Origin of the sequence: Phaeobacter sp. QD34_24 (assembly GCF_028890115.1) — a bacterium.
Taxonomy (GTDB): domain Bacteria; phylum Pseudomonadota; class Alphaproteobacteria; order Rhodobacterales; family Rhodobacteraceae; genus Phycobacter.
Genome location: NZ_JARCJD010000022.1, coordinates 1 through 57671, shown reverse-complemented (window position 1 = coordinate 57671; position 57671 = coordinate 1). Strand labels below are relative to the sequence as shown.

At 62.7% G+C, this 57671-nt stretch carries 51 protein-coding genes (1 of these 51 running past the window's edge); 26 read left to right on the top strand and 25 right to left on the bottom strand.

All coding sequences use genetic code 11. The annotated features are described in order from the left end of the window. A protein-coding gene (locus tag PXK07_RS16035; protein WP_274849378.1) for a hypothetical protein crosses the window boundary here: on the bottom strand, positions 1-135 show its beginning. Its footprint begins 240 nt before the window's first position; the window shows 135 of its 375 coding nt (coding positions 1-135); it begins with the start codon at positions 133-135; the stop codon falls past the left edge of the window. Positions 136-436: 301 nt separating this feature from the next. Beyond that, positions 437-1612 (bottom strand): acetyl-CoA C-acyltransferase family protein, encoded by a 1176-nt coding sequence (locus tag PXK07_RS16030; protein WP_274849377.1) that lies wholly within the window; start codon positions 1610-1612, stop codon positions 437-439. Positions 1613-1721: 109 nt separating this feature from the next. On the opposite strand from PXK07_RS16030, the gene PXK07_RS16025 reads away from it, so the two are divergent. From PXK07_RS16025 to tdh, 4 genes are all read left to right on the top strand, one after another. Further along, positions 1722-2288, top strand: a complete 567-nt coding sequence (locus PXK07_RS16025; RefSeq protein ID WP_274849376.1) for a helix-turn-helix domain-containing protein — start codon at positions 1722-1724, stop codon at positions 2286-2288. 171 nt (positions 2289-2459) lie between these two features. Next, positions 2460-3647 carry a glycine C-acetyltransferase gene (locus tag PXK07_RS16020; RefSeq protein WP_274849375.1) on the top strand — a complete coding sequence of 396 codons (1188 nt, stop codon included), beginning with the start codon at positions 2460-2462 and terminating at the stop codon, positions 3645-3647. Then, a complete protein-coding gene (locus PXK07_RS16015; protein WP_274849374.1) occupies positions 3644-4603 on the top strand; it encodes a PLP-dependent cysteine synthase family protein in 960 nt (319 codons plus the stop codon). Before PXK07_RS16020 ends, PXK07_RS16015 begins: the two co-directional genes overlap by 4 nt. Before the next feature lie 26 nt (positions 4604-4629). Further along, positions 4630-5679 (top strand): L-threonine 3-dehydrogenase, encoded by a 1050-nt coding sequence (gene tdh, locus PXK07_RS16010; RefSeq protein WP_274849381.1) that lies wholly within the window; start codon positions 4630-4632, stop codon positions 5677-5679. 244 nt (positions 5680-5923) lie between these two features. On the opposite strand, the gene PXK07_RS16005 is transcribed toward tdh, so the two are convergent. Beyond that, positions 5924-6655, bottom strand: coding sequence for a metallophosphoesterase family protein (locus PXK07_RS16005; protein WP_274849373.1), 732 nt, complete (start codon positions 6653-6655; stop codon positions 5924-5926). A 277-nt stretch (positions 6656-6932) separates the two neighbouring features. Between PXK07_RS16005 and PXK07_RS16000 the strand changes: the two genes are divergently transcribed. Further along, the gene (locus PXK07_RS16000; RefSeq protein ID WP_342455883.1) at positions 6933-7229 is read left to right on the top strand and encodes a hypothetical protein; all 297 of its coding nucleotides are present in this window, start codon (positions 6933-6935) and stop codon (positions 7227-7229) included. A gap of 71 nt (positions 7230-7300) precedes the next feature. Here the strand turns inward: PXK07_RS16000 and serA are convergent, their stop codons facing one another. Then, a complete protein-coding gene (gene serA, locus PXK07_RS15995) occupies positions 7301-8899 on the bottom strand; it encodes a phosphoglycerate dehydrogenase (RefSeq protein ID WP_274849371.1) in 1599 nt (532 codons plus the stop codon). A 142-nt stretch (positions 8900-9041) separates the two neighbouring features. Continuing rightward, positions 9042-10187: a phosphoserine transaminase gene (locus PXK07_RS15990; protein ID WP_274849370.1), complete on the bottom strand. Its 1146-nt coding sequence runs from the start codon at positions 10185-10187 to the stop codon at positions 9042-9044. 249 nt (positions 10188-10436) lie between these two features. Between PXK07_RS15990 and PXK07_RS15985 the strand changes: the two genes are divergently transcribed. The 3 genes from PXK07_RS15985 (at position 10437) to PXK07_RS15975 (ending at position 13252) form a co-directional block, all read left to right on the top strand. Further along, positions 10437-11477 (top strand): AI-2E family transporter, encoded by a 1041-nt coding sequence (locus PXK07_RS15985; protein ID WP_274849369.1) that lies wholly within the window; start codon positions 10437-10439, stop codon positions 11475-11477. A 117-nt stretch (positions 11478-11594) separates the two neighbouring features. Then, the gene (gene serB, locus PXK07_RS15980) at positions 11595-12470 is read left to right on the top strand and encodes a phosphoserine phosphatase SerB (RefSeq protein ID WP_274849368.1); all 876 of its coding nucleotides are present in this window, start codon (positions 11595-11597) and stop codon (positions 12468-12470) included. A gap of 59 nt (positions 12471-12529) precedes the next feature. After that, positions 12530-13252, top strand: coding sequence for a TSUP family transporter (locus PXK07_RS15975; protein ID WP_274849380.1), 723 nt, complete (start codon positions 12530-12532; stop codon positions 13250-13252). Positions 13253-13448: 196 nt separating this feature from the next. Here the strand turns inward: PXK07_RS15975 and PXK07_RS15970 are convergent, their stop codons facing one another. Continuing rightward, the gene (locus PXK07_RS15970) at positions 13449-14447 is read right to left on the bottom strand and encodes an asparaginase (protein ID WP_274849367.1); all 999 of its coding nucleotides are present in this window, start codon (positions 14445-14447) and stop codon (positions 13449-13451) included. Between the two features lie 183 nt (positions 14448-14630). On the opposite strand from PXK07_RS15970, the gene PXK07_RS15965 reads away from it, so the two are divergent. The 3 genes from PXK07_RS15965 (at position 14631) to PXK07_RS15955 (ending at position 16895) form a co-directional block, all read left to right on the top strand. Further along, positions 14631-15167, top strand: a complete 537-nt coding sequence (locus PXK07_RS15965; RefSeq protein ID WP_274849366.1) for an invasion associated locus B family protein — start codon at positions 14631-14633, stop codon at positions 15165-15167. Between the two features lie 172 nt (positions 15168-15339). Then, positions 15340-16524, top strand: coding sequence for a 23S rRNA (adenine(2503)-C(2))-methyltransferase RlmN (rlmN, locus tag PXK07_RS15960; RefSeq protein WP_274849365.1), 1185 nt, complete (start codon positions 15340-15342; stop codon positions 16522-16524). A 152-nt stretch (positions 16525-16676) separates the two neighbouring features. Then, complete coding sequence (locus PXK07_RS15955) at positions 16677-16895, top strand: hypothetical protein (protein WP_274849364.1); 219 nt, start codon at positions 16677-16679, stop codon at positions 16893-16895. On the opposite strand, the gene PXK07_RS15950 is transcribed toward PXK07_RS15955, so the two are convergent. The 3 genes from PXK07_RS15950 to PXK07_RS15940 form a co-directional block, all read right to left on the bottom strand. Next, complete coding sequence (locus PXK07_RS15950) at positions 16892-17740, bottom strand: LOG family protein (protein WP_274849363.1); 849 nt, start codon at positions 17738-17740, stop codon at positions 16892-16894. The genes PXK07_RS15955 and PXK07_RS15950 overlap by 4 nt on opposite strands. 114 nt (positions 17741-17854) lie before the next feature. Next, positions 17855-18808 carry a calcium-binding protein gene (locus PXK07_RS15945; protein ID WP_274849362.1) on the bottom strand — a complete coding sequence of 318 codons (954 nt, stop codon included), beginning with the start codon at positions 18806-18808 and terminating at the stop codon, positions 17855-17857. 248 nt (positions 18809-19056) lie between these two features. After that, the gene (locus PXK07_RS15940; protein ID WP_274849361.1) at positions 19057-20079 is read right to left on the bottom strand and encodes a calcium-binding protein; all 1023 of its coding nucleotides are present in this window, start codon (positions 20077-20079) and stop codon (positions 19057-19059) included. Positions 20080-20299: 220 nt separating this feature from the next. Between PXK07_RS15940 and PXK07_RS15935 the strand changes: the two genes are divergently transcribed. From PXK07_RS15935 to dapD, 3 genes are all read left to right on the top strand, one after another. Further along, a complete protein-coding gene (locus tag PXK07_RS15935; RefSeq protein WP_274849360.1) occupies positions 20300-21229 on the top strand; it encodes a threonine/serine dehydratase in 930 nt (309 codons plus the stop codon). 38 nt (positions 21230-21267) lie between these two features. Then, positions 21268-21867, top strand: coding sequence for a GntR family transcriptional regulator (locus PXK07_RS15930; protein ID WP_274849359.1), 600 nt, complete (start codon positions 21268-21270; stop codon positions 21865-21867). A 108-nt stretch (positions 21868-21975) separates the two neighbouring features. Beyond that, the gene (dapD, locus tag PXK07_RS15925) at positions 21976-22803 is read left to right on the top strand and encodes a 2,3,4,5-tetrahydropyridine-2,6-dicarboxylate N-succinyltransferase (RefSeq protein ID WP_274849357.1); all 828 of its coding nucleotides are present in this window, start codon (positions 21976-21978) and stop codon (positions 22801-22803) included. Between the two features lie 55 nt (positions 22804-22858). On the opposite strand, the gene hutU is transcribed toward dapD, so the two are convergent. The 4 genes from hutU to hutI are packed head-to-tail and all read right to left on the bottom strand — an operon-like array spanning position 22859 to position 28036. Continuing rightward, positions 22859-24526: a urocanate hydratase gene (hutU, locus tag PXK07_RS15920; protein ID WP_274849356.1), complete on the bottom strand. Its 1668-nt coding sequence runs from the start codon at positions 24524-24526 to the stop codon at positions 22859-22861. Next, a complete protein-coding gene (gene hutG / locus PXK07_RS15915; RefSeq protein WP_274849355.1) occupies positions 24523-25305 on the bottom strand; it encodes an N-formylglutamate deformylase in 783 nt (260 codons plus the stop codon). Before hutG ends, hutU begins: the two co-directional genes overlap by 4 nt. Further along, the gene (gene hutH / locus PXK07_RS15910) at positions 25302-26825 is read right to left on the bottom strand and encodes a histidine ammonia-lyase (RefSeq protein WP_274849353.1); all 1524 of its coding nucleotides are present in this window, start codon (positions 26823-26825) and stop codon (positions 25302-25304) included. Before hutH ends, hutG begins: the two co-directional genes overlap by 4 nt. After that, positions 26813-28036, bottom strand: coding sequence for an imidazolonepropionase (gene hutI, locus PXK07_RS15905; RefSeq protein WP_274849352.1), 1224 nt, complete (start codon positions 28034-28036; stop codon positions 26813-26815). The genes hutH and hutI overlap by 13 nt, the downstream gene beginning before the upstream one ends. A gap of 75 nt (positions 28037-28111) precedes the next feature. On the opposite strand from hutI, the gene PXK07_RS15900 reads away from it, so the two are divergent. After that, positions 28112-29479: a formimidoylglutamate deiminase gene (locus tag PXK07_RS15900; RefSeq protein ID WP_274849351.1), complete on the top strand. Its 1368-nt coding sequence runs from the start codon at positions 28112-28114 to the stop codon at positions 29477-29479. Between the two features lie 77 nt (positions 29480-29556). After that, positions 29557-30258 (top strand): GntR family transcriptional regulator, encoded by a 702-nt coding sequence (locus PXK07_RS15895; protein ID WP_274849349.1) that lies wholly within the window; start codon positions 29557-29559, stop codon positions 30256-30258. Here the strand turns inward: PXK07_RS15895 and PXK07_RS15890 are convergent. Beyond that, on the bottom strand, positions 30255-31826 hold the full coding sequence (locus tag PXK07_RS15890) for a choice-of-anchor L domain-containing protein (RefSeq protein WP_274849348.1): 1572 nt from the start codon (positions 31824-31826) through the stop codon (positions 30255-30257). The two genes, PXK07_RS15895 and PXK07_RS15890, sit on opposite strands and share 4 nt — an antisense overlap. A gap of 164 nt (positions 31827-31990) precedes the next feature. On the opposite strand from PXK07_RS15890, the gene PXK07_RS15885 reads away from it, so the two are divergent. Next, on the top strand, positions 31991-32338 hold the full coding sequence (locus tag PXK07_RS15885; protein ID WP_274849346.1) for a hypothetical protein: 348 nt from the start codon (positions 31991-31993) through the stop codon (positions 32336-32338). Between the two features lie 45 nt (positions 32339-32383). Here PXK07_RS15885 and PXK07_RS15880 read toward each other — a convergent pair whose 3' ends face one another. Beyond that, positions 32384-33439: a transporter substrate-binding domain-containing protein gene (locus PXK07_RS15880; RefSeq protein ID WP_446728389.1), complete on the bottom strand. Its 1056-nt coding sequence runs from the start codon at positions 33437-33439 to the stop codon at positions 32384-32386. Between the two features lie 122 nt (positions 33440-33561). Continuing rightward, entirely contained in the window at positions 33562-35133 is a 1572-nt protein-coding gene (locus PXK07_RS15875) for a Hint domain-containing protein (RefSeq protein WP_274849345.1), read from the bottom strand. A gap of 333 nt (positions 35134-35466) precedes the next feature. Between PXK07_RS15875 and dapE the strand changes: the two genes are divergently transcribed. From dapE to PXK07_RS15855, 4 genes are all read left to right on the top strand, one after another. Continuing rightward, positions 35467-36612 carry a succinyl-diaminopimelate desuccinylase gene (gene dapE, locus PXK07_RS15870; protein WP_274849344.1) on the top strand — a complete coding sequence of 382 codons (1146 nt, stop codon included), beginning with the start codon at positions 35467-35469 and terminating at the stop codon, positions 36610-36612. Positions 36613-36660: 48 nt separating this feature from the next. Beyond that, positions 36661-37248: a TIGR04282 family arsenosugar biosynthesis glycosyltransferase gene (locus tag PXK07_RS15865; protein WP_274849343.1), complete on the top strand. Its 588-nt coding sequence runs from the start codon at positions 36661-36663 to the stop codon at positions 37246-37248. A gap of 51 nt (positions 37249-37299) precedes the next feature. Then, a complete protein-coding gene (rnr, locus tag PXK07_RS15860; protein ID WP_274849342.1) occupies positions 37300-39582 on the top strand; it encodes a ribonuclease R in 2283 nt (760 codons plus the stop codon). 133 nt (positions 39583-39715) lie between these two features. Continuing rightward, positions 39716-41050: a lytic murein transglycosylase gene (locus tag PXK07_RS15855; protein ID WP_274849341.1), complete on the top strand. Its 1335-nt coding sequence runs from the start codon at positions 39716-39718 to the stop codon at positions 41048-41050. A gap of 74 nt (positions 41051-41124) precedes the next feature. Here the strand turns inward: PXK07_RS15855 and PXK07_RS15850 are convergent, their stop codons facing one another. From PXK07_RS15850 to PXK07_RS15825, 6 genes are all read right to left on the bottom strand, one after another. Then, positions 41125-42300, bottom strand: coding sequence for an ABC transporter permease (locus PXK07_RS15850; RefSeq protein ID WP_274849340.1), 1176 nt, complete (start codon positions 42298-42300; stop codon positions 41125-41127). A gap of 5 nt (positions 42301-42305) precedes the next feature. Continuing rightward, the gene (locus tag PXK07_RS15845; RefSeq protein WP_274849339.1) at positions 42306-43577 is read right to left on the bottom strand and encodes an ABC transporter permease; all 1272 of its coding nucleotides are present in this window, start codon (positions 43575-43577) and stop codon (positions 42306-42308) included. Positions 43578-43708: 131 nt separating this feature from the next. After that, positions 43709-44809: an extracellular solute-binding protein gene (locus PXK07_RS15840; RefSeq protein WP_274849338.1), complete on the bottom strand. Its 1101-nt coding sequence runs from the start codon at positions 44807-44809 to the stop codon at positions 43709-43711. Between the two features lie 83 nt (positions 44810-44892). After that, complete coding sequence (locus tag PXK07_RS15835) at positions 44893-45993, bottom strand: ABC transporter ATP-binding protein (RefSeq protein WP_274849337.1); 1101 nt, start codon at positions 45991-45993, stop codon at positions 44893-44895. A gap of 338 nt (positions 45994-46331) precedes the next feature. Then, entirely contained in the window at positions 46332-47726 is a 1395-nt protein-coding gene (locus tag PXK07_RS15830; protein ID WP_274849336.1) for an aspartate aminotransferase family protein, read from the bottom strand. Positions 47727-47791: 65 nt separating this feature from the next. Further along, the gene (locus tag PXK07_RS15825) at positions 47792-48460 is read right to left on the bottom strand and encodes a GntR family transcriptional regulator (protein WP_274849334.1); all 669 of its coding nucleotides are present in this window, start codon (positions 48458-48460) and stop codon (positions 47792-47794) included. 159 nt (positions 48461-48619) lie between these two features. Between PXK07_RS15825 and PXK07_RS15820 the strand changes: the two genes are divergently transcribed. The 5 genes from PXK07_RS15820 (at position 48620) to PXK07_RS15800 (ending at position 53955) form a co-directional block, all read left to right on the top strand. Then, positions 48620-49705, top strand: a complete 1086-nt coding sequence (locus tag PXK07_RS15820; protein WP_274849333.1) for a polyamine ABC transporter substrate-binding protein — start codon at positions 48620-48622, stop codon at positions 49703-49705. A gap of 110 nt (positions 49706-49815) precedes the next feature. Next, positions 49816-50943 carry an ABC transporter ATP-binding protein gene (locus tag PXK07_RS15815; RefSeq protein WP_274849332.1) on the top strand — a complete coding sequence of 376 codons (1128 nt, stop codon included), beginning with the start codon at positions 49816-49818 and terminating at the stop codon, positions 50941-50943. Then, positions 50943-51824: an ABC transporter permease subunit gene (locus tag PXK07_RS15810; RefSeq protein WP_274849331.1), complete on the top strand. Its 882-nt coding sequence runs from the start codon at positions 50943-50945 to the stop codon at positions 51822-51824. Before PXK07_RS15815 ends, PXK07_RS15810 begins: the two co-directional genes overlap by 1 nt. Next, positions 51821-52636 (top strand): ABC transporter permease, encoded by an 816-nt coding sequence (locus tag PXK07_RS15805; protein ID WP_274849329.1) that lies wholly within the window; start codon positions 51821-51823, stop codon positions 52634-52636. Before PXK07_RS15810 ends, PXK07_RS15805 begins: the two co-directional genes overlap by 4 nt. Further along, positions 52636-53955 (top strand): NAD(P)/FAD-dependent oxidoreductase, encoded by a 1320-nt coding sequence (locus PXK07_RS15800; RefSeq protein WP_274849328.1) that lies wholly within the window; start codon positions 52636-52638, stop codon positions 53953-53955. Before PXK07_RS15805 ends, PXK07_RS15800 begins: the two co-directional genes overlap by 1 nt. Here PXK07_RS15800 and PXK07_RS15795 read toward each other — a convergent pair. The 3 genes from PXK07_RS15795 to PXK07_RS15785 are packed head-to-tail and all read right to left on the bottom strand — an operon-like array spanning position 53928 to position 57359. Further along, complete coding sequence (locus PXK07_RS15795) at positions 53928-54815, bottom strand: aminoglycoside phosphotransferase family protein (RefSeq protein ID WP_274849327.1); 888 nt, start codon at positions 54813-54815, stop codon at positions 53928-53930. The two genes, PXK07_RS15800 and PXK07_RS15795, sit on opposite strands and share 28 nt — an antisense overlap. A gap of 60 nt (positions 54816-54875) precedes the next feature. After that, entirely contained in the window at positions 54876-55559 is a 684-nt protein-coding gene (locus PXK07_RS15790; RefSeq protein WP_274849325.1) for a flagellar hook capping FlgD N-terminal domain-containing protein, read from the bottom strand. 3 nt (positions 55560-55562) lie between these two features. Beyond that, the gene (locus tag PXK07_RS15785) at positions 55563-57359 is read right to left on the bottom strand and encodes a flagellar hook-length control protein FliK (RefSeq protein WP_274849324.1); all 1797 of its coding nucleotides are present in this window, start codon (positions 57357-57359) and stop codon (positions 55563-55565) included. Positions 57360-57671 lie beyond the last annotated feature (312 nt).

The following is a 57671-nucleotide window of genomic DNA, read 5'->3' as shown; positions in this document are numbered from 1 at the left end:
GTCATCATCTAAATCTTGGCATATTAGCCTCTCCAGACAAAGACGCAGATTAACACTTTTGGGAGCGCGCAATTGCTTCAAAATGTTGCCGTCGCTTGCGTACCGGATGATCAGATACTCGGTCTGCTTGGCCATTGTTCCCTCTTCAACCTTAGAACCACCGATATTTCCATGCGAGTATAGCTGACATCCACACCGAGCGCATAATTGATCAATCACGGGCTCGAACCGGACCAACACGATTTGCAGATACTCCCTTGAAACAACAAACCAGCTCTCCCGCGCGGATTTGCCCTCCTTTCGGAGGTCTGCATCCCCTTGGGCCCGGCTCGACGCCTTTGGCGTCGAGCCGGGCCCAAGGGCGCAAGGCGTGCGGCGGCGCAGCCGCCGGATCCCGAGCGCGCGCGGGAGTGCCACGCGCGCTGTCTGTGATGGATCAGAGGCGTTCGATCGCCATGGCAATGCCCTGACCGCCGCCGATGCACATGGTGATGAGGCCCAGCTTGCCGCCGGTGCGCTCCAACTCGTACAGAGTCTTGATGGTGATGATGGCGCCGGTTGCGCCCACCGGGTGTCCCAGCGCGATGGCGCCGCCGTTCGGGTTCACTTTCGCGGGGTCCAGACCCAGCTCCTTGTTCACCGCCAACGCTTGGGCGGCAAAAGCCTCGTTCGATTCGATCACGTCGAAATCGCTGGCCTTGAGGCCGGTCTTCTTCAAGAGGTTCTGCACCGCGGGAACCGGGCCGATGCCCATCACCTCGGGCCGCACACCGGCGTGGGCATAGCCCACCACACGTGCCTTGGGCTTCAGACCCGCCTTTTCAGCCGCCTCGGCCCGTGCCAGAACAATCGCCGCCGCGCCATCGTTGATGCCCGAGGCGTTGCCCGCGGTCACGCGACCATCCTTCTGGAACACCGGACGCAGCCCCGCCAGCGCATCCAGCGAGGTCGCCTTGGGGTGTTCATCCACCTCGAATGGCACCATGTCACGCTTGACCTTCACCTCGACCGGTACGATCTGGCTGGCGAAGTACCCGGCCTCGATCGCCGCCGCCGCGCGGGTCTGGCTGGCGAGCGAGAATTCATCCATCTGCTCACGGGTGATGTCGTGTTCGTCCGCGACGTTTTCAGCCGTCACGCCCATGTGGCCGGTGCCAAAGGGGCAGTTCAGCGCGCCCAGCATCATGTCGAGCGATTTCACATCGCCCATCTTCGCGCCCCAGCGCTGCTGCTGCATGATGAAGGGGCTGCGCGACATGTTCTCGGCGCCGCCGGTCAGCGCGAAATCCGCATCGCCTAGCATCAGCGACTGGATGCCCGAGACGATCGCCTGCGCGCCCGAGCCACAAAGCCGGTTCACGTTCATCGCCGGGGTGCCATTGGGCACACCCGCCTGCATCGCCGCCACGCGGGACAGGTACATATCGCGCGGTTCGGTGTTGATCACATGGCCAAAGACCACATGGCCAATCTGTTCCGGCGCCACGCCAGAACGCTCCATCGCCGCTTTGGACGCTGCGGTCGCCAGATCGATGGGCGCGGTATTGGCCAGCGCGCCGCCGAAGGTGCCGATGGCGGTGCGGGCACCATCCAGGATCACGATATCTGTCATTTTCTCTCTCCTCACGAGTCAGTTGCGCGCATTATGCAGATGCAGCATCCGCTGTCTTGCCAAACGTGCCGTCATTGACATTTTTCTACATCGGGCGCAGGCTTCCGTTATGTCGGACAAAACAGACGATATCCTGACACTGCTGCCCGCGCGCCTGAAAGAGGCCCGCCGCGCCAAGGGTCTTAGCCTGGAAGCGGTGGCGCATCTGTCGGGGGTTTCTCGCTCCATGGTGAGCCAGATCGAACGCGGCGAGAGCAGCCCCACCATTGCCACCCTGTGGAACCTCACCCGTGCGCTGCAGGTGGATTTTGCGGGCTTGCTGGATTCCGGTGACAAGGCGGATCGGATCGAGGTCTTGCGCGCAGGCGATGTGCCCACCATCGACAACATGGGTCAGGGCTGCCGGATCCGCATCCTCTCCCCGCCCGAGGATGCTGGCGGGCACGAGGTCTACGACATCGCATTCGACGCAGGCGGTACCCTGGACAGCCAGCCTCATGGGCGCGGCACGGCAGAGCATCTGACAGTGCTGGAGGGCGATATCAGCGTCACATCCGGCGGCGCCCATATGCGCCTGCACGGCGGGGACACAGCCCGCTACGCCGCCGACATTCCCCATAAGATCACCGCAGAAGGTGGCGCGGCCCGGGTGTTTTTGATCGTCAAGAACGGTTGATTTCTAACCCGCGGGCTAAATCTGCATGACCTGTCGCGCATATGGCAGGCACGCGGTTTCCCCAACCTTCTAATCCGGTTTTACGGATATTTTTCCGCAATGATGAATTCCCCTATTTCGGAAACACCTCCGTTATGATAGATTTCATCTGATCGCAGAAGGAATCCCACCATGGCATCTGCCTTTTTGACCGATATTTCCAACACCCTGGACAGCATCAAGGCCGATGGTCTGTACAAGAAAGAGCGAATGATCACCTCCCCGCAGGGGGGAGAGATCACGGTGGGCGGTCATGAGGTGATCAACCTTTGTGCCAACAACTACCTTGGCCTGGCGGATCATCCCGATCTGATCGCCGCGGCGCAGGGCGTGATGGAGGGCAAGGGGTTCGGCATGGCCTCGGTCCGGTTCATCTGCGGCACCCAGGACATCCATCGCGAACTGGAGCAGAAGCTGGCCAAGTTCCTGGACAAGGATGACGCCATCCTCTTTGCCGCCTGTTTCGATGCAAACGGCGGGCTGTTCGAACCGCTGTTGGGGCCAGAGGATGCGATCATTTCCGACAGCCTCAACCATGCCTCGATCATCGACGGGGTGCGCCTTTGCAAGGCGAAACGCTATCGATACCTCAACAGCGACATGGACGATCTGGAGGCCTGGCTGAAACAGGCCCGCGAGGACGGTGCGCGCCATATCATGATCGCCACAGATGGCGTCTTCTCGATGGATGGCTACCTGGCCAAGCTGCCCGAGATCCGTGCGCTGGCGGACAAATACGATGCCGTGGTCATGGTGGACGATTGCCACGCCACGGGCTTCATGGGGCCAAATGGCGCGGGCACGCCGGATCATTTCGGCGTCGATGTGGACATCCTGACGGGAACATTGGGCAAAGCACTTGGGGGGGCCATCGGCGGTTACATCGCCGGGCCGCAGCCAGTGATCGACCTCCTGCGGCAGCGGGCGCGGCCCTATCTGTTCTCCAATTCGCTGCCGCCCTCCATCGTTGCCGCCGGGATCGAGGCGCTGCGCCTTGTGGAAGAGGGCGCAGAACTGCGCGCGCGCCTGTTCGAGAACACAAGATTCTGGCGCGCAGGGCTGGAAAGCCTCGGCTTTGATCTGTTGCCGGGCGAGCATCCCATCGTGCCAATCATGCTGGGCGAGGCACAGTTGGCTCAGGATATGGCGGCGCAGCTCTTTGACGAAGGGGTCTATGTCTCGGGCTTCTTCTTCCCCGTCGTACCGCGTGGACAGGCGCGCATCCGCACCCAGATGAACGCGGCCCTGACGCGGGACGAGCTGGAACGTGCCCTCACCGCCTTTGGCAAGGTGGGCAAATCGCTGGGGGTGATCCAATGAGCCACCCTCTTCCCTCGGTCATCGATGCCATCGGTAACACGCCGCTGGTTGAACTGTCGCGCCTGACGGCGGATCTAGGCCTTGAAGGGCGCATCCTCGCCAAGCTGGACTACCTGATGCCCGGCTTCTCAAAGAAGGACCGCGCAGCCCGCGCCATCATCGAGGCCGCGCGGGCCGATGGCTCCCTTTCTGAGGGGCAAACCGTGGTCGAGCTGACCTCGGGCAACATGGGCACCGGGCTTGCCATCGTCTGCGGGGTGCTGGGCCATCCCTTCGTGGCAGTGATGAGCGCGGGCAATTCCGTGGAACGCGCCCGGATGATGCGCGCCCTCGGCGCCGAGGTGGTGATCGTGCCGCAGGCGGCAGGCAGCCGTGCGGGCGAGGTTTCGGGCGCCGATCTGGCATTGGTGGAGGAAGCAGCCCAGCGCCTGACCAAGGACCGGGAGGCCTTTCGCGCCGATCAATTCGCCCACCCGGGCAACCCGGCCGCCCATGCCAGCGGCACCGCGCCCGAGATCTGGCAACAATCCGGCGGCACCGTCACCGCCTTTTGCGATTTTGCGGGATCGGGCGGCACCCTGGGCGGCGCGGCGCGGTTCTTCGCTGGACAAGGCGTGCGTTCTTATGCGGTGGAGCCGACAGGCGCAGAAGCCCTGGCCGGATGCGCAGTGACCCGCCCCGAACACCCGATCCAGGGTGGCGGCTATGTGATGGCGGATCTGGCGCATCTGAAAGACATCCCGCTAGCCGGGTATCTTTCCGTTTCAGGAGAAGAGGCCGAGACCCATGCCCGCTTGCTGGCCCGGCGCGAAGGCATCTTTGGCGGCTATTCCTCGGGCGCCAACCTTGCTGCCGCGATCCAGCTGCTGCGAGGCCCGGAAAAGGGCGGCACCGTGGCCATCGTGATCTGCGACAGCGGCCTCAAATATCTTTCCACCCCGCTATGGGAGGGCTGATGATGAGCCACACAGGTGCAAACACGATGATCGCCCTGGAGAAATCCAGGCCCGAAGAAGGCCTGTGGATGGTGCAGGCGCCGGTGCCGGAGATCGGCCCCGATGATGTGCTGATCAAGGTCAACATGACCGGGATCTGCGGCACCGACCTGCACATCTGGAACTGGGACGGCTGGGCGCAGCGCACGGTGCCGGTGCCCCTGATCACGGGCCACGAATTCGCAGGCGAGATTGTAGAGCTGGGCCGGAACGTGACGGATCTGACGATCGGCCAGCGCTGCTCAGGCGAGGGTCACCTGATCGGCCACCATTCGCGCCAATGGCGGGCCGGAAAATTCCACCTGGACCCCGAAACCCGCGGTATCGGTGTCAACGAACAGGGGGCCTTTGCCCAGTACCTGCGCCTGCCCGCCTTCAACGTGGTGCCCCTGCCCGACGACATCCCGGATGAGATCGGCGCGATCCTCGACCCCCTGGGCAATGCAGTGCACACGGCGCTCAGCTTTGATCTGGTCGGAGAGGACGTGCTGATCACCGGCGCGGGCCCCATCGGCATCATGGCCGCGGCCGTGGCACGGCACGTGGGCGCGCGCCATGTGGCGATCACCGACGTGAACCCGGACCGGCTGGCGCTGGCAGAGCAGGTCGCAGATGTGCGCCCCGTGAATGTGGCCAAGGAAGACCTGCAAGACGTGATCGCGGAGCTGGGCATGCGCCAGGGGTTCGACGTCGGGCTGGAAATGTCCGGCAATCAGGCCGCGCTGGATCAGATGGTGGAGGCCCTGGTGATGGGCGGCAAGATCGCGCTTCTGGGCATCCCGCCCGGCAAGTCCCCGGTCGATTGGAGCCGCATCGTCTTCAAGGCGATCACTCTGAAAGGGGTCTACGGGCGTGAGATTTTTGAAACCTGGTACAAGATGATCGCCATGCTTCAGAACGGTCTGGATGTCCAAAAAATCATCACGCACCGATTCGGAATAAAAAGTTTCAAAATGGGATTTGAAGCAATGAAATCAGGGCATTGCGGCAAGGTCATCCTGGATTGGAACGTGCCGGATCCCAGTCAGTCTTCATGAGCCGAAAACACCATAAAACATTGGCATTCAAGGGAATTCAGAAGCGCACCAAGGGGCGCATGAGGTGCTATCAGGTGGAGGATTTGAGTGTGGCTGGCACCGAAACACATCATCCCAGAACCGAGAAGAAAAACAGAATAACGCTGGCAAAATGGTCACCAGCCACATTCACAATCTAGCATGCTTCCCTTAATGATGCGAAAAGAAAGTGGCCTGTTGTGCGCAAAATGAACATCTAATTAGGTTAGCTCGGACCTAGCCTTTTGCGCCCCTCATCGCTCAGCACCCAGCAGTCCTTGCCCTCAAAGACGGCTGCCGTCAGGGGGTGGCCAAAGCCCGCGCCGCTGTCAAGATTGACGCGATTGCCGCGATGTTCGGCTTGTGGGACATGGGTGTGACCATGCACCACCAGCCAGGGATGGCGACGGCGATCGTTCAGAAACTCTTGGCGGATCCAGATCTTGTCATCCTCGCTCTGCTCGGCCAGCGGCAGCCCAGGTCGAATGCCTGCGTGAACGAACAATAGCCCGTCCGCCTCGTGATGGCTGGGCAGGCCCTGCAGAAAGTCGCGGTGGTTTTCGGGCACAGCACCGCGCGCCTCGGCATGCACTTCGTGGATGCGCGCGCCCTCCGGCACCTCCACGCCATAAGAGGCCAGCGTCTCCACCCCGCCGATCTTGTCGTGCAGCCAGTGATAGCCGACCAGCAGCCGGGCATCGTTGCGCGGGTACTCCTCCACGAACATCGAGAACATGCGGTCATGGTTGCCCATCAGGCAGGTCCAGTTCCTGCCCGCCGCCTGGCCCTCGATCAAGAGATCCAGGACACCCCGGCAATCGGGGCCACGATCCACGTAGTCCCCCAGGAACACCACCTGCGCGTCAGGGCCGCCATCCGCCACGATCCGCTCCAGCGCCTGTTCCAGCATCTCGCGCTGTCCGTGGATGTCTCCAATGGCGTAGATCGGCGCGGTCATGAGGTATCTCCTTGGTTGCAATGCAGAATAGATGACCCATGCCCGCCCGCATCACAAGGGGCCCAGGCGCTCGGAAAAACTGGATTACAGCCGAAAATCCGGCCACACTGCTTCGAACTGTCGCACTCAAGACCGGTATTCCAGCGGCACGGAAACGATGTGACAGCCAAGGATAACGAGTTCAACAGGGGGGAACTGACCAATGAAGGGACTATCATCGGCTTTCTTTTTGATCGCAGTCATTTCGGCACTTGGCGGCATGGCATGGGGGATTCACATGGCCGCGTCCGGCGATCACGGCCTGTCCCCAGCGCATGGGCATCTCAATCTCATCGGCTGGGTCAGCTTTGCGATCTTCGGCTTTTTCTACCACCTGGTGCCGGAGGCAGCCGAGGGTGTACTGCCAAAACTGCATTTCGGATTGTCCGTTGCCGGTCTAGGCGTGATCGTTCCGGGCATCGCAATGGCAATCTCGGGCCAGAATGACGTTCTGGCCAAGCTCGGCTCGGTCCTGACCCTGGCGGGCATGGTGGTGTTCCTGATCGTGGTGCTGCGCGCCCGGACGCGCGGCTGATATCCAGCCTGAACGGAAAAAGCCGCCCCTTTGCAAGGGCGGCTTCCTAAGTCTTGGCTTGATCGCGCAGATCAGTTCACGTCGAACTCAAGCGGCTTGATCTGGTTGAAGAGACCGGTTTCCGCCAGCTTGGCGCGGGCCTCGGCGGGGACCAGACCGTCGACGTACAGCAGCGCGATCGCTTCACCGCCGGCCACGGCGCGGCCCAGGGTAAAGTTCGCGATGTTGACGCCATGATCGCCCATGGTCTTACCCAGGGTGCCGATGATGCCCGGCACGTCGTTGTTGGTGGTGTAGAGCATGTGCTCACCCACTTCGGCGTCGATGTTGATGCCCTTGATCTGGATGAAACGCGGCTTGCCGTCCGAGAACACGGTACCCGCGATGGAGCGTTCGCGCGTCGGGGTCGCGACGGTCACCTTCACGTAGCCTTCAAAGGCACCGGACTGTTCCTGGTTGGTGGTCGATACCTTGATGCCGCGCTCCTTGGCGATCATCGGGGCCGAGACCATGTTCACATCCGGGTTGATCGACTTCATGATCCCGGCGATCAGCGAGCAGTTCAGCGCCTCCAGATTCATCTCGGCCGCGCAGCCATCATAGAGGATGTTGATCGCCTTGATCGGCTCATCATCGGTCATCTGGCCAATGAAGGCACCCAGATGCTCGGACAGTTTGATCCACGGGCCCATGACCTTGGCTTCTTCTGCAGTCACCGACGGCATGTTCAGCGCGTTCTCGACCGCGCCGGTCAGCAGGTAGTTCGCCATCTGCTCGGCCACCTGCAGGGCGACGTTTTCCTGCGCCTCGGTGGTGGCGGCGCCCAGGTGCGGGGTGCAGACCACGTTGGGCAGGTTGAACAGCACGTTCTCCTTCGCAGGCTCTTCCGAGAAGACGTCGAAGGCCGCACCGGCGACATGGCCGGATTTCAGCGCCTCTGCCAGCGCCTCTTCATCGACCAGGCCGCCGCGGGCACAGTTGATGATGCGCACGCCTTTCTTGGTCTTGGCGAGGTTTTCTGCCGACAGGATGTTCTTGGTCTGGTCGGTCAACGGCACGTGCAGGGTAATGAAGTCGGCGCGGGCGAGCAGCTCGTCCAGCTCGACCTTCTCGACACCCATCTTGTCGGCCTTCTCCTGGCCGAGGAAGGGGTCATAGGCGACGACCTTCATCTTCAGGCCACGGGCACGGTCGCAGACGATGCCGCCGATGTTGCCGGCACCGATCACGCCCAGGGTCTTGCCGGTGAGCTCGACGCCCATGAACTTGGACTTTTCCCACTTGCCCGCGTGGGTGGAGGCCGATGCCTCGGGGATCTGACGCGCCACGGCGAACATCATCGCGATGGCGTGTTCAGCGGTGGTGATCATGTTGCCGAAGGGCGTGTTCATCACGATCACGCCTTTTTTCGACGCGGCTTCCTTGTCGACATTGTCGGTGCCGATGCCGGCGCGACCAATCACCTTCAGGTTGGTGGCGTTCTCGAGGATCTTCTCGGTGACCTTGGTGGCCGAGCGGATGGCAAGACCGTCGTAGTTGCCAATCACCTCGGCCAGCTTGTCCTTGTCCTTGCCAAGGTCGGGCTGGAAGTCGACCTCGATGCCGCGATCGCGGAAGATCTGAACGGCGGCTTCGGAGAGTTTGTCGGAAATGAGTACTTTGGGGGCCATGTCTGGTGGTCCTTTGTGCGGGGGCCTTTGGAAAGGCCGTCAATTTTGAACGAGGGAAGCGTCCGACCCTGGTGGGTGCAAAGCGCCCTCCTGGGGGAGGGTCGGGCGCTGCCCGGCGGTGCCGCCGGGCGAAGTCACTTGATCAGCCTTGCGCGGCGATCTCGGCCTCAAAGGCCCAGGCAAGCCAGGGCAGCATCGCCTCGACGTCGGAGGTCTCGACCGTGCCACCACACCAGATCCGCAGACCGGCAGGCGCGTCGCGATAGGCGCCGATGTCCAGCGCGATGTTTTCCGCTTCCAGACGCTTGGCCACGGCCTTGGCAAAGGCAGCGCCGTCCTTGATGCGGTCATCGGTGAACTTCAGGCAGACCGAGGTGTTAGACCGCGTCGCTGCATCCACAGCCAGGTTGGCAATCCAGTCGTTGGCTTCGCAGAAGTCGAACACCGCCTGCGCATTGGCATTGGCGCGGGCCTGCAGGCCTTCGAGACCGCCAACCGAGCGCGCCCAGTCCAGCGCAAACAGGTAGTCCTCGACCGCCAGCATGGAGGGCGTGTTGATGGTCGCACCGGAGAAGATCCCGTCGATCAGCTTGCCGCCCTTGGTCAGGCGGAAGATCTTGGGCAGCGGCCACGCGGGCGTGTAGCTTTCCAGGCGCTCAACTGCACGCGGAGACAGGATCAGCATGCCGTGGGCCGCTTCACCGCCCAGCACCTTCTGCCAGGAGAAGGTGGTCACATCCAGCTTGTCCCAGGGCAGGTCCTGCGCAAAGGCCGCCGAGGTGGCGTCGCAGAGCGTCAGGCCTTCGCGGTCCGCCGGGATCCAGTCGCCATTGGGGACGCGCACGCCCGAGGTGGTGCCGTTCCAGGTGAAGACCACGTCATTGGCAAAATCGACCGAGGCCAAATCGACGATCTCGCCATATTCTGCGGTCTTGGAAACGGCATCCAGTTTCAGCTGTTTCACAACATCGGTGACCCAGCCGGAGCCGAAGCTTTCCCAGGCCAGCATTTCAACGCCGCGGGCGCCCAAAAGGCTCCACATGGCCATTTCAATGGCACCGGTGTCCGAGGCGGGCACGATGCCGATCTTGTAGTCGGCGGGGATCCCCAGAACTTCGCGGGTGCCTTCGATGGCCGCCTTCAGCTTGTCCTTGCCGACAGCGGCACGGTGCGAGCGGCCCAGAGGCGCATCTGCGAGTTTGGTCAGATCGAATGTGGGGGGTTTGGCACAGGGGCCAGAGGAAAAACGCGGATTGGCCGGCCGCGTAGCCGGTTGCTGGTTAGCCATTTATGCTATCCTTCCAGATAAATGCCCCTCGTTGGGGAGGGGTGTCCCACGGACGGCATTACGCTGCGCCGCCGCATCGCGCAATACGGAAAACGACAGATTGCGGCGATCTGGCGCGTAATTGCGACCCCGCTTGGCGCCTTTCGGAAACTTGGGAGACCATTTCTGGATCAATCCTGCTGTTTCGTTGCAGCATCGGGGGCAATGCTGTTGTCTGGTTTCGGATGTGAATCGAATCGGACCTCAGACATGAGCAGACTGGCCCTGGTCACCTATTCCCTTGCCCTGTTGCTGATGGTGGGCTGGCTGCTGACCGCCGGGCAGGCCATCCTGCTGCCGATCCTGATCGCCATCATCGCGGTCTACATCCTGACCACCGCCGCCGAAGTTCTGTCCGGTGTGCCGATCATCGGCCACCTGCCCCGCACAGCACGGCGGCTGCTGGTGCTCTTGGCGATCCTGGCCGCCTTCATGGTGCTGGCCTCCTTTATCACCGCAAGTGCCACGGCGATTTCTGCAGCCCTGCCAACCTATGCCGCCAATCTGGACAAGCTGCAGCACGAATTGCTGACCTATCTGGGTGTCGACGAGGTGCCGAGCTGGGCCAATCTGGGCGAAAGCCTGCTGGACCTCATTGACGCCACCACTCTGATGCCTGCCATGCTCGCCACCATCAGCAACGGCGGCACCCTGATTGTGGGTGCGGCGCTTTATGCTGTCTTCATCCTCACGGAACTGGATCGGCTGCCGGAGAAGACCCTGATGGCCATGCGCGACCCCGAAGACGCCGCGCACACGCTGGAGCTGGCGCGCAAGATCAACGACAAGATCGGCGGCTATCTTGCCGCCAAGACGCTGGTCAATGTCATCCTTGGCCTCATCTCCTATGCGATCCTGCTTGCGCTGGGGATTGCCCATCCGGCCTTCTGGGCGATCCTGATCGGGCTTTTGAATTACATCCCCTATATCGGCTCGATCATCGCCGTGTTTTTCCCGGTGACGATCAGCCTGATCCAGTTCGGCTCCTTCGGCCATGCGGCGCTGGCGCTGGTGGCGCTGATGACCCCGCAGATGATCATCGGCTACTACATGGAGCCGAAATACCTCGGCCAGTCGGTGAACCTCAGCCCCTTCTCGGTGCTGCTGGCGCTGGCGCTCTGGACCGAGCTTTGGGGAATGACCGGCGCCATCCTGGCGGTGCCGCTGACCGCCATGGTGATGATCATCCTGGCAGAGATCCCGACCACGCGCTGGATCGCGGTGATGATGTCCGAAAACGGCAGGATCTGACCAGAGCGGCGACCACGGGCAGCAATCAAGCGCCTTTCGCCGCAGGGACTGGTCCCCATGGCCGGGCATCGCTATGAGAGGCCCAAGACCTGCCTTCTCCCACCTTGGAGCCTGCCCATGTATACCGTCACCCTGCTTTGCAACCCTGCGACCCCCTGCCTTGAGCCGACGCTGGTCGACTCCCTGCGCAATGCCTGGGGTGGCACCGAGGCACAGTGGCTGGCCCCTGACGTTGCCGCCGAATTTGCCCTGGACACCCTGCCCGACAACCAGTGGGAGGTCTGGGAGGATCTTCAACAGATGAAGGTCGACCTGGTGATCCAAGCTACGCAAGGCCGCCGCAAGAAGATGCTGCTGGCGGATATGGATTCCACCATGATCCAGCAGGAATGCATTGATGAACTGGCCGAGGTCGCAGGTGTTGGCGAACGCGTGAAGGACATCACCGCCCGCGCCATGAACGGCGAGTTGGACTTCGAAGGCGCCCTGACCGAGCGCGTCGCTCTGTTGAAGGGCCTGCCCGAGGGCATGATCACAGAGGTGCTGAACACCCGTATTTCCCTGATGCCGGGCGGCAAGCAGCTGCTGGCAACGATGAAGGCCAATGGCGCCTATGCTGCGCTGGTCTCGGGCGGTTTTACAGCCTTCACCGCCAAGGTCGCCGCCGAGCTGGGCTTTGACGAGAACCGCGCCAACACGCTGCTGGTGGCGGACGGCACGCTGACCGGTGATGTGGCGCGTCCGATCCTGGGCCGCGAAGCCAAGGTCAATGCGTTGGAGGAAATCACCGCGCGGCTGGGAATTTCCGAGGCCGAGGTCATTGCCGTCGGCGATGGCGCCAACGATCTGGGCATGCTCACACGGGCAGGCGCAGGGGTTGCGCTGCATGCCAAACCCTCGGTCGCGGCAGAGTGCGACATCCGTATCAACCACGGCGATCTGACCGCGCTTCTGTTCGTTCAGGGCTACGGCCAGGACGACTTCAAAGGCTGATCAAAGTGCCGGAATTCCTGCTTGGGGTGGAGGTCACCCCGGACATCCTGCTGCTGCTAATGGCGGCGGGCTTTGTCGCCGGCTTCATCGATGCGATTGCAGGCGGCGGTGGCTTGATCACCGTGCCAGTGCTGCTGATCGCCGGGGCCAACCCGGTGACCGCGCTTGCAACCAACAAGATCCAAGGGTTGTTCGGCGCCGCCACGGCGGCCCTGTCCTATGCCCGTGGGGGCCATGTGGATCTGCGCAGCCAGTGGGGCTCGGCCCTGATCGCCTTTGCCGCCTCGATCCTGGGGGCGCTGCTGGTCTCGGTGCTACCGGTGGAATGGATCCGGGTGATCCTGCCCGTTCTGCTGATCGGGATTGCCATCTTCTTTGCAACCAAGAAGGGGCTCGGCGATCTGGACCGCGCCCGCCGCCTGTCGCCTGCGCTGTTTGCAGGCACCATGGTGCCGCTCTGCGCCGCCTATGACGGGCTATTGGGACCAGGGGCGGGGAGTTTTTACATGCTGGCCTTCGTATCGCTGGCCGGATACGGGATCCTGAAAGCGACCGCCCATACGAAGCTGTTGAACCTGGCATCAAACGCGGGCGCCCTGGCGGCCTTTGCCTTTGTCGCCACACCCTGGTGGATCACGGGGCTTGCAATGGGCGTTGCCCAGATCGCGGGGGCCAGGCTGGGCGCCCTCATGGCCCTGAAGGTCGGCGCGCGGCTGATCAAGCCGCTTCTTGTTCTGACCTCCGTGGCGCTGGCCGCGAAACTGATCCTCGACATGCTATAGGCCCAGACCTTTCGATCCAGACGGGCGTACTCCCGCGCCTGCAGGTGCGTCGGCCCGGGGGCCGTCACCCCTTGGCAGCCTTGGGCCCAGCGCCGCGCAGCGCGCGGCGCCACGCCCAACGGGAGGGGGTCTTTTTCAAAAGACCGCCGACGGGCGGGAGCGCCCGACCTCAAACCCTGTTCTCACACCCTGTCGCTCAGAAGATCAACTCGGAGGCCGGACGGATCGCGCCGCAGTCAACATTGCGCCGATTGAGCAGCGGTGCGTTCATGTATTTGCGGGTCTCGGGGTGATCGGCCTCCAGCACGCCCAGCCCGACCAGAATAGTCGCAATCGCGCATTCACTGGCCCGGGTTGCCCCATCGACGATCTTCAGCGCCACGCCCAGCTGCTGTTCCGGCAGGATCGCCACGAACACGGCTTCGGCGCCCGTCTTGATCGCCACGCGCCCGCCCATGGCGCGCATCAGGTTGGTGCAGGCGCGTGTTTCACCGGCGACCAGCTCTGGGTGCTTGGCCATGGCCGCGACCAGCTGCGCCGCGCCGTCCGACGCCCGGTCCGAACGCGTATGCGCCGATGCAAACCAGCCCATCGCCCGCGCCAGCCCGTGCACCGAGGTCGCAAAATTCGGCGCCGAGCAGCCGTCGACCCCATAGGTGGGGCTGTCCATCCCCGTCACCTCTTCAAAGGCCGCAAGACAGGCCTGCTGCACCGGGTGGTCGATCTCGACATATTCAGGTCCTGCCCCCAGATGCTGGCTAAGCGTCAGGAACCCCGCATGTTTGCCCGAGCAGTTGTTGTGCACCTGACAGGGGGACTGATCCGTCTTGATCAATTCGTTGCGCGCCGGGATGTCGGCGGGCTCCTGCGGGCCACAGCGGAAATCGCCGTCCGCAAGACCCAACTGCCCCAGCCAGGCGTTGACCCGATCTGTATGGATATGCGCGCCATTGTGGGAGGCACAGGCCAGCGCTAGCTGCTGCGAGCTCAGCCCGTATTTGGCCGCAGCGCCGGATGTCATCAGCGGCAGCGCCTGGATCATCTTGGCAGAGCTGCGCGGGTAGATCACCGCATCCGGATCGCCCCAGCTGCGCACAATCTGACCCTTTGCGTCGCAGACCACGCCATGCCCCAGATGCAAGCTTTCCAGCAAAGATCCGCGCCACACTTCAGCCATGGGAACCGGTTTCGTCATGATATCAGCCTCGTTTCTTGGCGAAATCCTGCCAAAACGCACTTTCGCTCGTGGTGATTGTTACGTTACTGTGCTTCTGTATGGCAAGCGAGGCAATGCGGGCAAAGACGGCGGTTCAACGCTGCCAAACCCCCAAAGCTGCCACTTGAAATTGAGGTTATGACAGTCTTGGAGTCGGGACAAATGGCATCGAAACTCGTCCGCTTGGCTGCGGGCCTGTGTATGGCGGCAATGGCCAGCACCAGCGCGCAGGCACAGCAAGCAACAACAGACAACCGGGTTGGCGCCAATGTGGATTGGAGCGTCTTTCAGGCCGACAACCCCAAGGAATGCTGGGGCGTGTCCGCGCCCAAGGAAACCGTGAATACCCGTGACGGCCGTGTCGTGGCCGTGCGCCGCAGCGACATCCAGCTTTTCGTGCTGTTCCGCCCCGATGACAGCGACAAGGGGCAGGTCAGCTTTACCGGCGGCTATCCGTTTGCGCCGGGATCGACCGTGAACATGGTCATTGGCGACGCCGAATTCGAACTTTTCACCGAGGGCGAATGGGCCTGGCCCGCCACTCCTGCGGATGACGCCAAGATCATCACCGCGATGAAACGCGGCGCAGATGCGGTTCTGACCGCCCGTTCGGCCCGCGGCACCCAGACCAAGGACAGTTTCTCGCTGCTGGGCTTCACCGCCGCCTTCGAGGACGCAGAGAAACGCTGCGCCCAGTAACGTGCAAAGCTGCCAACGTCGTGCAGATCGCCCCGGCTCCATCTGGTGTCGGGGTTTTTGATGCGCGACCCGGACTGACCGCTTCAGATCTGAGCGGGCAGGAAATCTTTTGATCTTCGGGCAAACTCCTATATAGAGCCGCATCCTGCCCCTAAACCGTGAGTCGCCCGCCATGACCGCCAATGCGCCGATCACCCAAGACGTCCTGACCCTGCCCCGCAAACTGCCCGAGGGCGGCAAGATCAATCTTGTGGGTCTCACCCGCGACCAGATGCGCGCGGTGCTGATCGAACATGGCACACCGGAAAAGCAGGCCAAGATGCGGGTCGGTCAGATCTGGCAGTGGATCTACCAATGGGGCAAGCGCGACTTTGACGAGATGACCAACCTCGCCAAGGCCTATCGCGCGCAACTGGCCGAGCATTTCGAGATCGCCATCCCCGAGGTGGTCAGCAAGCAGGTCTCCTCGGATGGCACCCGCAAGTACCTGGTGCGCATCGCGGGCGGGCATGAGGTCGAGGTGGTCTATATCCCCGAAGAGGGGCGCGGCACGCTCTGTATCTCCAGCCAGGTGGGCTGCACGCTGACCTGCTCCTTCTGCCACACCGGCACCCAGAAGCTGGTCCGCAACCTGACCGCCGCCGAAATCGTCGGCCAGGTGATGATGGCACGCGACGATCTGGAGGAATGGCCGGTCCCGGGGGAGCCGAAAGACGAAACCCGCCTTCTGTCCAATATCGTGCTGATGGGCATGGGCGAGCCGCTGTATAATTTCGACAACGTGCGCGATGCGATGAAGATCGCCATGGACCCCGAGGGGATTTCCCTGTCGCGCCGCCGGATCACCCTGTCCACGTCGGGCGTGGTGCCGGAAATCGCCCGCACCGCCGAGGAAATCGGCTGCCTGCTGGCGGTCTCCTTCCACGCCACCACCGACGAGGTGCGCAACAAACTGGTGCCGATCAACAAGCGCTGGAACATCGAGGCGCTGCTCAATGCGCTGCGCGACTATCCGCGCCTGACCAACTCCGAACGCATCACCTTTGAATACGTGATGCTGAAGGACGTGAATGACAGCGACGAAGACGCGCATCGTCTGGTCGAGTTGATCAAGGGCATCCCGGCCAAGGTGAACCTGATCCCCTTCAACGAATGGCCCGGCGCGCCCTACAAACGCTCGTCCAACAACCGCATTCACGCCTTTGCCAATATCATCTACCAGGCGGGCTATGCGTCACCGATCCGCACCCCGCGCGGCGAGGATATCCTGGCGGCCTGTGGTCAGCTGAAATCCGCCACCGAACGCGCCCGCAAGAGCCGCAAGCAGATCGAGGCCGAAACCGGGCTGTCGTCCTGAGGGTTTTGTTCGGCTCGGGTCTTCGGCTCGGGCCGAATTCCGACACAATCCAGCCTTGCCGCCCCATTCTTTCCCTTGTTCCGGTGCAATTTCGCCATTTGCCCGGAACAGTTTCTATTCCGAGAACAATCGGATTTTAGAAGGGAATCGATATGCAACAGGACATCGACCACGCCGCCAACCACAACGAGATCGAACCGGGCGTTCTGACCCTGATCCGCGACGAGCGTGAAAAGGCGCTGAGCGCCCGCGAATGGCAATTCCGCCTGCGTGGCTATGGCTACGCCATCAAGACGGTCGAGGGCGAACAGGTGCTGACCCGTCTGCCCAAGAATGTGCCCGTGGGCGTTCTGCCGCCTGAGTTTTTTTAAATATCCCGGTCCGGTAGGGTCTCGCGGGCGGGGGCTGGCTCCCAGTTTTCGATGATCTCCACCGCCTCCTGCGCGGTCTCCACGAAACGGAACAGGTCGAGATCCTGATCGGAGATGGTCCCGGCATCGGCCAGGGCCTCCCAGTTGATGATCTTTTCCCAGAAGGCGCGACCGAACAGGATGAAGGGCACCCGCTCCATCCGACCCGTCTGGATCAGGGTGAGGCTTTCGAACAGCTCATCCAATGTGCCAAACCCACCGGGGAAGACGGTGATCGCGCGCGCGCGCATCAGGAAATGCATCTTGCGCACCGCGAAATAGTGGAAGTTGAAGCTGAGATCGGGGGTCACATAGCTGTTGGGCGCCTGCTCATGCGGCAGCACGATGCCCAGACCGATGGAATGCCCACCCGCGTCAACGGCGCCCAGGTTGCCCGCCTCCATCACGCCGGGACCGCCGCCGGTGACGACGACATTGTGTTGGCAGGACGACTCCAGCGATTTCTGCGTCATCAGCCGGGCAAATTCCCGCGCCTCGTCATAGAAATGCGACAGATCCGCCAGGGTCTGGGTCCGCGCCTGATGCTTGTTCTCGGGGCTGGGAATACGGGCACCGCCGAACATGACGATGGTGCTTTCGATCCCCTTTTCATCTAGCAACAGCTGCGGTTTCAGCAGTTCCAGCTGCAACCGCACCGGGCGCAGCTCGTCACGCAGCATGAACTCGTTGTCGGCAAAGGCCAGCTTGTAGGACGGCGACCGCGTCTGCGGCGTCTGCGGAATATGCTCGGCACGGCTGCGGTCGGACTGGGCATCGGGAAACGGGCTTTTGCGATCATCACTCATGGTGAAATACCTGTCTGTCAGAAGGGTCGAACAGCAGGTGTAGCGATACAACGGGGGCTGGGCCAGCCCTTGCTACCCGCCCATTGCAATATCGTCTTACACGACCGGGACCAGCTACCCGAAATCAAAGCCATCCGGCAGCAGGAGCCAGTTGGTATTGCCAGTGAAACTCCCCTGACCCTCCAGCAGGATGGATTGATCCATTTCCCCGTCGCCGTTGCTGTCCACCTCGACAAGGCCGTCTTCCATTCGGATTTCATAGCGGCCTTCTGTGCCCGTGAAGGCGTCGCTGCCGATGTAGACGATTTCATCGAAGTCCTGGAAAAAGAAGATCTCATCCTGCGAAAGATCAACCTGATCGCCCTGGCGCCTGTTGAAATCCGTCACCGTGGCGCCAAGGTCACCCTCTCGGAAGAAACCGATTTCGAACCGATCCGCACCACGCCCGCCGGTCCAGGTATCCTGGCCAAAGCCATTCTCTGCACGGAACAGATCCTGTCCCCCGCCCCCCAAGAGAACATCGTCATGTTCCCCGCCATCCAGGGTGTCATTGCCAGCCCCGCCGACCAGGCGATCATCTCCCTTTTGGCCGTGCAACATGTCATTGCCACCCTTGCCCAGGATCCGGTCGTTGCCTTCGAAGCCAAAGATCACATCGTTGCCACCACCGGCATTCAAGACATCCCGTCCATTGGAGGCCGAGAAGTAATCATATCCTCCGGTCAGGCGTCCGCTGAACCCGTCAAGGCTGAGGGCATCCCAGATCGTGCCAGAATCGGTTTCCCCGAACACATCCTCGATTGCCAGATTGCCCCGCAGGCTGATGGTGCCGACTTTTTCACCATCGACGAAGACCTGTAGCTTGCGAATGGGGCCGGACCAGTCTCCGTCATTTTTCGAGAACGCGCCAACAAAGCGCAAAGTGACATCCATCTCGAAATCCGGCTCTCCGGCAATGGTGGAGGGTTCGACATAGGTGGTTTGCAGTCGAAACGCGGAGCCGGAGTTCCCCGATGGCGCAGCCGCATTCCAATCCTCGCCCGTGATCGGGATCGCATCGCGCCCCATCAAATGAAAAGGATTCTCGCGAAAAGGTGCCCCTGTGTTCGACAAGAGATTTAAAATACTACGCGCCATGGCTGCCCCCAATGCAAACTGATTAATACACCAGCTTCAGCCTAGCATGACGTAGGGGCAAGGCAAGGATCTCGGTCTCCTGCGCAGCACGAAGGCCTGCCGCACCGAAGCACAGCACCCAGCCAGGGCGGCCACGGCTCGGGGCATAATCATGATGTCCAGGAAACTTGGGCGCCCCGTTAGCCGAACTCAAAGCCTTCGGGCAGGATCAACCAGTCGAGCACGCCCGAGAAACTGTCGTGGCCGGTCAGGACAATGGATTGATCGGCCTCGCCATCCCAATCGCTGTCGACTTCGACCACACCGTTTTCCATGCGGATTTCATAGCGATCTTCCGTTTCCGTGAACGCCCTGGTGCCGATAAAGATAAATTCGTCAAAGGATCTTTCTCTGAACGCGTCATCGCCGGACAGATCAATCTGGTCGCCTTCTTCGCGGGAAAAATCGGTCACCGTGGCGGCCGCACCCACACCTCCGGCACGGCTGATTTCAAACCGGTCGGCTCCAGCGCCGCCTGTCCAGGTATCCTGACCCGCAGACTGTTCCTCCCGAAAATGGTCGTCACCGCTGCCGCCGATCAGGACATCGTCACCATCTCCGCCGTCCAGGGTGTCATTGCCGCTGCCCCCCACCAAACGGTCGTTGCCACGGCCGCCGTAGAGGTAATCGCTGCCATTGTTGCCAAGCACACGGTCATCCCCGCCGTTGGCCAGGATCGTATCTCCCCCTGCACCGCCCCGCAGGCGATCTGCCCCCTCCGACGCGGAAAAGTAATCATCCTCCGCCGTGAGCGCGCCCTTGAAACCATCCAGGCTCAGGGCCTGCCATATGCTGTGAGGGTCGGTGACATTCACGATTTCGGAAATATCCAGATGCCTGCCCAAACGGAGGGTGCCCACCTGCACATCATCGAAATAGAACTGCAGCTTCTTGATACCACCGGACCAACCGCCGCCCGCAGAGGAGAACCGGCCGATGAACTCCAACCTCACCGGCGTCTCCACATCGGGTTCATTCAGCGTTTCGGAGGGCACGAAAACCGTCGTTTCGATGGAAACGCGGTTGCCGGATCGCCCAGTGGGCAGACCCTCCTGCCAATCCTGCTCGGAAATGGACAGCCTGTTGCGGCTCATCAAGTAGAACGGATTTTCCATCAGCGGAAATCCGGTATTATCTCGCAACCTTAGAACTGCATTGGGCATGTCATTTCCTCCAAATCGAATCAAATTGTCGCCAACGCAGCAACCTTCGCATAGGGAGGTTAAGCAATATTATACCATGGGTTGTGTTCACATCGACCTGCCCGAACATGCCCCGCGCCGCGCTATCTTGACGGCATGGGATGTTGTTTTCCCCGCATGATCTGCGCTAACACTCCTTCTGGCCAAGTCGGCCCCCTTTCAAAGAAGAAGGCTTCGAAACATGAATTGGCACGGTGATATTGCGCGGGCGGCGGATCGGGTTCGCTCGTATGTTCAGCGAACTCCTGTTCTGACAACGACGGGTTTTGGTCTCGGCTATCCGATTGAAATGAAGCTGGAACACATGCAGCACACCGGCAGTTTCAAGGCGCGCGGGGCCTTCAACACGCTGCTGAGCAGTGAGGTGCCCGAAGCGGGGCTTGTGGCGGCCTCGGGCGGCAACCATGGCGCGGCCGTCGCCTATGCCGCCAGCCAGCTTGGCCACAAGGCGCGGATCTACGTGCCGGAAATGGCTGGTCCCGCCAAGATCTCCCTGATCCGCGATGCGGGCGCCGACCTGCAGGTGGTGCCCGGCGCCTATGCCAATGCGCTGGAACAGGCTCAATCCTACGAAGCCGAAACCGGCGCGATGCAAGTCCACGCCTATGATGCCCCCGGCACGGTCGCGGGTCAGGGCACATGTTTTGCCGAATGGGAAAACCAGGGGCTTGAGGCCGATACCGTGGTGATCGCGGTGGGCGGCGGCGGGCTGATTGCCGGAGCCCTGGCCTGGTTCGGTGGCCGCAAGAAGATCGTCGCGGTGGAGCCCGAAACCTCCTGCGCGCTCCATGCGGCACTGGACGCGGGCGCTCCGCTGGACGTAGAGGTCTCGGGCGTTGCCGCGAACGCGCTGGGCGCCAAGCGCATCGGTTCGATCTGCTTTGATCTGGCGCGGGAAAAGGGTGTCACCTCGGTGACCGTATCGGACGAGGCGATCACTGCGGCGCAGTCGGCGCTTTGGCGGGAGCGGCGCATCCTGACCGAACCGGCGGGCGCCACCGCGCTGGCGGCCCTGATGTCCGGCGCCTATCAGCCCGCCCCCGGCGAACGTGTGGCTGTGCTGGTCTGTGGTGGCAATATCGCCCCAGATCCGCTTGCACCGCAGGGCTAAGGCTTGCCGCAGGACCAAAGGCACCCTATCGCAGGATCATGACCGCCACGATCGCAGACCGGATCTACACCGCACTGAGCGAACAGATCGTCACCGGGCAACTGCCCGCGGGCGAAAAGCTGCGCCAGGACCATATCGCGCGCGCCTTCGACACCAGCCACGTGCCGGTGCGCGAAGCCCTGTTGCGGCTAGAGGCGCATGGCCTTGCCTATTCGCAGCCGCGCCGGGGCACCCGTGTCAGCGCGCTCGATCCCGCCGAAATCCGCGAGGTGATCGAAATGCGCGTGGCGCTGGAGGTGCTGGCGCTGACACACGCCTTTGCCCGGCTGAGCGATGCGGATGTCAAAGCGGCCGATGCCGCCCGCATCGCCTGCGACGAGGCAACCGATATGGCCTCCTGGGAACGGCTGAACCGGCAGTTTCACCGTACCATCCTGTCGCCTTGCGCCATGCCGCGCCTGCTGGCGGCCATCGACGATCTGCACATCGCCTCGGCCCGGCACCTGTTTGCGAACTGGAAACACCAGTGGCGCCCGCGCGCGGACAAGGATCACGCCGCCATTGTTCAGGCGATGCGGCGGCGGGATGCGGCGGCGGGATGCGAAATCCTGCGCCGCCACCTGCGCCGGGTGCGATAGATCGTCCGGGGCCGCCCAACGGCACCCGATCACCGCAATCGGCACATGACCTTCACCACAAATGCCGTTATGTAGGCGCGAAACCATATTCTTGCCGGAGATACACCCATGTCCAACGCACAGCTGGAAACCGCAATCGAAGCCGCCTGGGAGGCGCGTGACACCATCACCCCCGCCACCACCGGCGAGCAGCGCGAGGCGATCGAGGATACGCTGAACGCGCTCGACAGCGGCAGCCTGCGCGTGGCCGAAAAGATGGAGAACGGCGACTGGCACGTGAACCAATGGGCAAAAAAGGCCGTGCTGCTGGGCTTCCGCATCAAGGACATGGAAATCCAGTCCGGCGGCCCGCAGGGCTCCGGCTGGTGGGACAAGGTCGACAGCAAATTCGTAGGCTGGGGTGAAAACCAGTGGAAGGCCGCCGGTTTCCGCGCGGTCCCCAACTGCGTCGTGCGCAAATCCGCCTTCATCGCGCCGGGCGTGGTGCTGATGCCCTCCTTCGTGAACCTCGGCGCCTATGTCGATGAGGGCACCATGGTCGATACCTGGGCCACCGTCGGCTCCTGTGCGCAGATCGGCAAGAACGTGCACCTGTCGGGCGGCGTCGGCATCGGCGGCGTGCTGGAACCCATGCAGGCCGGCCCCACCATCATCGAGGACAACTGCTTCATCGGCGCGCGTTCGGAAGTGGTCGAAGGCTGCATCGTGCGCGAAGGTTCGGTTCTGGGTATGGGCGTCTATATCGGCAAATCGACCAAGATCGTCGACCGTGAGACCGGCGAAGTCATGTACGGCGAAGTGCCGCCCTATTCGGTGGTGGTCTCCGGCTCCATGCCCTCCAAGAACGGCATCAACCTCTACTGTGCGGTGATCGTGAAGCGCGTGGATGCGCAGACCCGCTCCAAGACCGGCATCAACGAGTTGCTGCGCGACTGATCCCGGCCTTGACTGGCAATCATGGAAACGCGCCCCATCCGGGGCGCGTTTTTCGTTAGAGAACCCCCGGCAGAGTCAGCTGGTGCTGGCGCGCGCAGTCCTTGGCGATCTCATATCCCGCATCGGCGTGACGCATGACGCCGGTGGCCGGATCATTCCACAGCACCCGTGCGATACGGCGGTCGGCGTCTTCGCTGCCATCGCAACAGATCACCACGCCGGAATGCTGCGAAAAGCCCATGCCGACCCCGCCCCCATGGTGCAGCGACACCCAGGTCGCGCCCGAGGCGGTGTTCAGAAGTGCATTCAAGAGCGGCCAGTCCGACACCGCGTCCGATCCGTCCCTCATCGCTTCTGTCTCGCGGTTGGGCGAGGCGACTGAGCCGCTGTCGAGATGATCGCGGCCAATGACCACCGGCGCGGACAGCTCGCCATTGCGGACCATCTCGTTGAAGGCAAGCCCGGCCCGGTGACGGTCGCCCAGCCCGATCCAGCAGATCCGCGCGGGTAGGCCCTGAAAGGCGATCCGCTCCTCAGCCATATCCAGCCAGCGATGCAGGCCTTCGTTGTCGGGGAACAGCTCTTTCATCTTGGCGTCGGTCTTGCGGATGTCTTCGGGATCACCGGACAGGGCACACCAGCGGAAGGGGCCGATGCCGCGGCAGAACAGCGGGCGAATATAGGCAGGCACGAAGCCGGGGAAATCGAATGCGTTCGTGAGCCCCTCCTCCAGCGCCATCTGGCGGATGTTGTTGCCGTAATCGACGGTGGGAATGCCCATGGCGTGGAACTGGCACATGGCTTCGACCTGCACCCTCATACTGGCGCGCGCGGCCTTTTCCACGGCTTTGGGGTCTGTTTCACGCTTTGCGATCCACTCTCCCATGGTCCAGCCCTGCGGTAGGTAGCCGTTCACAGGATCATGGGCCGAGGTCTGATCGGTCACCAGATCGGGGCGGATGCCGCGCCGCACGAGTTCGGGAAAGACATCGGCGGCATTGCCCAGAAGACCGACGGATTTCGCCTCACCCGCTGCCGTCCAACGGTCGATCATCGACAGCGCCTCGTCCAGGCTGTCGGTCTTTTCATCAAGGTAGCGCGTACGCAGGCGGAAATCGATGCTGTCGGGGTTGCATTCCACCGCAAGGCAGCAGGCCCCGGCCATCACCGCCGCAAGGGGCTGCGCGCCGCCCATGCCGCCAAGACCGCCGGTCAGGATCCACTTGCCAGAAAGATCGCCGCCATAATGCTGGCGCCCGGCCTCGGCAAAGGTTTCATAGGTGCCCTGAACGATGCCTTGCGTGCCGATGTAGATCCAGGACCCGGCGGTCATCTGACCGTACATCATCAGCCCCTTGCGATCGAGTTCGTTGAAGTGATCCCAGGTCGCCCAGCGGGGCACCAGGTTCGAGTTGGCGATCAGCACGCGCGGCGCGTCCCTGTGGGTCTGGAAAATGCCGACGGGTTTGCCCGATTGCACCAGAAGGGTCTGATCCTCTTCCAGGCTGCGCAGGCTGTCGGCGATCAGGTCGAAATCCTTCCAGGTTCGCGCCGCCCGCCCGATGCCGCCATAGACCACCAGTTCATGCGGGTTCTCGGCCACATCGGGGTGCAGGTTGTTCATCAGCATCCGCAAGGGCGCCTCGGTCAGCCAGCTCTTGGCGCTGATTTCAGGGCCGGTGGGCGGATAGATATCACGGTTGTTCTTGCGGGGATCGCTCATGTCGGCCTCCAGGAAATCAGGTCTGTCAGAATGGGACGCAGGTGAGCACGCAGCCGCTCGGTGCGGGAGCTGTCATAGCTCCAGGGCGGGACTTCATCGCAGTAGGTGGCCTGCGCCAGCTCCATCTGGATGGCATGAAACCCGTCAGTGGGGCGGCCATAGTGGCGGGTGGTCCAGCCACCAAGGAAGCGGCCATTGAGGATGGAGGAATAGCCTTCGGCAGCCTCGCAGCGCTGCAGAACCTGCGCCTCGATCTGCGGATCGCAGGTGCTACCGCGATTGGTGCCAATGTTGAAATCCGGCAGCCGCCCATCGAACAGGAAGAGGATCTGGCTGCGGATCGAATGGCAGTCAAAGAGAATGGCAAAGCCATGCAGATCGCGGACCCGGCGCAGTTCGGCCTCGAGCGCAGCGTGATAGGGCGCATGATAAAGAACCCGACGCCGTACGATTTCCTCCGCGTCCGGTTCGGCCCCATCCTGCCAGATTGATCGCCCGTCAAAATCTGTCCGGGGCACAAGTGTTGTCGTGTTCTGACCGGGATAAAGGCTGTGCCCCTCGGGATCGCGATTCACGTCGATCACGTAGCGATGGATCCGCGTGCGGACCATGGTGATCCCATCGACCAGACCGGCGTAAAGATCGTGCACATGCCAGTCGGTATCGGCCAGCGCGCGGCCTGTCTCGTTCAGCCTGTCCCAAACCTCGACCGGGACATCGGTGCCGGTATGGGGAAGCCCCAGCACAAGGGGCGATGCACCGCGCGTCACATCAATCATAGCGGCACCTCAAGCCCGGCAGCACGGGTGATGCGACCTGCGCGGATCATCTCGCTTGCCAGTTCGATCTCGGGCGCCAAGTAGCGATCCTCCGCCAAAGGCGGGATCTCGGCGCGCAAACACCGCATTACATCCTGCAAACGCGAGGAGGTCGCCAATGGCCCACGCGCCTCGACCCCCTGCGCCGCGCAGAGCAGTTCGACGCCAAGGATCACCGACAGGTTCTGTCCCATCCGCCCCAGCCGCAGCGCGCCGTGGGCCGCCATGGAGACGTGATCCTCCTGGTTGGCCGAGGTGGGCGTTGAATCGGTCACACAAGGGTTCGCCAGGTGCTTGTTCTCACTCATCAGGGCGGCAGTGGTCACCTCGGCAATCATGAAGCCCGAGTTGAGGCCAGGTTTCGGCGTCAGGAACGGCGGCAGGTCAAAGGAGAGCGCGGGATCCACCATCAGTGCAACGCGGCGCTGGGCGATGGCGCCGATCTCAGCCAGCGCCAGGGCGATCTGATCGGCGGCAAACCCCACGTATTCGGCATGGAAGTTGCCACCGGAGACGATGCGCCCGGCCTCGGTCAGCACCAGCGGATTGTCGGTGACGGCATTGGCCTCCACCTCCAGCGTGCGGGCGGCCATGCGCAAGACATCCAGCGCCGCGCCCAGAACCTGTGGCTGGCAGCGGATGCAATAGGGATCCTGTACGCGGCTGTCGCCATTGCGGTGACTGTCGCGGATCTCGCTGCCTTTCATCAGGGCGCGCATCTCGCGGGCGATATCGATCTGGCCTGGATGGCCGCGCAGGGCGTGGATCTCGGCCAATAGTGGCGCCGTGGAACCCATGATCGCATCGGTTGTCAGCGCCGCCACAACGGTAGAGGCTTCAGCCAGGCGCCAGGCATCGAACAGCCCGGCCAGGGCGCAGGCGGTGGAAAACTGGGTGCCATTGATCAGGGCCAACCCCTCTTTCGGACCCAAGACAATAGGCTCTAATCCGGCCTGCTGCAGGGCCTTGGCGCCGGGCATGCGCTGACCATCCACCGTTGCCTCCCCTTCGCCGATCATCACGGCCGCCATATGGGCCAGAGGCGCAAGATCCCCCGAAGCCCCGACAGAGCCTTGCGAGGGCACAACAGGCAGCACACCACACGCCAGCATCTGTTCGATCTGCGAGATCACCGCCCAGCGCACGCCCGAGGCGCCGCGCCCCAATGACACCAGCTTGAGCGCCATCATCAGCCGCACCTTGTCGGCGGGCAGCGGATCGCCCACGCCGCAGCAATGGCTGAGGATCAGGTTGCGCTGCAACAGCGCCGTATCCTGCGGCGCGATCCGGGTCGAGGCCAATTTGCCAAAACCCGTGTTGATCCCATAGACCGGCGCATCTCCCTCTGCGGCCTTGGCCACCATGCGGGCGGCCTCCTCAACGCCCGCGCGGGCAGCGGGATCCAGGCACAAAGGCTCCGCACCCCGGTAGATGGTTTCAAGAACGCGCAGCGATACCGTGCCGGGGCTCAGTTGCAGCATGGTTGACCTCCGAAGATGCGCATGTGGAGCGGGTTGAAGCCGATGCGATAGGAGAGTTCGGCCGGGTGCTGCACGTCCCAGACCGCCAGATCCGCCCGCAGCCCCGGCGCGATCTGGCCACGATCCCGCAGTCCCAGCGCACGAGCGGCATGACTGGTGACCCCGGCCAACGCCTCTTCCGGGGTCATGCGAAACAGGGTGCAGCCCATGTTCATCGCCATCAACAGCGAGGTCATGGGCGAGGATCCGGGATTGCAGTCCGTAGCCAGCGCCATCGGCACGCCATGTTTGCGAAACAGCGCGATGGGCGGCGCCTGGGTTTCGCGGATCGTGTAATAGGCACCGGGCAGAATGGTCGCGACACTCCCTGCTTCGGCCATGGCAATGGCATCCGCCTCTGTCGCGTATTCCAGGTGATCGACCGACTGCGCCCGATGGCGCGCGGCCAGCGCCGTGCCGCCCTGGTGGCTCAACTGTTCGGCGTGGAGTTTGACCGGCAAGCCCAGTTCAGAGGCGCATTGAAACACCAGATCAATCTGCGAGGGCAAAAAGGCGATGTTTTCACAGAACCCGTCCACCGCGTCGACCAGACCTTCGCCGTGGGCAGCGCGCAATGTCGGCAGGCAGACCTCGCTCAAGTAAGCCTCGGCGCGGCCCTCATATTCGGGTGGCACCGCATGGGCGCCCAGAAAGGTCGTGGTGATGGTCACCGGACGCAACTCCCCCAGCCGACGGGCGGCGCGCAGCATGGTCAGCTCGGTCTCCCGGTCCAGCCCGTAACCGGATTTCACCTCGACCGTGCTCACCCCTTCGGCGATCAGCGCATCAAGGCGCGGCAGGGCCGTCCGGATCAACTCCTCTTCGCTGGCGGCGCGGGTCGCGGCAACGGTCGAGGCAATGCCCCCACCCGCGCGCGCCAGCTCCTCGTATGTGGCGCCGTTCAGCCGCATCTCGAATTCCCGCGCCCGATCACCGGCAAAGACCAGATGGGTGTGACAATCGATCAGTGCAGGCGTGATCAGCCGCCCTTCCAGATCCTGACGCCGCCATGTGTCAAAGGCGCCGGGCAACTCGGCCTCCGGCCCGACCCAGGCAATCGATCCATGCTCGACCGCAAGGGCTGCCTCGGGGATCAACCCATAGGCAGGACCATCCAGAGCCATCGTGGCAGCCGATCCGCCAATCAGCACATAGGGAGATGCATCGTCCATTCACGCCTCATGAAAATGCTTGATGGCAGTGTGATATGAGCATATCGATATTATGTCTATACATAAGGTGGTCTCATGCAGACAATTTTTGCCGCGCAGGCCCGCACACCCGCCGGATGGCAGCAGGGTCTGCGGCTCTGCATCGAAGACGGGATCATCACCCGCCTTGATACGGGCTGCACGCCCCGGGCCGGGGATCTGCGAGTCGACACACTGCTGCCCGGCCTTGCCAATCTGCATTCGCACAGCTTTCAACGCGCCATGGCGGGGATGAACGAGCACCGTGCGGAGGGGCGGGACAGTTTCTGGACCTGGCGCGCGCTGATGTACCGCTTTCTGGATCACCTGACGCCAGAGCAGATGCAGGCCATCGCGACGCTCACCTTCATGGAGATGCTGGAAGCCGGATACACGGCGGTGGGAGAGTTTCACTATGTCCACCACCAGCCCGGCGGCGCGCCCTATGCCAGTCGTGCCGAGCTGAGTCAGCGCATCTTCGCCGCCGCTGCCGAGACGGGCATCGGCCTCACCCATCTGCCGGTACTCTATTCCTATGGTGGTGCCGGTCGCCAGCCCCTTGCCGGGGGGCAGCTGCGCTTTGGCAATTCGGGCGCGGAATACGCCGATCTGGTGGAGCAGATCCGCAGCCTTGCCCACCGCAATCTGCCCGCCGATACAGTCGTCGGCATCGCACCCCATTCCCTGCGCGCAACCTGCCCCGAAGACCTAAGGGATGTTCTGGCCCTGCAGGACGGCGTGCCCCTCCACATCCATATCGCCGAGCAACCTGCAGAAGTGGCCGATATCACGGGCTGGCTGGGTGCGCGCCCGGTGGAATGGCTGCTACAGAATGCCCCGGTGGATCCGAAATGGTGCCTGATCCATGCCACCCATATGACCGAGGCTGAAACCCGGGCGCTGGCCCATTCGGGTGCGGTGGCGGGGCTCTGCCCCATCACCGAGGCCAACCTGGGCGATGGTCCCTTCAACGGCGCCGCCTACCTGTCCCATGGCGGGCGCTTCGGGATCGGTTCGGACTCCAACCTGCGGATTGCCCTGCCGGAAGAGCTGCGCCTGCTGGAATATTCCCAACGCCTGCGTGATCTGTGCCGGAATGTGATGGTGCCCGGCCCGGGTTCGGTCGGGGAGAGCCTGTATCTGGGTGCCGCAGAAGGCGGTGCGCAGGCCCTGGGCCGCACTGCTGGGCGGATCGAACCGGGTGCCCTGGCCGATCTTGTCGCCATCGACAGTACGCACCCCGCCCTCTGCGCACTCGACCCCGCACAATTGCTGGACGGGCTGTGCTTTGCCGCCGGGGAGGGCACCGTTACCGATGTCTGGAGCGCCGGGCGCCATCAGGTCAAGGAGGGACGCCACCTGGCACGCGACAGAATTCTGGCCGCCTACCGCCAGGCGATGGCCGACCTGCGCGCAGCTCTCTGAGCGCACAGCTTTACAAAACCGCTCAAGACGCCGAGAAAGACGTGACACCCTCCCTTCAGCCAGCAACAGGATCGCCGGTGCAGCCAGACAAGAAGACCAATTACAAAGAGGTCCGGGACGAGGTGCTGCGCCGCATTCAGGATCGGATCTGGGACCAAGGCGCCCTGCTGCCCACCGAACAGGAGCTGTCAGAGGAATTCGGCTGCGCCCGCGCAACCGTCAACCGCGCCCTGCGCGAACTGGCCGATCAGGGCATCATCGACCGCAAACGCAAAAGCGGCACGCGGGTGGCCACGGCGCCTGTGAAACAGGCGCGGCTGACGATCAGCATCACCCGCCAGCAGGTGGAGGATATGAACGCCGCCTATCGCTACCGGCTGGTCAGCCGCGAGATCGTCGCGGCGCCGGATTGGCTGTCGGCGCAGATGGGCCTGCCCGCCGGGGCCGAAGTCCTGCATCTCATCTGCATGCATTACGCCGATGGCAGCCCCTATCAGCACGAGGATCGCTGGATCAATATCGCGGCCATTCCCGAAGTCGCTCAGGCGGATTTCACTGGAACCGGACCAAACGAATGGCTGCTGGCGCAGGTGCCCTTCTCAGATGCGGAAATCACCCTGTCCGCGGTCCCCGCAGAGGCCGAGATCGCCGCCTTCCTGGGCGCGCGGGAGGGTGCGCCGCTGTTCCTGATGGAGCGCAGCACCTGGTTTCAGGAGCAACCCGTCACCTATGTGCGGATGCAGTTCCACCCCGGCTACAAGATGCGCACAGGCTCCTAACCTGCCTGCAACAGCAGCTCGGCCTCGTAGCTTTTCAACGCAGGCCGTGCAGAGGGGCCATAGGCGGACCAATCGCCCCCGATCAGGCGCAGGATCTCGGCGCGGGTCTCCGTATCAAAACTACCGGCGGTCTCGGCGCCGGGATGATAGCTTTCACTGAACAGCCCGTTGCCGCAGACGATCTCGTGGCGGTCAAACAGCAGGTGGACATAGGTAACCGCAGCGCCATCCATGCGGCGGCGAATAGAGCTGCCGTTGACCAGATCCTTGGCCTTCACCAGCACCTGCGGGGTGCCGAACAGCATCTCGGCACGACCGGAGGCCAGAAATACGCGGTGGCAGGGGGAAAGCTCCACCGTCTCATGCCTGCCCAGCGCCCCGGCCTGCAGCACCACGGGCGCATCCGCGCCCCTGGCCTTGCGCTGACTGCGACCGATCCAGCGCAGGGGCTGGAACCCGTTGTCACGGGTGCGCACGCGCATGCCCGGCTGCAGCGCCTCTACCGGAACCGATCCCTCCAGGGTATCGATCAGGGTGCCGGCCACGAAACAGGGCACCGTTGTCATCTCGACCACGCCGGTGTCGGTGTTCCCCAGATCATCGGCCACCGTGTAGGTGAAGGTGGTGGTTTCCGGATCCTCCACATCCGGTTGCGCCCAGAGCGTGAATGTCCCATCCGCGTTCAGCGTGACCTGTTCACCATTCGCAAGGGTCACGGTGCTGCCCACTCCCACCGGCTGACCGTTGATATGGGTGACCGTCAAGGTCGAACCGGGCGTGTGAATATCATTGGCCAATACATCCAACACCTCCGACTCACCCTCGGTGACGGTGATCTCATCATCGCCCGCGACCAGGGCGGTCTGGATCGAATCCCCGGCGATCAGCAGGTTGGAATCATATTTGTCATCCCCGGCATCCGCGATCCCGATCTTGATCGTGTTGACCTCTCCGGCATTGACCGGCGCGGTCAGCGTCAGGGTGATGGTGAACCCGTCCATCTCCGTGTTGTAGGTATCATCCCGGTGATAGTTGTCGACATAGAGGTTCTCGTTCGACTCGTCATTGATATTGTCGATCGAGATATCGCCGGTGCCGATGGTCATCTCGGCCTTCTCACCGTTGACCCAGACACCGACCACATCGTTGAAGCCCTTGTTGACATATTCGAGATACTCCTCGGAGGAGAACACGAACTGCATCGTCAGGGTCGAGCCTTCGGGGACGAATTCCGCTTCGAAAACAGCCGCATCATAGGTGCGCATCCCCGCCAGGGCCGTGAGATCGGAATCCCCCGCCTCCCCGTGGCGGGTCGTGGTGCGGGAGCTGACATTCACATCGCCGCTGCTGTTGGTCACATCCTCGGCGCGGCCGGTCGACAGGATCACGCCACTGTCCGAAGGGGTCAGCTCAGGGGCCACCGTGTCGCCATCCGTGTAGATGCCCGAGGCACTGGTGGCACCGGTATAGCTGGCGCTGTTGATGGAGATGCCGCTGCCAAACATGGCTTCAGCCATCTGCAATGCGCTGGCAGAGGTATCGATAGGCAATTCAGAGGCGGTGGGCATGACGTCAATCCCAAGCAGGTTCAATCAAAACGGATGATGGTGCCGAAATCTGGAAATCGGTTTGTTCTCGTTTACCTCACGGGGCGTTTAGGATCGGTAAACCGCGCCCCTCCAGGGTGCCAAACCGATTGACCGGCGGGCGCTGCAGGCGTAATGCCGAGGCCATGGAAAAGAAGAAAACCTCCCGCCAGCAGGTCTACACGCTCCTGGTCCAGATCGGACGCAAGGAGGGCGACGGGCTGCCCGATGGCGCCACCGGCGCGGCGCTGATGATCTACGCCTCAGGTGTGGATGAAGCCGAAGCCGTGCGCGAGAGCGTCGCGATCCTGAAACAGGCCGATACGGCGCCGCTTGATGTCACCGGCTATGGCACCCTGGAAGAGCGCGAAGCCGAAGGCCATGAGATCGGTGAGGAAGAGCGCGCCCTGATGCAGCGCGCGCTAGAGGAAAACGCGGTGATCGTGGCGCAGATGACCCCCTTCTTCGACGGTGAGGAAGCGACGATCCACTAGACCCCATCGGGCCTGAGTGTTTGGACGCACCAATACCTCAGACGATCAGTTGCCGCCGCCAAACCAGCGTTTGTAGATCTGATCGTAGGTTCCGTCTTCCTGCAGCGCCAACAGGGCCCGGTTCACCTCTTCGGTATGAGGAGAGCCCTGCGGGAACAACAGACCGTAATTCTCACGCAGGAAGGCAGAGCCGATGGTGCGGCCGTGGCTCTCTCCCTGATGGCTGACATAGTAGTTCAGCACCGGCGCATCAAAGACCACGGCATCGATCTTTTTGCCCTCGAAGGCGTCGATCAGCTCGTCCAGGCCGGTGTAGCCATAGAAATCGATGTCCCGACGGTCCAGGAACCCGGCAGCGGTGGAGCCGGATATCGTCCCGACATTCTGTCCATAGAGATCGTTGACCGAGTTCACCTTGCCGGTGATGGCCTCGACCGTCATGGCGGTGGTGATCTTGGCGACGAAGACGGACACGACGAACAGCGAGGAAATCACCAGCAGAACGCCAAACAGGCGCCCGATGGGGGTGCGCGGCACCCGCTCTTCAAAGCCGCCGTTCACCACCAGATTGAGCGCCCACCAGAAGGAGGGAAACCAGGCCTCGTTCAGGGGGCGGTCGAAATAGGGCTGCGCGCGGCGTTCGAACACCCACATCAGCATGCCGCCGCCAAACAGCACCACAAAGGCAAGACCGATTGCCACCGCCAGATCCCAGGACAACATCGCCCGCCACAGGGACGGCGGGCGCACGTCTTCGGCATGGACCATGATCTGCAGGCCGCTTTCAAACACCGGCTGGCTGAAGTCCATCTCGGTTTCCCGCGCTGCGGTGATCGAGATATTCGCCGCCGCCAGATCCACCTCGCCCTGGCGCACACCGTCCAGCATTTCGGCAAAGCTGTCCGTGCGGTTGATCTCGTAGCTCCAGCCAAGGCGATCTGCCAGGGCATCCACCAGTTCGATGGAAAACCCGGTATCCTGTCCGTTTTCGACCATCGAAAACGGCGGACGTGTCACGGTATTGACCGTCAGGGTCTGTGCCCAGATCGCCTGCCCCCACAGCATGAGCAGGATCAACCAGGAATAACGAAGATAGCGCACAGCCGACAGGACCCGTTTATTAAGGAAATCGGAAAAAGTCTTAGGCGCTCCAAAGGCGTCACGCAAGCGTGATTGCCCTGACTTGACCTGACGCCACAGAGAGGGCAACGCTAGGCGACTGGTCAGGCGGCCTGCAGCGCCGTCAACAGGCGTCCTTCGACACCGGTCAGGGTCCGCCGGGCCGCGGGGCCGTATCCTGTGCCCGTCTCGGGATCCAGCTCAGGGAACAGGGCGCAGATCTCATCCAGCACCCGACGTTCGAACAGGCTGGGCGTCTCCGGCCCCGGCAGGAAGCTTTCGCTGGGCAGATCTTCCGAATAGATCACCTGGTGGCGATCGAACATCAGGTGGACATAGCACACCTGTGCCTGAGGCGCGCGCCGGACGCTGCTGTCGTTGATCAGATCGCGTGCCGCCACCAGGACCTCCGGCTCGCCGAACAGCAGTTCGGCGGCAGCGCCCCGTACCAGCACCCGGTGCTGGGGCGAGACCTCAAGATCCCGATGCGCCCCGAACGTGCCCGCAGCGATCCGCACCGGGGCCAGCTCTCCCTGCCCCGCAACCAAGCGCGATCCGGCCCAGCGCACCGGCTGCGGCCCCTCATCGCGGGTCAGGACCAGATCTCCCGGCTCCAGGCTCTCGACCGGTACATCGCCCCCAGGCGTGCGGATCAGGGTGCCTGCGACAAAACAGGGGATCGAGGTTGCATTAACCACACCGGTGTCAGAACTCACCCCGTTGTCGACGGTATAGGTGAAGGTGAAATCCTCCACATCGCCGTCCCCGATCAGGGTCAGCGTCCCGTCGGCGTTCAGCTCCACCTCCTGGCCGGTGCTGAGCGTGATGCGCGATCCCGCTGTCACCGCGATCCCGTTCAGATGGGTGATGGTCAGAGTTCCGCCCGCCGCATTCACATCATTGGCCAGCACATCGACGGTCTTGCTGCCGTCCGGCAGGACATGGACCAGATCGGTCTTCGCAACCAACCCGGTCTGGATCGAGTCCCCGGCAATCAGCAGGTTGCTGTCATAGGCACTGTCGCCCACATCCGCGATGCCGATCCGGATGGTGTTCACCGCGTCCGGATTGACATTCATGGTCAGCGTCATGGTGACCGTCAGCCCGTCCATCTCGGTGTTGTAGGTGTCATTCGTGTTGTCGAGGTACAGGTTCTGATTGTTTGTGGCGCTCACATTGTCCGGCGTCGCGGTCCCGCTGCCCACTTCCAGCTGGACCTGTTCCCCGTTGACCCAGACCGACACCACATCCTGAAAGACTGAGTTCTGATATTCCGGAAATTCCTCGGAGGAGAAGATGAACTGCATCGTCATCACCTCCCCATCCGGGACAAAACTCACATCGAGATAAGAGGCGTCATAGGTGCGCGCGCCCGCAGCTGCATTGAAATCCGCATTGTCGGTCTCGCCGCTGGTATTGGTCGACTGGTTCGGGCGCTGGTTCGCCTCGCCGCTGGAATTGGTATAGTCATCGGCGCGCCCGGTAGAGAGGATCACCCCCGTGTCGCCCGGCGTCGCCCCCGGCGCCAGGGCATCGCCCCCCGAGTAGATCCCCGAAGACCGGCTGTCCCCGGAATAGCTGGCGCTCACCACCGTGACACCGGGGCCAAAGATCTCCTCGGCCATCTCGTCGGCCGAGGCGTTCAGATTGTAGTTCAGCTCTGATGCTGCCACCATGACGGTCCCACCCATACTGCTGCAAGGCACATCTCTCCCGCCCCGGCCGCGCGGATGCACACCGGGCTTACCCCTCCAAAGAGGGCCCTTCTTGGGAATGAAATGCTGGCTCCGCCCGTCTGCCCGGCGGGTTGCCTGCCTCGTGTTCTTTTTGGTTAACGACTGATTAACACGATTCTTTTTCCGAGTCCCCGCCCCAGTGCGCGGTTCACGAAATGACCTTGGCGGCGCCACATTTTGCCGGGATCTGCCCGATTTGCGCCACGCCGTGATTTGCACGTCGGCAGGATCCGCGCTAGGCCATGATCAGCCGAAATTCCAGGAGCCCGTCCGATGACCCCGACCGATCCCGCACGCCTCACCGCCGATCTGATCCGCTGCCCCTCGGTCACCCCCGAGGAAGGCGGCGCGCTGGAGCTTCTGGAACGGACATTGAGCGCGGCAGGCTTTGACTGCGCCCGCGCCGACCGTAACGGCACCCCGAACCTCTTTGCCCGCTGGGGCGCCAAGGGACACGCCCGCACATTCGGTTTCAACGGTCACACCGATGTGGTGCCGGTGGGCGATGCGGCAGCCTGGAGCACCGATCCCTTCGGCGCCGAGGAAAAGGACGGCATCCTCTATGGCCGGGGCGCCACGGATATGAAATCGGGGGTGGCCGCCTTTGCCGCCGCCGCCATCGATTTCGTGAAAGAGACCCCGCCCGATGGCGCCGTGATCCTGACCATCACCGGCGACGAGGAAGGCGATGCCACGGATGGCACCACGGCGCTGCTCGACTATATGGCGGATCAGGGTGAAGCCATGTCCGTCTGCCTGGTGGGAGAACCCACCTGCCCCAACACCATGGGCGAGATGATCAAGATCGGGCGGCGCGGATCGCTGTCGGCCTGGTTCACCGTCACTGGCAAGCAGGGCCATTCCGCCTATCCGCATCGGGCCAACAACCCGCTGAATGCCATGGCGCGGCTGATGGATCGCCTTGCCAGCCACGAGCTGGACCAGGGCACCGAACATTTCGACGCCTCCACCCTGGCCGTGGTCACCATCGACACCGGCAACCCGGCAACCAATGTGATCCCGGCACAAAGCCGCGCCACGGTGAACATCCGCTTCAACGACGCCCACAGCGGCGCCAGCCTGAGTGACTGGCTGCGTGCGGAAGCCGACAAGATCGAGGCTGAGTTCGGCACCTCGGTCGACATGAAGGTGAAGATCTCGGGCGAAAGCTTCATCACGCCCCCCGGTGCCCTGTCGGATCTGGTTTCAAAGGCCGTTGAGGCGGAAACCGGTATCACACCCGAACTGTCCACCACCGGCGGCACCTCGGATGCGCGTTTTGTCAAAAGCCACTGCCCGGTGGTGGAGTTCGGCCTGGTGGGCAAGACCATGCACCAGGTGGATGAATGCGTCGAAATCGCCCAGATCCATCAGCTCAAGGCGATCTACTCCCGTATCCTGAAGGACTATTTCGCCTGAACCGGAGGTCTTGGTGATCCTGGGGCAGCACATGGTGAAGGAAGATTCATGAGGCGCCCAACCCTTGTCATCATGATCAAGGAACCGCGCCCCGGGCGGGTCAAGACTCGGCTGGCGCAGGGCCTCGGCATCATTCCGGCAACCTGGTGGTTTCGCCACCAATCGGCGCGGCTGATCCGCAGCTTGCGCGATCCCCGCTGGCAGATCGTTCTGGCGGTTGCCCCGGATCGGGCGGTCACCTCTCGGATTTGGCCCACGGATCTGGCACGCCTGCCGCAAGGTGGCGGTGATCTTGGGCAACGCATGAAACGAATGCTCCAAAATGCCGCGCCCCACGGCCCTGTGTGCCTTATCGGAGCCGACATTCCCGGTATCACTCGCGCCCATATCGCCCGCGCTTTTTCCGCCCTTGGCCCCCATGATGCCGTGTTCGGCCCCGCCACCGATGGCGGCTATTGGCTGGTGGGCGCCCGCCACCCGGCCCGCCTGCCACGCGACCTGTTTCAGGATGTGCGCTGGTCCAGTGAACATGCGCTGACCGATTCCATTGCGACCCTGCCCGGCTGGCGCATTGCACGCACGGACACCCTGCAGGACATCGACACGGTAGAAGATCTGCGCCGCAGCGGGGCCTGAGCCATGATTTTTCACGATGACCTTGCCCGCGCGCCGTGATACGCGGGATTCATGACCCGTATCCCCTCCAAGGCCGAAATCCTCGACTGGATTTCCGCCCACCCGACCCAGACATCGAAACGCGACATTGCCAAGGCCTTTGGCATCAAGGGGGCTGACCGGATCGACCTCAAGCGCGTGCTGAAGGAGCTGGAGGAAGAGGGGCACCTGCAAAAGCGCAAGAAAACCTACAGCGATCCCGACCAACTGCCCCCCGTCACCATCCTGACGGTAAAACGTCCCAGCCGCGACGGCGATCTTTATGGCCGCCCGCTGGAGTGGCACGGGGAAGGAATCGAGCCGGTCATCCTGCTGGTCCTGCGCGCCTCGGATCCTGCCTTAGGTGAAGGGGACCGGATCCTTGCGCGTCTGACTGCGGTGAAGGGTGAAGACCACAATTACGAGGGCCGCCTGATCCGCCGCATCGGCACCAACCCCAAGCGCGTGCTGGGCGTCTTTCGCACCGGGGCCGAGGGCGGCCGCATCGTGCCCATCGACAAGAGCGCCTCGACCGAGTGGATGGTCCCGACGGATGCCACCAATGGTGCCAAGGACGGCGAGCTGGTCGAGGCCGAACAGGCCGGACCTAAGGCGCGCATGGGCCTGCCCCGCGCCCGCATCGTGGAACGCCTCGGCGATCCTTCCGCGCCCAAGGCCGTGTCGCTGATCGCCATCCACCAGCACGGCATTCCCGACCAATTCCCCGATCAGGTCATGGCAGAGGCAGACGCCGCCAAACCCATCGGCCTCAAAGGGCGCGAGGATCTGCGCGATCTGCCGCTGATCACCATCGACCCCGTCGATGCCCGCGACCGGGACGATGCCTGTTTTGCCGAGGCGGACACCGATCCCAAGAACTCCGGCGGCCATGTGATCTGGGTCGCCATTGCCGATGTGGCGGCCTATGTGCATCCCGGCTCAGCACTGGACCGCGAGGCGCGCAAGCGCGGCAACTCCAGCTACTTCCCCGACCGCGTTGTGCCGATGCTGCCGGACCGTCTATCGGGCGATCTCTGCTCGCTGCATGAAAACGTGCCACGCGCCAGCGTGGTCGTGCGCATGCAGGTAGATGCGGAGGGCAACAAGATCGGCCATCGCTTCATGCGGGCGCTGATCAACTCCAGCGCGGCACTTAGCTACCAGGAGGTGCAGGACGCCATGGATGGGCGCCCCAGCGACAAGACCGCGCCCCTGCTGGACGATGTGATCAAGCCGCTTTACGCCGCCTATCGCGCCCTGACCAAGGCCCGCGCAGCGCGGCAACCGCTGGATCTGGACCTGCCCGAACGGCGCATCATTCTGGATGACGATGGTCACGTGGTCTCGGTCAATTTCCGTGACCGGCTTGAGGCGCACCGGCTGATCGAGGAATTCATGGTGCTCGCCAATGTGGCCGCCGCCGAAACCCTGATCCAGAAGCGCACGCCGCTGGTTTTCCGCGTGCACGAGGAACCGGCGCCGGACAAGCTCGATGCCTTGCGCGAAACCGCCCAGGCGGCCGGGCTTTCCCTGGCCAAGGGGCAAGTTCTGCAGACCCGGCATCTCAATGCGCTGCTGAACGCTGCGGCGGGAACGGATGATGCAGAGCTGATCAACATCTCCACCCTGCGGTCGATGCAGCAGGCCTATTACAACCCCGAGAACTTCGGCCACTTCGGCCTTGCGCTGCGCAACTATGCGCATTTCACCTCGCCCATCCGCCGCTATGCGGACCTGATCGTGCACCGCGCGCTGATCACCGCCCATGGCTGGGGGCCGGACAAGGGCAAGGATGGCCTCAGACCCGACGAGATCGAGCGACTGGACGATACCGCCACCCATATCTCGGAAACCGAGCGCCGCTCGATGATCGCCGAGCGCGACACCACCGACCGCTACCTGGCCGCCTATCTGTCGGAACGGGTGGGCAATGAATTCACCGGCCGGATCAGTGGCATGGCCCGCTTTGGCGCCTTCGTGAAACTGGATGAGACCGGCGCCGACGGGCTGGTGCCGGTGCGCACCATCGGGCGCGAGTTCTTCCACTTCGATGCCGAGGCCGGAACCCTGATGGGCGCCGATACCGGCTTTACCCTGGCCATCGGCCAGCGCGTCACCGTGCGCCTGACCCAGGCCGCGCCCGTGACTGGCGGGTTGGAACTGGAGCTGCTGTCGGTGGAGGATGCAACGGTGCCAACCGGCGGCGGGCGTGGGCGACGCAGCCCGGCGGGGCGCACCGTCAAACGCAAGGCCGCCAAATCAAAGCACAAGGCCGCCAAGACCAAGCGCAAGGTGGAGCGCAAGCGCCGGAAGTGATCCCGCATCCATGGCGCCCTGGCACCGGCGAGGCATCGCCTGTCGCAAACCCGGAATGAGACTGCGCCCTTTTGCCAGTGCCCGGCAAAGGCTACATTCACCTTGAGCAGTACACACACAAGGTAGATGTCACATGCGGATCTGGATGACGGCGGCAGCCCTTGCCGCGACCGGAACACTGGCTGGCGCGACCGCGCCCGATCACTCCCTGCGCCCCACAGGTCGGCCGATGGCACAGGATCAGACCGGGGTTCAACTGGCGGCGGCGACCTCGCTGCGCCCTGTGGCGCGCCCCGGAGAAGTTGCGCCTGTGATCGATGGGCCCGAAGAGGTGCAGCCCGTCGCCTCCAACAGCGCCTTTCAGGCCTGGATCAACGGCTTTCGCAAACGGGCCCTGGCGCAGGGGATCACCACGGCCACCTTCAACCGCGCCTTTCGCGGAGTGGAATACGACAATGAGGTCATCCGCCGCGACCGAAACCAATCGGAGTTCACCAAGACGCTGCAGGATTACCTTGGCAGCGCGGTCTCGGACACCCGCGTCAAGAACGGCAAGAAGGCCCTACGCGAGCAGCGCCGCCGCCTGAAACAGATCGAGGCCACTTATGGGGTCGACAAGGAAGTGGTGGTCGCCGTCTGGGGCATGGAAAGCAACTATGGCAACAACCGTGGCTCCATGGACGTGATCCAGTCTCTGGCGACACTGGCCTATGACGGGCGGCGCGGAAAGTTCTTTGAAAAGCAGCTGATCGCCGCGCTGAAGATCCTGCAGTCGGGCGATGTGCCGCCGCGCAAGATGACCGGCAGCTGGGCGGGCGCCATGGGGCACACCCAGTTCATTCCGACCTCCTACCTGGCTTACGCGGTGGATTTCACCGGCGATGGCAAGCGCGACATCTGGTCGGACAACCCCTCGGATGCGCTGGCCTCCACTGCCGCCTACCTGAAACGCTTTGGTTGGGTCAAAGGGCAGCCCTGGGGCGTAGAGGTGAAACTTCCGCGCGGGTTCAACTACGGGCTGGTGGGTCGGTCAATCAAGAAATCCCCCGCCGAATGGGCCAAGCTGGGGGTGACTGGCGTGGATGGCCGCGCGGTGCCCAACTATGGCTCCGGCGCGCTCCTGCTGCCTGTCGGCGGCAATGGTCCGGCCTTCATGGTCTTCAAGAACTTCTCGGTGATCGAACGCTACAACGCCGCCGATGCCTATGTGATCGGCGTCGGGCACCTGTCGGACCGCATCAAGGGCGGCGGTGAGTTCCAGGCGAAATGGCCGGGCGGGGATCGCTCCCTCACCTTCCGCGAACGCAAGGAGCTGCAGCGCAGGCTGACCCGCGCCGGGTTCGACACCGGCGGTGTCGATGGCAAGATCGGCCCAAAATCGCTGGAGGCCATCCGCGCTTATCAAAGCTCCAAGGGGCTGGTGCCGGATGGGTTTGCCTCATTCAAACTGCTGAAACGGCTGCGCTGATCCGCAATCCTCCCAACGAAAAAGGCCCCGTGCATCGCGCCGGGGCCTTTCTGTTTTGAAATGATCCGGTCCGATCAGCCGGGGCTCATGCCGCGCAGCCGTTCAGAGCGGCGACGCAGCAGCTCCAGCACGGTCAGCAGGGCAATCGAGATCGCCACCAGGATCGTGGCCACCGCCAGGATGGTGGGCGAGATCTGCTCGCGCAGGCCGGTGAACATCTGCCAGGGCAGCGTCTTCTGGCCGGCGGAACCGACGAAGAGCACCACCACTACCTCGTCAAAGGAGGTGATGAAGGCGAAAAGGCCGCCCGAGATCACGCCGGGCAGGATCAGCGGCATCTGCACCCGGAAGAAGGTGGTGACGGGATCCGCGCCCATATTCGCCGCTGCCCGCGTCAGCGAGCGGTCAAAGCCCACCAAGGTTGCGGTCACGGTGATGATGACGAAGGGAATGCCCAGCGCCGCATGGGCCAGGACGACACCGAAATAGGTCCCCTGCAGGCCGATGCGGCTGTAGAAGAAATACATGCCCGCAGCCGAGATGATCAGCGGCACGATCATCGGCGAGATCAGGATCGCCATGATCGCCCGGCGGAACGGAACATGCGGCTGGCTGAGGCCAATCGCGGCCAGGGTGCCAAAGCTCACCGACAGGACCGTCGCCATGGGGGCGATCTTCACCGAGTTCCACAGCGCCTGCTGCCAGTCGTCATTGGTGAAGAAGTCCTCGTAGTGTTTCAGCGAATAGCCCGCCGGATCAAACCGCAGCATTTCCGGGGTGAAGGTGAAGAAATCCTCGGCGTTGAAGCTGAGCGGCATCACCACCAGGATCGGGGTGATCAGGAAGACGAAGATCGCGCCGCAGATCACCCGGAAAGCATAGTGCCACAGCACCTGCCCCGGCGTGAGGTAGGGCGCCAGGTGTTGACGATAGCGCGAGGTTGCAAGCCAGAAGATGAACCAGCCCGCGAACCAGCCGAACAGGCCGCCCAGAACAGCAGCCGGAAGCCCGCCCAGGAAATAGCCAAGGACCAGGAACAGTGCGAAGGTGGCCCAGCGCAGGGGCTTTTCCTTGTCGGTCATGCCCGCAAAGACAAAACCAAGAACGCCCAGCAGCGCCGCGCCGATCAGGATGCCGATCAGCCCGGTGGCCTGCGCCGTGCCCACGAAAAGTCCAAAGAAGGCTCCGGCACCGGCTGCAACGGCAGCGGTGAAACCGGGGGTTTGGTTGGTGACAGGTGTCAGTGCCATGTTGCTTATCCCAGTTTCACGTTGTCGATGCCGACGATCTTGTCATAGGCCCAGTAAAGGATCAGGACGACCACCAGCAGGATCGCGCCCAGCGCCGCCGCCAGACCCCAGTTGAGCGAGGACGAGATGTGATAGGCGATCCGGTTGGAGATGAAGACACCCTTGGTGCCGCCGACGATCTCGGGCGTGATGTAGTAGCCGATGGCGAGGATGAAGACGAGGATCGACCCCGCCCCGATACCCGGCACCGACTGCGGGAAGTAGACCCGCCAGAAGGCCGTCCAGTTGGTCGCCCCCAGCGATTTCGCCGCGCGCAGGTAAGACGGATTGATCGTCTGCATCACCGAATACATCGGCAGGATCATGAAGGGCAGCAGGATATGGGTCATCGCCACGATGGTGCCGAACTGGTTGTTGATCATCACCAGACGCGCGTCATCCGCCACCAGCCCCAGCCACACGAGAACATCGTTGATCACCCCCTGCTGCTGCAGCATCACCTTCCAGGCGGAGGTCCGGACCAATAGCGAGGTCCAGAAGGGCAGCAGAACGAGAATCATCAACAAGTTCGCCGATCGCGCCGGCAGGTTCGCCAGGATCCAGGCCACCGGGTAGCCCAGCACGATGCAGGAGAAGGTGATCACCAGAGACATGAACATGGTGCGTTGGAACAGAGTGATATAGATCTGCTGATTCTCGGGCCGCGCCTCGGCGCCGTCCACGCCCTTCTGCATGTCGATGGAATTCAGGAAATAGCCGTTGGTGTACTTGGGACTGTAGGTCTGGATGGTGCGCCAGACTTCGGGGTCGGCCCAATCCTTGTCGATCTTGACGAATTTCTCTTTGAAGGGCGCATCCTCGGCGATGTCCCATTTCTTGACCTTGCGGCCAGACTTGCGGAACAGCGAGGAAATCCCGGTCATTTCATAGTTCAGGCGGGTGCCAAGCCGGGTATGGGTCTTGGCCTCGACCGCCACGATCAGATCGGCAGCCAACGCCGCATAGACCGCCTCGTCCGGGGCCTCGCCGCTGTTCGCGTCCCAGCCCTGCAGGGCGACAACGGTCTTTGGCAGCGTGTCGGCGACGATCCGGTTCTCGACCGAGCGGAACAGCATATCCGCAATCGGGAGAATGAAGGTCAGAAGGATGAACAGCAAAAGCGGCGCGACCAGCATCAGCGCACGCAGTTTCTGCATTCTCAGGGCGCGGGCCAGGCTACGCTTCAACGGCGTGCCGTCAGCCGCCAGCACCGGGCCGGATTGGGTGGTGTCGCTCATATCTATCCCTGTTCATTGCCCCGCCGTGTCCCCCGCGGGTTTTGCTCTTCCGGCCGTTCGAACGCGGCCTATTGCGAAGAGTGAGGTGCCAGAGAGCGGCGGGCGCTCTCTGGCGGTGTTTTCAGACCGGCTTACTTGGCGAGCCAGGCCTGGAATTTCGCGTCGATGTCGTCGCGGTAGTCAGCCCAGAACTCGTAGTTAAAGAGGGACGTGTTCTTGGCGTTGTTCGGATCGGTCGGCATGTGCGGCGCCATGTCGATGCCCAGATCGGCGTGCTTGCCAACCAGCGGCGCCGAGGAGGCACGGGCCGGGCCATAGGAGATGAACTTGGCCTGATCCGCCAGACGCTGCGTGTCGGTGGCGAACATGATATAGTCCAGGGCGCGGGCCTGACGTTCCGGCGACAGACCTGCCGGGATGATCCAGCCGTCCAGGTCGAAGACCTGCGCGTCCCACAGCATCGCAACCGGCTGCTTCTGCTCTTCGATGACCGAGAACAGGCGACCGTTGTAGGTGGAACCCATCACGACTTCGCCATCCGCCAGCAGCTGCGGGGTGTCGGCGCCTGCGGACCACCAGATCACGCTGTCCTTGATGGTGTCGAGCTTGGCCAGGGCCTGCTCCTGACCGGCTTCGGTTTCCAGGACGTCATAGACTTCGTCCTTGGCAACACCGTCACACAGCAGGGCCCATTCCATGTTGTTGATCGGACGCTTTTCCAGCGCGCGCTTGCCCGGATAGGCTTCCAGGTCGAAGACGTCGCAGATGTCATCCGGAGGCGTGTCGCCAACCATGTCGGTGCGGTAGCCGAAGGTGGTCGAGTAGACGATCTGCGGGATGAAGCAGTCGGAGACCAGCAGTTCGCCGAAGTCTTCGGAGGCAGGCGTGCCATCGGGCGCCGCTGCCAGCTGGGTGTCGGCATCGATTTCCAGCGCCAGGCCTTCGTCGCACAGGCGCATGGCGTCAGCGGCAACCACGTCGACCACGTCCCAGGTCACATTGCCCGCTTCGTTCATCGCGCGCAGCTTGGCCACGGCTTCGGCGGAGGATTCATCGTTGATGATCTTGACGCCGGTCTTGGCCGCATAGGGCTCGTGATAGGCCTTCATCTGGGAGTTCGAATAGGCGCCGCCCCAGGATACGATGGTCATCTCGTTTGCCATCTCGGCAAAGGCCATCGGTGCGCACAGCGCAGTGGAGGCTGCAAGGGCGGTCAGTTTGGTGAGTTTCATAAGCACTCTCTCCTTGTTGATCTTGAACTAAAGTCATCCCCCGGTCACTTCGCCGCCGAGGGTTATCCAGCTGCGCGCGGGCCTCAGGCGTCCAGCGCGCGGCAATCTTCGGGCAGCCAGCCGATTTCGATCTGCTGGCCGGGCTTCAGGCGGGTCTGGTCCGGTGCATTCCGGGTCTTGATGATGAACTCATCATTGCCGGCCACGCGGAGGCGAGTGCGGAAGATGTCACCCATGTAGATGAACTCCAGCACCTCTGCTTTCAGCGTATGCGCCCCTTCCTGAAGCCGCTCCTTGTTGTATTCGACGCGCTCGGGACGGATGGACACGCGGGTGCGTTCACCCGGCTGCGAGACATTGACCGGTTTACAGTCGATCAGCTCTCCATCATCCAGCTGCACCACGGCCTGGCCGTTGGTGATTTCCTTCACGGTACCTTCCAGGGTGTTGTTCTCCCCGATGAACTGCGCCACGAAGCTGTTTTCCGGCTCTTCATAAAGCTGATCCGGCGGCGCCAGCTGCTGGATACGGCCATCATCGAAGACCGCGACACGATCCGACATGGTCAGCGCCTCGGTCTGGTCGTGGGTCACATAGACCACGGTGATGCCCAGGCGGTGGGCCAGGTCGGTGATCTCGAACTGCATCTTTTCGCGGAGCTGCTTGTCCAGCGCGCCCAGCGGTTCGTCCATCAGAACCAGCTCGGGTTCGAACACCAATGCCCGGGCCAGCGCGACCCGTTGCTGCTGACCGCCCGACAATTGCGACGGACGGCGGCCGCCAAAGGCGCCCATTTCCACCATGTCCAGCGCGCGCATGACCTTCTGTTCGCGCTCAGACTTGCCCATCTTGCGCACCTCCAGCGGAAAGCTGAGGTTCTCGGCAATGGTCATATGCGGGAACAGGGCATAGTTCTGGAACACCATGCCGATGCCACGCTTATGCGGAGGAATGTTGTTGATCGACACCCCGCCCAGGCGAATGTCGCCGTGGGTGGCGGTCTCAAATCCGGCCAGCATCATCAGGCAGGTTGTCTTGCCGGAACCGGACGGCCCCAGCATTGTCAGAAACTCACCTTTGGGCATGACCAGGTTCAGATCTTTGACGACGAGCGTTTCGCCATCATAACTCTTCTGGACACGTTCGAATTCAACGAACGCATCACTGTTTGACGCATCAGCCAAAACAGGCTCCCCGTGTTAAGTCGGCAGTTTGTCTGCACTTGTTGCACCGATGTAAGCATACCCACCCCGCGGGATGCAACCGGATCGTCAATCGGCGCTTGCGACCAGCTTAGGCGCGGGCCTCAGAGGGATCGAACCATTTGCGACATCTGGAGGAGAATTTGCGACGCTTTTTCGATAGCAGCACAGAAGAATCCACTGGACATAACTGTCTGGTCAAAAACGGACCGCAGAACGAAGAGTATTCCGGTGCCGCCATCGCGGCACCGGGCCTGTTTTTAAGGCAGATTTGAGTCTCGGGGCCGACCCCGAGTCAGGTGCCCGAGTCGGGCCTCCTGTTAGGCGCTGTGCAGCAAATCCTGCTCTTTCAATGCCGCATAGCATTCGTCCAGCGACAGGCGCGCCCGTTCAATCAGCGTGTCGATCTCTTCCGGCTTGATCACCAGCGGCGGCGAGATGATCATCCGATCGCCCACATGGCGCATGACCAGATTGTTGGCAAAGCAGCGCTCGCGGCAGATATAGCCCACGGTGCCCGCAGGGGCGGCAAAGGCGGCGCGGGCCTCCTTGTTCGGCGTCAAGGCGATAGACCCCATCATGCCGACGATCTTGGCCTCGCCCACCAGCGGGTGATCGGTCAGCGCTTCCCACTTTTCCTTGAGGTAGGGCGCGGCCACATCCTGCACGTGACCGACGATGTTTTCCTCCTCCAGGATGCGCAGGTTCTCCAGCGCAACGGCCGAGGACACGGGATGCCCCGAATAGGTATAGCCGTGGTTGAACTCGTCCCCCGCGATCACAGCGGCAACCTCATCCGACACGATGGAACCGCCGATCGGCGCATAACCGGAGCTGAGCCCCTTGGCGATGGTCATGATATCGGGGCGGATGCCCATGGTCTGGCTGCCGAACCAATTGCCGGTCCGACCAAAGCCGCAGATCACCTCGTCCGCGATCAGCAGGATCTCGTACTTGTCGCAGATGCGCTGGATCTCGGGCCAATAGGTGGCCGGAGGCACGATGACACCGCCCGCACCCTGTACCGGCTCGGCGATGAAGGCCGCAACGCGGTCTTCGCCCAGCTCCAGGATCGCCTGCTCCAACTCCTGCGCGCGCTGCAGACCGAAGTCTTCGGGGGACATATCACCGCCCTCGGCCCACCAATGCGGCTGGTTGATGTGGTGAATGTCCGGGATCGGCAGGCCGCCCTGTTCATGCATGGCGCTCATGCCGCCAAGGCTGCCACTGCCCACGGACGAGCCGTGATAGGCATTCTTGCGGCTGATGATGATCGACTTGGTCGGCTTGCCCTTCAGCGCCCAGTAGTGGCGCACCATGCGAATGTTGGTGTCATTCGCCTCCGAGCCGGAGCCGGCAAAGAACACGTGGTTCAGATCGCCCGGCGCCAGTTCGGCAATCTTGTTGGCCAGCGCGATGGCCGGCACATGGGTGGTCTGGAAGAAGGTGTTGTAATAGGGCAGCTCGCGCATCTGGCGGGCGGCCACATCGGCCAGCTCATCCCGGCCATAGCCGATGTTGACGCACCACAGGCCCGCCATGGCATCGAGGATCTGGTTGCCCTCGCTATCGGTCAGGGTGACGCCATTGGCGCGGGTGATGATACGCGCGCCTTTCTGAGCCAATTCCCCATTGGCGGTAAACGGGTGCATGTGATGTGCCGCATCCAGCGCCTGCAATTCGGCCGTCGGCATATGGTTGGTGATCGCATTCATGGGAGTCGCTCCGAAACATAGAGATTGCCCCCAGAATATGATCAAATTTCACAGAGTCAATCGAATCAGTAACCCTCGTCCAACCCCATGCTGACCTGTTCCATGCCCTGACGAACGTCCCGCTCCATTGCCAGGGCGGCCATTTCCGGATCCCTGCGACGCAAGGCCTCAAGGATGTCCTTGTGACGGTCCGGAAAGCTCTGGGTTCCAAAGCGCCCGCAGACCACCCGCAGGGACGGCCCGAAGCGCAGCCACAAGCGGTCGGCAAGATCGGTCAGGATCGGTGCCGCTGCATGGTTGTATAGCGTCGTGTGAAAGCTGTAGTTCTGGGCCAGATACCCCGGCACATCTCCGGTTGAAATCGCCCGGTCCAGATCGCTGTCTATCTGTTCAAGGGCGGCGATATCGGCCTCTGAAACATTCAGGGTTGCCAGCCTTGAAAGCTCACACTCAATTGTTTTTCTTGCAAAAAGAAGCTCGTCCACATCGCCGGAGCTGAGCAGCGGAACCGAAACGCGCCGATTTCCCTGAAACACCAGCGCCCCGTCGGAGATCAGCCTGCGGATCGCTTCGCGCACCGGCGTCATGCCTGCTCCCAAAGACGCGGTCAGCCCCTGGATGGTCACCGCCTGCCCCGGCGCCAGTTCGCCAAACAGGATCTGCGCCCGCAACTGTTGATACACGGCCTCATGGGCGGGCCGTTTTGCCGTGCCTTCCTCTGTCGTTTTTGCCAAAGAACTGGTCCCTGTCACCGCTCGAATACCTCCCAATTTTTGGGCAGCTTGCACCAAACTCGCCCCGGTGAAAACATAAACGGTATTGCCCAAAGAGGCAAAACTTGATCAAATCCATTCCAGCCGGGCACTGAAACCGGCAGGCACAGGGAGACACTCATGACACTCAAGACGATGACACTGACCGCCGTCGTTGCCCTCAGCAGCGCCGCCGCCGTCGCGGAAGAGGTGCGCGTTTACAACTGGTCCGACTATATCGACGAAGCGCTTCTGGAAAAGTTCGAGACCGAAACCGGTATCAAGCTGGTCTACGATGTCTTCGACAGCAACGAACTGCTGGAGACCAAGATGCTGGCCGGCGGTTCGGGCTATGACGTGGTGGTCCCGACCGGCACCTTCCTGCAGCGGCAGATCGCGGCAGGCGCCTTCCAGAAACTGGACATGGCCAAGCTGCCCAACCACAAGAACATGTGGGACGTGGTCGAGGCCCGCACCGAGCAATACGACCCGGACAACGCCTATTCCATCAACTATATGTGGGGCACCACCGGTATCGGCGCAAATGTCGGCAAGGTGAAGGAACTGCTGGGCGAGGATGCCCCGATCAACTCGCTTGATCTGGTCTTCAACCCCGCCAACATGGAAAAGCTGGCCGCATGTGGCGTGCATTTCCTGGATGCACCGGCAGAGATGATCCCCGCCGCGCTGAAATACATCGGCGAAGATCCCAACAGCCATGACCCGGACGTGATCGCCAAGGCCGAAGGCGTCTTTGCCGCCGTGCGTCCCTACATCCAGAAGTTCCATTCCTCGGAATACATCAACGCGCTGGCCAATGGGGACATCTGCGTCGCCGTGGGTTGGTCCGGCGATGTCCTGCAGGCGCGTGACCGTGCGGCCGAGGCCGACAACGGCGTCGAAGTCGCCTATAACGCACCGGTCGAAGGCGCCCAGATGTGGTTTGACCAGATGGCCATCCCGGTCGATGCGCCGAACCCGGACGCGGCCCATGTATTCCTGAACTTCATCATGGATCCGCAGAACATGGCGGATGCGTCGAACTACGTCTATTACGCCAACGGCAACAAGGCGAGCCAGGAGTTCCTGGTCGAGGACGTGATCGGCGATCCGGCGATCTACCCGGATGAGGCAACCCTTGCCAACCTGTTCACCACCACGCCCTATGACCCCAAGGTCCAGCGTGTCGTGACCCGTCTGTGGACCAAGATCAAATCGGGCACCTGATCCCGAAAACCTGATCCGGCAGGGCGCCCCGTGCGCCCTGCCATTCGACGCTCCAAAACATTCAAGGTGGCCCGCGCCGCTTTGGACCTTGACCGCGCAGGGGGGCCGGCTTGACACTTCCCGTTTTTGAACCCTGGAACGATCCCGAGGCCAAGCCCTTGATCGAATTCCAAAATGTGACCAAACGCTTTGGTGACTTCACTGCCATCGATGATCTGACCATCGGCATATACGAGCGGGAGTTCTTTGCGCTGCTCGGGCCCTCGGGCTGTGGCAAGACCACGCTGATGCGCATGCTGGCAGGGTTTGAAACCCCGACGGAGGGCAAGATCTTCCTGTCCGGCCAGGACATCGCCCCGGTGCCCCCGAACAAGCGCGCCGTGAACATGATGTTTCAATCCTATGCGCTGTTTCCGCATCTCAGCATCTGGGACAATATCGCCTTTGGCCTGAAGCGCGAGGGTCAATCAAAGGCTGAGATCGAAACCCGCGTCAGCGACATGTTGCGCCTGACCCGGCTGGAAAAATTCGCCCGGCGCAAGCCGCATCAGATCTCGGGCGGGCAGCGGCAGCGGGTGGCACTGGCCCGCAGTCTTGCCAAGGCGCCGAAACTTCTGCTGCTGGATGAACCGCTTGGCGCGCTCGACAAGAAGCTGCGCCAGGATACCCAGTTCGAACTGATGGACATCCAGGAGAAGACCGGCACCACCTTCGTGATCGTGACCCACGACCAGGAAGAGGCGATGACCGTCGCCAGCCGCGTGGCCGTGATGGACAACGGCAAGATCATCCAGGTCGCAACCCCTGCCGACATCTACGAGGCGCCAAATTCGACCTATGTGGCCGACTTCATCGGCGATGTGAACCTGATCGAAGGCACCGTCAAACCGACCGGTGACGCGACCTATGCGCTGCACTGGCGCGAGGGCGCTGAGCCGCTGACCGTCAAGACCGCCACCGGATTTTCGGACGGGCAGACCGCGCATCTGGCGATCCGCCCCGAGAAGGTCACCATCTCTGCCGAACGCCCCGACGGTGCCGACAATGCGGTCGAAGGCAAGGTTCTGGATATCGCCTATCTCGGCAATATCTCCACCTATCACGTGGAGCTGCCCTCGGGCGTGGTGATCAAGGCGCAGACCGCCAATACCCGCCGCATTTCGCGCCGGGCCTTTACCTGGGAAGACACTGTCTGGCTGTCCTGGACCGCCACGGCAGGCGTTCTCTTGGCTGACTGATGCGCCGTTTTGCCCTGATCTCCATCCCTTACCTGTGGCTGCTGGCGCTGTTCCTGGTGCCCTTTGCCATCGTCCTGAAGATCTCGCTGTCCGATGTGGCGCTGGCACGCCCGCCCTATATGCCGCAATTCGACTGGGCCACGGGCCTCTGGGCCTTCCTGTCCGAGCTGGATTTCGAGAACTTCGTCTGGCTGACCCAGGATGATCTGTACTGGAAGGCCTATCTCAGCTCGCTGCAGATCGCCTTCTTTTCGACGCTGCTGACGCTGCTGGCGGGCTATCCCATCGCCTATGGCATGGCGCGCGCCCCCGAGGAATGGCGCGCCACGCTGATGATGCTGGTGATCCTGCCCTTCTGGACCAGCTTCCTGATCCGGGTCTACGCCTGGATGGGGATCCTGTCGAACGAGGGTTTCCTGAACCAGGCCCTGCTGTGGCTGGGTGTCATCAACGAGCCGCTGACGATCCTCAACACCAACACCGCCGTCTATATCGGCGTCGTCTATACCTACCTGCCTTTCATGATCCTGCCGATCTACGCCGCGCTTGAGCGGATGGACGATTCCCTGATCGAGGCGGCCGAGGATCTGGGCTGTTCGCGCCTCTCCGCCTTCTGGCTGGTGACCGTTCCCCTGTCCAAATCCGGCATCGTCGCCGGTTGTTTCCTGGTCTTCATTCCAACCTTGGGTGAATTCGTGATCCCGTCGCTGTTGGGCGGTTCCGACACGCTGATGATCGGCAAGGTCCTGTGGGAAGAGTTCTTCTCCAACCGCGACTGGCCCGTTGCCTCGGCGGTGGCGGTGGTGCTGCTCTTGCTGTTGATCGTGCCCATCGTGCTGTTCCAGCGCAACCAGCAGAAGCAACAGGAGGCCGAGCAATGAATCGCATGAGCTGGTTCAACACCGTCTCGCTGAGCTTGGGCTTTGCCTTTCTCTATATCCCCATGGTGATCCTGGTGATCTTCAGCTTCAACGAAAGCAAGCTGGTCACCGTCTGGGCAGGCTTCTCGACCAAATGGTACGGCGAGCTGATGCAGAACGAGGCCTTCCTCAATGCCGCCTGGGTCACCATCAAGGTCGCGGTCTTCTCCTCGACCATCGCGACGGTCCTGGGCACCATGGCGGCCTATGTCATGGTGCGCGGCGGGCGGTTCTTTGGCCGTACCCTGTTTTCCGGCATGATCTACGCGCCGCTGGTGATGCCCGAAGTGATCACCGGCCTGTCACTGCTCTTGTTGTTCATCGGGATCGGCCTTGATCGCGGCGTGCTGACCATCGTGCTGGCCCATACCACCTTTTCCATGTGCTATGTCTCAGTGGTGGTCTCCTCGCGGCTGGTGACCTTTGACCGGTCACTGGAAGAGGCCGCGCTGGATCTCGGCTGTTCCCCGGCAGAGGCGTTCCGCCTTGTGACCCTGCCGATCATCGCCCCTGCGGTGATTTCCGGCTGGCTTCTGGCCTTTACCCTGTCGCTGGACGATCTGGTCATCGCCTCCTTCACCTCGGGGCCTGCGGCCACCACCCTGCCGATCAAGATCTTCTCGGCGGTGCGCCTTGGTGTCTCCCCCGAGATCAACGCGCTCTCGACCATCATGATCGCCATCGTCACGGTGGGTGTCATCACCACGTCGCTGGTGACCAAGCACCAGATGGTACGCCAGAAACGGGACGAACAAGAAGCGGCCCGCACCTGATGCGGCGGATCTTCTCGGACTACGCCTACGGGCCAGAGCCGCGAAACGGCTGCTGGTGGGATGAGACCATCGCGGCCCCCGACTGGCCGCAGCTGAGCGGGGAGATCAGTGCGGATGTGGCGATCATCGGCGGTGGCTTCACCGGCATGTCCGCCACCCTGCACCTGGCAGAGGCCGGGGTGAAGGTCGCCCTGCTGGAGGCCGAGACCCCCGGCTGGGGTGCCTCCGGGCGCAATGGCGGCTTTTGCTGCCTGGGCGGAGCGAAACTGTCCGGCGCCGCCATGCAGCGCAAATACGGCGAAGAGGCCACCCGAATCTATGCCGCTGGAGAAATGGCTGCCATCGATCTGGTGCGGGGCCTCCTGGACCGGCACGGGATCGACGCAGACACCCACTCCAAGGGCGAAACCCGGATGGCGCATAGCCCGCGCGCCATGACGGCCTTGCGCCGTGAAGCGGAGTTGATCGCAGCCCATGGCGGCGCGGTGCAGCTTCTGGAACAGCCGGAGCTTGCCGAACACGGGCTGAACGGGCAGTTTTTTGGAGCGCTGACCACGCCTGCCGGATTTGGCCTCAACCCGCGCAAATACCTGTTCGGCATTTCGGATGCCGCGCAACGGGCGGGCGCAACGCTGTATCAAAAAAGCCCCGTGACCAACCTGACTTCGGCTCCGAATGGCCATGTCCTGACCACCCCGCAGGGCAGCCTGCAGGCGAAACAGGTGATCATTGCCACCAATGGCTATTCCTGGGACGGGCTGCCCGATTGGCTGTCGGGACGCTACATCCCGGCGCAATCCACCGTCATGGTGACCCGCCCGCTGAGCGATGCAGAGCTGCAGACGCAGGGCTGGTTCAGCGATCAGATGGCCTATGACACCCGCAACCTGCTGCACTACTTCCGCCTGATGCCGGATCGGCGTTTCCTGTTCGGCATGCGCGGCGGTCTCTTTGCCTCGCCCCGTGCCGAGGCCGGGATCCGGCAGGCCTTGCGCAAACACTTCGAGGATCTCTTCCCCGCATGGCGCGATGTGGAAGGCACCCATGTCTGGTCCGGGATGGTGTCGATGGCGCGCAATCTGGTGCCCTTTGTGGGGCCGGTTCCCGGTGCCCCGGGCCTGTTTGCCGGTCTATGCTATCACGGCAACGGGGTTGCGATGGGCAGCTACGCCGGGCGGCTGTTGTCGGATCTGGTGCAGGGACAGCAGCCCGCGCTGCCCTATTCGCCGGTGATGCAGAGCATGGGCAAGTTTCCCCTGGGCCGCGCGCGGCGGGCCTTGATGCTGCCCGCCTATGCCATACTGGGGCTGATGGACTGAAGCGCGGCCAATTCCAGCCGCATCGCCTCCCGGTCCTGAAATCCGCCCTGCTCTGCCTGCCATAGGCAATAGGCGGCCATGCGCCAATGAAACCAGGGCAGAAGCGCCTGCACCCGCGCCACCACAGGGCGGTTTGGATAGGCTGCAAGGAAGCTCTCTGCCTCGTCCCGGCTGAGCGGTGCACCGCGATAAAGGACCTGCATGGCCGGGGACAGGAACAGCGCCAGATCCTCGGCCGGATCGCCCATCTTGGGGCATTGCCAGTCGATCAGGGTCAACCGACCCCGATGGGCCACCAAATTCCCCGGCACGGGATCGCCGTGAATGAGACTCTTGTCTGGTGTCGGCGGCACATCTCCGACCGGGCGCAGCGGGCGCAGATCCGCCCCCGCCTGGCAGCGCGCCAAAATGTCTTCGGCCTGCGTCCCCAGCATCGCGCTGCCATTGGCGCCCTCGGGCAGGCCCGCCAATACAGGCTGGGCATGCAAACGCCCCAGGAGACGGGCCACGGCTGCGGTGCCATCTTGCCAGGGACCGCCTTCGAGATGGGAATAGGCCAGCCAGTGATGCCCTTCGAAACAGCCCGCACGCACCAGGTGCGGCACCATCCCGGTGTGGTCCAGGGTCCGCAGCACAGCCATCTCACACTCAGGATCATTGGCAAACAGCGGGTTGTTCCCATCCTGGAGGTAGAGTTTCACCACCAGGGACCCCATGCGCCAGACATGGTTCGACCGCCCCCCGGTCAGGATCCGAGGTGCGCGCGCATCCAGCCCCAGGCCATTCAGATGCGCCAGGAACCGGGCGTTGAAGTCACATGACAGGGCTGGCAGGGTCCGCTCCCATTGGCAAGCGCCCACGAATGCGGGCCGTCAGAACGACAGCGCGCAACCGAAATAGCGGACCCGGTCAGGGGTGGATTATGCGTCCGTGGCGCGGTTGCGCAGGCCTGTCACAGAGGAGGCCAAGATTGCCGAGCCGCCCTCGGTAATCAAGACCACATCGTTGCCCAGCATCTGGGTTTCCTTCACCTCGGTATAGACCTCGGCCAGATCCGACAGCAGCACATCGTCGCCGCGGCGGCTTTCGATGGTGAACGTGTAGCTGCCTTCCTCCACCGTATTGCCATCCGCATCGGTGCCATCCCAGGAATAGGGTTCGGCCGCGACGGGCAGTGCAATCCGGTTGACCTCGGCACCGTCGGCGTCGCGAACGATCATCGTGACCGCATCGGCACTGGCGGCGGGATTCGGAGAGACCACAACAGGCGACGTGCCGTTGAAATAGCCAGGCGCCGATACCCGCGCTTCCATGCCGACCCAGCCGGACATCGCCGCCATATTGGACAGGCCCAGCTGATTCTGCATGGCCACCAGGGTCTCATTGCCCTGCACCTGCTGTTCCACCATCGAGAACTGCGCCAGCTGCGATGCGTATTCGGTCGAATCGAGCGGTTCCAGCGGATCCTGATACCGCGCCTGGGCGGTCAGCATCTTCAGGAAGGTCTCGAAATCAGAGGTCAGCCCGGTTGCGCGCTGAGATTGAGCGCTGCTGGTCTGAGTCGTCGTCGTTGCGGTTGTTGCCGCGCTTACAGCATCAGTCATCGTCTATACCCTCATGTCCATGCCGGAGGAGCCCAGCTGGAGATTTTGCTTTTCTGAATCGGCTGCGACCTCGCTCGCTGCCATCTCTGCGGTCCCGCCAAGCGTGCCGCCGCCGTCACCCCCCAGGCCTTGCTCTGCCTGTCCACCGAAGGACTCACCGCTGCTGAATTCAAACGAGATGTCCTGGAACCCCATGCGGCGGAATTCCTCGGCCAGTTCGTTGATATGGCGCCGCATCAAGTCACCGGTTTCGGGGCGTTCCGTCTGGATGGTCATCACGATGCCGGTGTCACTGGTCGAAACACGCATCTTCACGCGCCCCAGTTCTTCGGGGTTCAGCGAGACATCCATGTTGCGCTCACCCTTGGCTGCAAAGGCCTCGGCCAGCTGGGTGGCGATCATGCGCGGCATCTCGACTCGATGGGTGGCACCCGGTTGGAACACAGCTTCGGTCAGAAGCTGCGGCAAACCGGGAAGATCCGCCGTCAGGCTGGCCTGACCGGCAACCGAATCAGCGATCAGAGACGGGTTCTGCGAAAACTTGGCCGTCACAGACTGCACGGGCTGGCTGAGGGAAATGGCCGCGCCAATTGTGGGCGCCGCCGAGAATGTGGCCGTTTTTGCTGGCGTTGCGTTTTTTACCTCCGCGACAGGCTGTGCAGCGCCGTCCCGGATGCGGTAGCGCGATTTGCGGGCCTCTCCGGTTTCGGCATTTTGCACCTGCATCTGGAACACAGACTGCGACGCGGATTGGGTCGTGTTCGCCGCGGTGGACGGTGCAGCGGTTGCCCGCGCGTCGGATGGCTTTTCACCCGCCGCTCGCAGCGATTCGGCCTCCGCCGTCACCGCCGCTTCGGCCGTCGCCGCGCCCTGGCCTGGCTTGACCTGTCCGGCATTGGATGCTGCCTGCGCCTTTACCTGCGCCTCGCTCTGCGGCGCGGCCGCGCGTGCAGCCCCTTCCGATCCCGAGCGTGCTGTTGCTTCTGTTGCCGTGCGTGCAGTTGCCTCTGGTGCCGAGCGTGCAGTTGTCTCTGTTGCCGTGCGTGCAGTCTGCCCGTCCGGTCGGCTTTGTCCGGTCTGCGCTGATGCGGGCATCTCTGCCTTGCGGTCAACCGATGCTTCGGACTGCGCAACCGTCTTGTCACCTGCGCCGATTCGCTCCGGGGCCTGGCTCGCCAGGGTTTCCTTTCCAGCAGCAGCACCCGGTTGTGCCTGCCGCTCGCGCATAGATGCATCGGCCTCAGTATCAGACGACTGGGATGTGCCCGCGTCAGAAGGCAGCTCTTTGCCCGTGGGCAAGGCGCCTTCTTTGGACGCAAGCTTGGATGATGGTGTGTCCTGGATCGGCTGAGCCGCGGACTGCGTGGTCCCGCTCGACTCGCCGCTTGTCCGTGAGCTCCGCAACGGCGCATCCGCTGCCAAGCCATCGGCCCCAGAAAATTCTGCCTCAGCGATTTCAGCTTCGGTCAGCTCCGCATCACCGGCTTGGGCAATCTGCGTTTCCTCAGGCGCTGCCTGATTCTGTCCCGCAACGACTTCCCCGTCGGAGGCCGGTGTGTCCGCAGCCACCTGCTTTACCGCCCCGCTTTCCGGTTTTTCCTGTGCCAGCTTGTCCTGGGTCGGGGCGGAAACGGTTTCAGCCTTGCTGGAAGCGCCTTCTACATAGTCGGCAAATGGGCGCTCTTTTGAAGACTTCGCGGCGATGACCTTGGATCTATCCTGCGATGTATCAGAGGCTGTTGAGGCCTTGGTCCCGGTGGCTCCGCCAAGGGCTTGGCCTATAAGTGATGTGCTGTGCATGGGCTTCCAGACGTTCTATCTCGATGCCCCCGGTCTACAGCAAAGCGGTTACGGCAATTTTAACCGGTTCTGTCGCAGTCTCTGAAAAATCGATGCAATTCGAAACTTCTTTCGCTCTGAGGCCAGAATGTCAGATCCAGTATTACCCCCGTTGTCGCAACAGCTGCCAAGTGCCGCCCTTGCAAAGGCATCCAACCCCACGGCCGAGGATCCCTTGCGCAAGGCCGCAATCGATCTAGGGTCAGGACTCATAGCCAGTAAATGACGAGCGCTGCGAGTGCGATGGCTGACAGGAAGACCTTTGGGCACCTG

What these genes read in the sequence shown, in the direction of transcription:
- PXK07_RS15940 (WP_274849361.1), bottom strand. Translation starts at nt 20,079, where the DNA reads ATGCCCAATGCAGTTCTAAGGTTGCGAGATAATACCGGATTTCCGCTG.
- PXK07_RS16025 (WP_274849376.1), top strand. Translation starts at nt 1,722, where the DNA reads ATGTCGGACAAAACAGACGATATCCTGACACTGCTGCCCGCGCGCCTG.
- PXK07_RS15830 (WP_274849336.1), bottom strand. Translation starts at nt 47,726, where the DNA reads ATGAATGCGATCACCAACCATATGCCGACGGCCGAATTGCAGGCGCTG.
- hutI (WP_274849352.1), bottom strand. Translation starts at nt 28,036, where the DNA reads ATGGACGATGCATCTCCCTATGTGCTGATTGGCGGATCGGCTGCCACG.
- PXK07_RS15965 (WP_274849366.1), top strand. Translation starts at nt 14,631, where the DNA reads ATGGCATCGAAACTCGTCCGCTTGGCTGCGGGCCTGTGTATGGCGGCA.
- dapE (WP_274849344.1), top strand. Translation starts at nt 35,467, where the DNA reads ATGACCCCGACCGATCCCGCACGCCTCACCGCCGATCTGATCCGCTGC.
- PXK07_RS15970 (WP_274849367.1), bottom strand. Translation starts at nt 14,447, where the DNA reads ATGACGAAACCGGTTCCCATGGCTGAAGTGTGGCGCGGATCTTTGCTG.
- PXK07_RS15875 (WP_274849345.1), bottom strand. Translation starts at nt 35,133, where the DNA reads ATGGTGGCAGCATCAGAGCTGAACTACAATCTGAACGCCTCGGCCGAC.
- dapD (WP_274849357.1), top strand. Translation starts at nt 21,976, where the DNA reads ATGTCCAACGCACAGCTGGAAACCGCAATCGAAGCCGCCTGGGAGGCG.
- PXK07_RS16015 (WP_274849374.1), top strand. Translation starts at nt 3,644, where the DNA reads ATGAGCCACCCTCTTCCCTCGGTCATCGATGCCATCGGTAACACGCCG.
- PXK07_RS15820 (WP_274849333.1), top strand. Translation starts at nt 48,620, where the DNA reads ATGACACTCAAGACGATGACACTGACCGCCGTCGTTGCCCTCAGCAGC.
- PXK07_RS15805 (WP_274849329.1), top strand. Translation starts at nt 51,821, where the DNA reads ATGAATCGCATGAGCTGGTTCAACACCGTCTCGCTGAGCTTGGGCTTT.
- PXK07_RS15855 (WP_274849341.1), top strand. Translation starts at nt 39,716, where the DNA reads ATGCGGATCTGGATGACGGCGGCAGCCCTTGCCGCGACCGGAACACTG.
- PXK07_RS15865 (WP_274849343.1), top strand. Translation starts at nt 36,661, where the DNA reads ATGAGGCGCCCAACCCTTGTCATCATGATCAAGGAACCGCGCCCCGGG.
- PXK07_RS15950 (WP_274849363.1), bottom strand. Translation starts at nt 17,740, where the DNA reads ATGAGTGATGATCGCAAAAGCCCGTTTCCCGATGCCCAGTCCGACCGC.
- PXK07_RS15850 (WP_274849340.1), bottom strand. Translation starts at nt 42,300, where the DNA reads ATGGCACTGACACCTGTCACCAACCAAACCCCCGGTTTCACCGCTGCC.
- PXK07_RS15800 (WP_274849328.1), top strand. Translation starts at nt 52,636, where the DNA reads ATGCGGCGGATCTTCTCGGACTACGCCTACGGGCCAGAGCCGCGAAAC.
- tdh (WP_274849381.1), top strand. Translation starts at nt 4,630, where the DNA reads ATGATCGCCCTGGAGAAATCCAGGCCCGAAGAAGGCCTGTGGATGGTG.
- hutG (WP_274849355.1), bottom strand. Translation starts at nt 25,305, where the DNA reads ATGATTGATGTGACGCGCGGTGCATCGCCCCTTGTGCTGGGGCTTCCC.
- serA (WP_274849371.1), bottom strand. Translation starts at nt 8,899, where the DNA reads ATGGCCCCCAAAGTACTCATTTCCGACAAACTCTCCGAAGCCGCCGTT.
- rnr (WP_274849342.1), top strand. Translation starts at nt 37,300, where the DNA reads ATGACCCGTATCCCCTCCAAGGCCGAAATCCTCGACTGGATTTCCGCC.
- PXK07_RS15935 (WP_274849360.1), top strand. Translation starts at nt 20,300, where the DNA reads ATGAATTGGCACGGTGATATTGCGCGGGCGGCGGATCGGGTTCGCTCG.
- PXK07_RS15900 (WP_274849351.1), top strand. Translation starts at nt 28,112, where the DNA reads ATGCAGACAATTTTTGCCGCGCAGGCCCGCACACCCGCCGGATGGCAG.
- PXK07_RS16005 (WP_274849373.1), bottom strand. Translation starts at nt 6,655, where the DNA reads ATGACCGCGCCGATCTACGCCATTGGAGACATCCACGGACAGCGCGAG.
- PXK07_RS15785 (WP_274849324.1), bottom strand. Translation starts at nt 57,359, where the DNA reads ATGCACAGCACATCACTTATAGGCCAAGCCCTTGGCGGAGCCACCGGG.
- PXK07_RS15890 (WP_274849348.1), bottom strand. Translation starts at nt 31,826, where the DNA reads ATGCCCACCGCCTCTGAATTGCCTATCGATACCTCTGCCAGCGCATTG.
- hutU (WP_274849356.1), bottom strand. Translation starts at nt 24,526, where the DNA reads ATGAGCGATCCCCGCAAGAACAACCGTGATATCTATCCGCCCACCGGC.
- rlmN (WP_274849365.1), top strand. Translation starts at nt 15,340, where the DNA reads ATGACCGCCAATGCGCCGATCACCCAAGACGTCCTGACCCTGCCCCGC.
- PXK07_RS15885 (WP_274849346.1), top strand. Translation starts at nt 31,991, where the DNA reads ATGGAAAAGAAGAAAACCTCCCGCCAGCAGGTCTACACGCTCCTGGTC.
- PXK07_RS16030 (WP_274849377.1), bottom strand. Translation starts at nt 1,612, where the DNA reads ATGACAGATATCGTGATCCTGGATGGTGCCCGCACCGCCATCGGCACC.
- hutH (WP_274849353.1), bottom strand. Translation starts at nt 26,825, where the DNA reads ATGCTGCAACTGAGCCCCGGCACGGTATCGCTGCGCGTTCTTGAAACC.
- PXK07_RS15975 (WP_274849380.1), top strand. Translation starts at nt 12,530, where the DNA reads ATGGCGGCGGGCTTTGTCGCCGGCTTCATCGATGCGATTGCAGGCGGC.
- PXK07_RS15990 (WP_274849370.1), bottom strand. Translation starts at nt 10,187, where the DNA reads ATGGCTAACCAGCAACCGGCTACGCGGCCGGCCAATCCGCGTTTTTCC.
- PXK07_RS16020 (WP_274849375.1), top strand. Translation starts at nt 2,460, where the DNA reads ATGGCATCTGCCTTTTTGACCGATATTTCCAACACCCTGGACAGCATC.
- PXK07_RS15945 (WP_274849362.1), bottom strand. Translation starts at nt 18,808, where the DNA reads ATGGGGCGCGATGCGATCCCGATCACGGGCGAGGATTGGAATGCGGCT.
- PXK07_RS15985 (WP_274849369.1), top strand. Translation starts at nt 10,437, where the DNA reads ATGAGCAGACTGGCCCTGGTCACCTATTCCCTTGCCCTGTTGCTGATG.
- PXK07_RS15810 (WP_274849331.1), top strand. Translation starts at nt 50,943, where the DNA reads ATGCGCCGTTTTGCCCTGATCTCCATCCCTTACCTGTGGCTGCTGGCG.
- PXK07_RS15840 (WP_274849338.1), bottom strand. Translation starts at nt 44,809, where the DNA reads ATGAAACTCACCAAACTGACCGCCCTTGCAGCCTCCACTGCGCTGTGC.
- serB (WP_274849368.1), top strand. Translation starts at nt 11,595, where the DNA reads ATGTATACCGTCACCCTGCTTTGCAACCCTGCGACCCCCTGCCTTGAG.
- PXK07_RS15930 (WP_274849359.1), top strand. Translation starts at nt 21,268, where the DNA reads ATGACCGCCACGATCGCAGACCGGATCTACACCGCACTGAGCGAACAG.
- PXK07_RS15790 (WP_274849325.1), bottom strand. Translation starts at nt 55,559, where the DNA reads ATGACTGATGCTGTAAGCGCGGCAACAACCGCAACGACGACGACTCAG.
- PXK07_RS16000 (WP_342455883.1), top strand. Translation starts at nt 6,933, where the DNA reads ATGGCCGCGTCCGGCGATCACGGCCTGTCCCCAGCGCATGGGCATCTC.
- PXK07_RS15955 (WP_274849364.1), top strand. Translation starts at nt 16,677, where the DNA reads ATGCAACAGGACATCGACCACGCCGCCAACCACAACGAGATCGAACCG.
- PXK07_RS15845 (WP_274849339.1), bottom strand. Translation starts at nt 43,577, where the DNA reads ATGAGCGACACCACCCAATCCGGCCCGGTGCTGGCGGCTGACGGCACG.